General features: G+C 43.6%; 48 protein-coding genes and 1 pseudogene (1 of these 49 running past the window's edge). 26 read left to right on the forward strand and 23 right to left on the reverse strand.

The window, feature by feature from the left end; translation table 11 throughout:
• On the forward strand, positions 1-795 hold a 795-nt coding region (locus AB4180_RS14565; protein ID WP_372081878.1), incomplete at its 5' end, for an SH3 domain-containing protein.
• 115 nt (positions 796-910) lie between these two features.
• Positions 911-1,267, forward strand: coding sequence for a hypothetical protein (locus AB4180_RS14570; protein WP_012604261.1), 357 nt, complete (start codon positions 911-913; stop codon positions 1,265-1,267).
• Positions 1,268-1,523: 256 nt separating this feature from the next.
• On the opposite strand, the pseudogene AB4180_RS14575 reads toward AB4180_RS14570, so the two are convergent.
• The 3 genes and pseudogenes from AB4180_RS14575 to AB4180_RS14585 form a co-directional block, all read right to left on the reverse strand.
• A pseudogene (locus AB4180_RS14575) lies at positions 1,524-1,619 on the reverse strand (integrase); the annotation flags it as partial.
• Positions 1,620-1,722: 103 nt separating this feature from the next.
• Positions 1,723-2,013: a type II toxin-antitoxin system RelE/ParE family toxin gene (locus AB4180_RS14580; protein ID WP_009847097.1), complete on the reverse strand. Its 291-nt coding sequence runs from the start codon at positions 2,011-2,013 to the stop codon at positions 1,723-1,725.
• Positions 2,006-2,227: a TA system antitoxin ParD family protein gene (locus AB4180_RS14585; protein WP_009847096.1), complete on the reverse strand. Its 222-nt coding sequence runs from the start codon at positions 2,225-2,227 to the stop codon at positions 2,006-2,008. The genes AB4180_RS14580 and AB4180_RS14585 overlap by 8 nt, the downstream gene beginning before the upstream one ends.
• A gap of 186 nt (positions 2,228-2,413) precedes the next feature.
• Here AB4180_RS14585 and AB4180_RS14590 point away from each other — a divergent pair, with 186 nt between their 5' ends.
• Together AB4180_RS14590 and AB4180_RS14595 are read left to right on the forward strand one after the other, a co-directional pair.
• A complete protein-coding gene (locus AB4180_RS14590; protein ID WP_102249837.1) occupies positions 2,414-2,734 on the forward strand; it encodes a hypothetical protein in 321 nt (106 codons plus the stop codon).
• 280 nt (positions 2,735-3,014) lie between these two features.
• On the forward strand, positions 3,015-3,341 hold the full coding sequence (locus tag AB4180_RS14595) for a hypothetical protein (RefSeq protein WP_102249838.1): 327 nt from the start codon (positions 3,015-3,017) through the stop codon (positions 3,339-3,341).
• Between the two features lie 284 nt (positions 3,342-3,625).
• On the opposite strand, the gene rplY is transcribed toward AB4180_RS14595, so the two are convergent.
• On the reverse strand, positions 3,626-3,904 hold the full coding sequence (gene rplY / locus AB4180_RS14600; RefSeq protein WP_009847093.1) for a 50S ribosomal protein L25: 279 nt from the start codon (positions 3,902-3,904) through the stop codon (positions 3,626-3,628).
• Between the two features lie 369 nt (positions 3,905-4,273).
• On the opposite strand from rplY, the gene AB4180_RS14605 reads away from it, so the two are divergent.
• The 3 genes from AB4180_RS14605 to AB4180_RS14615 all read left to right on the forward strand — a co-directional run bounded on the left by AB4180_RS14605 (position 4,274) and on the right by AB4180_RS14615 (position 6,890).
• The gene (locus AB4180_RS14605) at positions 4,274-5,002 is read left to right on the forward strand and encodes a glycosyltransferase (RefSeq protein ID WP_012604258.1); all 729 of its coding nucleotides are present in this window, start codon (positions 4,274-4,276) and stop codon (positions 5,000-5,002) included.
• A 14-nt stretch (positions 5,003-5,016) separates the two neighbouring features.
• Positions 5,017-6,336, forward strand: coding sequence for an LssY C-terminal domain-containing protein (locus tag AB4180_RS14610; RefSeq protein ID WP_102249839.1), 1,320 nt, complete (start codon positions 5,017-5,019; stop codon positions 6,334-6,336).
• 173 nt (positions 6,337-6,509) lie between these two features.
• Positions 6,510-6,890 (forward strand): VOC family protein, encoded by a 381-nt coding sequence (locus tag AB4180_RS14615; RefSeq protein ID WP_102249854.1) that lies wholly within the window; start codon positions 6,510-6,512, stop codon positions 6,888-6,890.
• 95 nt (positions 6,891-6,985) lie between these two features.
• On the opposite strand, the gene AB4180_RS14620 is transcribed toward AB4180_RS14615, so the two are convergent.
• From AB4180_RS14620 to AB4180_RS14630, 3 genes are all read right to left on the reverse strand, one after another.
• Entirely contained in the window at positions 6,986-8,332 is a 1,347-nt protein-coding gene (locus AB4180_RS14620; protein WP_102249840.1) for an ATP-binding protein, read from the reverse strand.
• A 102-nt stretch (positions 8,333-8,434) separates the two neighbouring features.
• Positions 8,435-9,094 (reverse strand): response regulator transcription factor, encoded by a 660-nt coding sequence (locus AB4180_RS14625; RefSeq protein ID WP_004734666.1) that lies wholly within the window; start codon positions 9,092-9,094, stop codon positions 8,435-8,437.
• Positions 9,095-9,118: 24 nt separating this feature from the next.
• On the reverse strand, positions 9,119-9,517 hold the full coding sequence (locus AB4180_RS14630) for a PepSY domain-containing protein (protein WP_009847088.1): 399 nt from the start codon (positions 9,515-9,517) through the stop codon (positions 9,119-9,121).
• Between the two features lie 288 nt (positions 9,518-9,805).
• On the opposite strand from AB4180_RS14630, the gene AB4180_RS14635 reads away from it, so the two are divergent.
• Positions 9,806-12,187, forward strand: coding sequence for a GGDEF domain-containing phosphodiesterase (locus AB4180_RS14635; protein ID WP_102249841.1), 2,382 nt, complete (start codon positions 9,806-9,808; stop codon positions 12,185-12,187).
• Between the two features lie 76 nt (positions 12,188-12,263).
• On the opposite strand, the gene AB4180_RS14640 is transcribed toward AB4180_RS14635, so the two are convergent.
• Complete coding sequence (locus tag AB4180_RS14640; protein ID WP_102249842.1) at positions 12,264-14,003, reverse strand: DEAD/DEAH box helicase; 1,740 nt, start codon at positions 14,001-14,003, stop codon at positions 12,264-12,266.
• Positions 14,004-14,100: 97 nt separating this feature from the next.
• Here AB4180_RS14640 and rsuA point away from each other — a divergent pair, with 97 nt between their 5' ends.
• The 3 genes from rsuA (at position 14,101) to AB4180_RS14655 (ending at position 16,887) form a co-directional block, all read left to right on the forward strand.
• A complete protein-coding gene (gene rsuA, locus AB4180_RS14645) occupies positions 14,101-14,796 on the forward strand; it encodes a 16S rRNA pseudouridine(516) synthase RsuA (protein ID WP_017060380.1) in 696 nt (231 codons plus the stop codon).
• A gap of 214 nt (positions 14,797-15,010) precedes the next feature.
• Positions 15,011-16,228 (forward strand): Bcr/CflA family multidrug efflux MFS transporter, encoded by a 1,218-nt coding sequence (locus AB4180_RS14650; protein WP_017101184.1) that lies wholly within the window; start codon positions 15,011-15,013, stop codon positions 16,226-16,228.
• Positions 16,228-16,887, forward strand: coding sequence for a DUF2913 family protein (locus tag AB4180_RS14655; RefSeq protein WP_017101185.1), 660 nt, complete (start codon positions 16,228-16,230; stop codon positions 16,885-16,887). The genes AB4180_RS14650 and AB4180_RS14655 overlap by 1 nt, the downstream gene beginning before the upstream one ends.
• Before the next feature lie 127 nt (positions 16,888-17,014).
• Here AB4180_RS14655 and AB4180_RS14660 read toward each other — a convergent pair whose 3' ends face one another.
• Positions 17,015-18,451, reverse strand: a complete 1,437-nt coding sequence (locus tag AB4180_RS14660; protein WP_102249843.1) for a DUF2867 domain-containing protein — start codon at positions 18,449-18,451, stop codon at positions 17,015-17,017.
• Between the two features lie 96 nt (positions 18,452-18,547).
• On the opposite strand from AB4180_RS14660, the gene AB4180_RS14665 reads away from it, so the two are divergent.
• The 5 genes from AB4180_RS14665 to nhaA all read left to right on the forward strand — a co-directional run bounded on the left by AB4180_RS14665 (position 18,548) and on the right by nhaA (position 25,726).
• Positions 18,548-19,921, forward strand: a complete 1,374-nt coding sequence (locus AB4180_RS14665; protein ID WP_102249844.1) for an MATE family efflux transporter — start codon at positions 18,548-18,550, stop codon at positions 19,919-19,921.
• 122 nt (positions 19,922-20,043) lie between these two features.
• On the forward strand, positions 20,044-20,715 hold the full coding sequence (locus tag AB4180_RS14670) for an ABC transporter ATP-binding protein (protein ID WP_009847080.1): 672 nt from the start codon (positions 20,044-20,046) through the stop codon (positions 20,713-20,715).
• Positions 20,696-23,149 (forward strand): ABC transporter permease, encoded by a 2,454-nt coding sequence (locus tag AB4180_RS14675; protein ID WP_009847079.1) that lies wholly within the window; start codon positions 20,696-20,698, stop codon positions 23,147-23,149. The genes AB4180_RS14670 and AB4180_RS14675 overlap by 20 nt, the downstream gene beginning before the upstream one ends.
• The gene (locus AB4180_RS14680; protein WP_012604245.1) at positions 23,139-24,287 is read left to right on the forward strand and encodes a lipocalin-like domain-containing protein; all 1,149 of its coding nucleotides are present in this window, start codon (positions 23,139-23,141) and stop codon (positions 24,285-24,287) included. Before AB4180_RS14675 ends, AB4180_RS14680 begins: the two co-directional genes overlap by 11 nt.
• Positions 24,288-24,562: 275 nt before the next feature.
• Entirely contained in the window at positions 24,563-25,726 is a 1,164-nt protein-coding gene (gene nhaA, locus AB4180_RS14685) for a Na+/H+ antiporter NhaA (protein ID WP_029222855.1), read from the forward strand.
• A 237-nt stretch (positions 25,727-25,963) separates the two neighbouring features.
• Here the strand turns inward: nhaA and AB4180_RS14690 are convergent, their stop codons facing one another.
• Positions 25,964-26,575, reverse strand: coding sequence for an OmpA family protein (locus tag AB4180_RS14690; RefSeq protein WP_032499588.1), 612 nt, complete (start codon positions 26,573-26,575; stop codon positions 25,964-25,966).
• Positions 26,575-27,882: a TolC family outer membrane protein gene (locus AB4180_RS14695; RefSeq protein WP_012604242.1), complete on the reverse strand. Its 1,308-nt coding sequence runs from the start codon at positions 27,880-27,882 to the stop codon at positions 26,575-26,577. Before AB4180_RS14695 ends, AB4180_RS14690 begins: the two co-directional genes overlap by 1 nt.
• A 300-nt stretch (positions 27,883-28,182) precedes the next feature.
• Here AB4180_RS14695 and AB4180_RS14700 point away from each other — a divergent pair, with 300 nt between their 5' ends.
• The 4 genes from AB4180_RS14700 to fabV all read left to right on the forward strand — a co-directional run bounded on the left by AB4180_RS14700 (position 28,183) and on the right by fabV (position 36,811).
• Positions 28,183-31,992 carry a VCBS domain-containing protein gene (locus AB4180_RS14700; RefSeq protein WP_102249846.1) on the forward strand — a complete coding sequence of 1,270 codons (3,810 nt, stop codon included), beginning with the start codon at positions 28,183-28,185 and terminating at the stop codon, positions 31,990-31,992.
• 439 nt (positions 31,993-32,431) lie between these two features.
• A complete protein-coding gene (locus AB4180_RS14705; RefSeq protein WP_009847073.1) occupies positions 32,432-33,061 on the forward strand; it encodes a TetR/AcrR family transcriptional regulator in 630 nt (209 codons plus the stop codon).
• Between the two features lie 55 nt (positions 33,062-33,116).
• Positions 33,117-35,399, forward strand: a complete 2,283-nt coding sequence (locus AB4180_RS14710) for an acyl-CoA dehydrogenase (protein ID WP_004734682.1) — start codon at positions 33,117-33,119, stop codon at positions 35,397-35,399.
• 209 nt (positions 35,400-35,608) lie between these two features.
• Positions 35,609-36,811: an enoyl-ACP reductase FabV gene (gene fabV / locus AB4180_RS14715; RefSeq protein ID WP_009847071.1), complete on the forward strand. Its 1,203-nt coding sequence runs from the start codon at positions 35,609-35,611 to the stop codon at positions 36,809-36,811.
• A gap of 184 nt (positions 36,812-36,995) precedes the next feature.
• Here fabV and AB4180_RS14720 read toward each other — a convergent pair whose 3' ends face one another.
• Both AB4180_RS14720 and AB4180_RS14725 read right to left on the reverse strand, forming a co-directional pair.
• Positions 36,996-38,678: an aspartate:alanine antiporter gene (locus AB4180_RS14720; protein WP_012604238.1), complete on the reverse strand. Its 1,683-nt coding sequence runs from the start codon at positions 38,676-38,678 to the stop codon at positions 36,996-36,998.
• Between the two features lie 248 nt (positions 38,679-38,926).
• Entirely contained in the window at positions 38,927-39,190 is a 264-nt protein-coding gene (locus tag AB4180_RS14725; protein WP_009847069.1) for a GrxA family glutaredoxin, read from the reverse strand.
• A 518-nt stretch (positions 39,191-39,708) separates the two neighbouring features.
• Between AB4180_RS14725 and AB4180_RS14730 the strand changes: the two genes are divergently transcribed.
• Positions 39,709-41,001, forward strand: coding sequence for an iron-containing alcohol dehydrogenase (locus tag AB4180_RS14730; protein ID WP_017102661.1), 1,293 nt, complete (start codon positions 39,709-39,711; stop codon positions 40,999-41,001).
• A 135-nt stretch (positions 41,002-41,136) separates the two neighbouring features.
• Here the strand turns inward: AB4180_RS14730 and AB4180_RS14735 are convergent, their stop codons facing one another.
• From AB4180_RS14735 to AB4180_RS14755, 5 genes are all read right to left on the reverse strand, one after another.
• The gene (locus AB4180_RS14735; protein ID WP_004734686.1) at positions 41,137-41,991 is read right to left on the reverse strand and encodes a MurR/RpiR family transcriptional regulator; all 855 of its coding nucleotides are present in this window, start codon (positions 41,989-41,991) and stop codon (positions 41,137-41,139) included.
• A gap of 359 nt (positions 41,992-42,350) precedes the next feature.
• Positions 42,351-43,994, reverse strand: coding sequence for a pyridoxal-dependent aspartate 1-decarboxylase PanP (gene panP / locus AB4180_RS14740; RefSeq protein WP_017101464.1), 1,644 nt, complete (start codon positions 43,992-43,994; stop codon positions 42,351-42,353).
• Between the two features lie 118 nt (positions 43,995-44,112).
• The gene (locus AB4180_RS14745) at positions 44,113-44,640 is read right to left on the reverse strand and encodes a hypothetical protein (RefSeq protein ID WP_009847065.1); all 528 of its coding nucleotides are present in this window, start codon (positions 44,638-44,640) and stop codon (positions 44,113-44,115) included.
• A 174-nt stretch (positions 44,641-44,814) separates the two neighbouring features.
• On the reverse strand, positions 44,815-45,720 hold the full coding sequence (locus tag AB4180_RS14750; protein WP_102249847.1) for a lysine exporter LysO family protein: 906 nt from the start codon (positions 45,718-45,720) through the stop codon (positions 44,815-44,817).
• Positions 45,721-45,774: 54 nt separating this feature from the next.
• Positions 45,775-46,695 (reverse strand): HDOD domain-containing protein, encoded by a 921-nt coding sequence (locus AB4180_RS14755; protein ID WP_017096721.1) that lies wholly within the window; start codon positions 46,693-46,695, stop codon positions 45,775-45,777.
• A gap of 355 nt (positions 46,696-47,050) precedes the next feature.
• On the opposite strand from AB4180_RS14755, the gene AB4180_RS14760 reads away from it, so the two are divergent.
• On the forward strand, positions 47,051-47,632 hold the full coding sequence (locus AB4180_RS14760) for a TfoX/Sxy family DNA transformation protein (protein WP_009847061.1): 582 nt from the start codon (positions 47,051-47,053) through the stop codon (positions 47,630-47,632).
• A gap of 125 nt (positions 47,633-47,757) precedes the next feature.
• Here AB4180_RS14760 and AB4180_RS14765 read toward each other — a convergent pair whose 3' ends face one another.
• The 3 genes from AB4180_RS14765 to AB4180_RS14775 form a co-directional block, all read right to left on the reverse strand.
• Positions 47,758-48,312 (reverse strand): hypothetical protein, encoded by a 555-nt coding sequence (locus AB4180_RS14765; protein WP_009847060.1) that lies wholly within the window; start codon positions 48,310-48,312, stop codon positions 47,758-47,760.
• A gap of 359 nt (positions 48,313-48,671) precedes the next feature.
• On the reverse strand, positions 48,672-49,169 hold the full coding sequence (locus AB4180_RS14770; RefSeq protein ID WP_017102662.1) for a response regulator: 498 nt from the start codon (positions 49,167-49,169) through the stop codon (positions 48,672-48,674).
• Positions 49,162-51,105 (reverse strand): ATP-binding protein, encoded by a 1,944-nt coding sequence (locus tag AB4180_RS14775; protein ID WP_017102663.1) that lies wholly within the window; start codon positions 51,103-51,105, stop codon positions 49,162-49,164. Before AB4180_RS14775 ends, AB4180_RS14770 begins: the two co-directional genes overlap by 8 nt.
• A 183-nt stretch (positions 51,106-51,288) precedes the next feature.
• Between AB4180_RS14775 and AB4180_RS14780 the strand changes: the two genes are divergently transcribed.
• The 3 genes from AB4180_RS14780 to AB4180_RS14790 all read left to right on the forward strand — a co-directional run bounded on the left by AB4180_RS14780 (position 51,289) and on the right by AB4180_RS14790 (position 54,568).
• Entirely contained in the window at positions 51,289-52,551 is a 1,263-nt protein-coding gene (locus AB4180_RS14780; RefSeq protein WP_102249848.1) for a DUF945 family protein, read from the forward strand.
• A gap of 163 nt (positions 52,552-52,714) precedes the next feature.
• On the forward strand, positions 52,715-53,809 hold the full coding sequence (gene serC, locus AB4180_RS14785) for a 3-phosphoserine/phosphohydroxythreonine transaminase (protein WP_009847056.1): 1,095 nt from the start codon (positions 52,715-52,717) through the stop codon (positions 53,807-53,809).
• A 66-nt stretch (positions 53,810-53,875) separates the two neighbouring features.
• Positions 53,876-54,568, forward strand: coding sequence for an MOSC domain-containing protein (locus AB4180_RS14790; RefSeq protein ID WP_102249849.1), 693 nt, complete (start codon positions 53,876-53,878; stop codon positions 54,566-54,568).
• A 159-nt stretch (positions 54,569-54,727) separates the two neighbouring features.
• Here AB4180_RS14790 and AB4180_RS14795 read toward each other — a convergent pair whose 3' ends face one another.
• Positions 54,728-55,444 (reverse strand): 3'-5' exonuclease, encoded by a 717-nt coding sequence (locus AB4180_RS14795; RefSeq protein ID WP_012604226.1) that lies wholly within the window; start codon positions 55,442-55,444, stop codon positions 54,728-54,730.
• 5 nt (positions 55,445-55,449) lie between these two features.
• A complete protein-coding gene (locus AB4180_RS14800; RefSeq protein WP_009847053.1) occupies positions 55,450-57,339 on the reverse strand; it encodes a DUF294 nucleotidyltransferase-like domain-containing protein in 1,890 nt (629 codons plus the stop codon).
• A gap of 150 nt (positions 57,340-57,489) precedes the next feature.
• Here AB4180_RS14800 and AB4180_RS14805 point away from each other — a divergent pair, with 150 nt between their 5' ends.
• Positions 57,490-57,671, forward strand: partial view of an outer membrane beta-barrel protein gene (locus AB4180_RS14805; RefSeq protein ID WP_029223784.1) — the beginning only. 460 nt of this gene lie beyond the right edge of the window; the window shows 182 of its 642 coding nt (coding positions 1-182); the start codon lies at positions 57,490-57,492; its stop codon lies beyond the right edge, outside the window.

Consider the following 57,671-nt stretch of genomic DNA (forward strand, 5'->3'; position numbering starts at 1 on the left):
GCTCTAAAGCAAGCGAGCGAAGTGGCAAAGCAAATGTCGTTTTATGAGTCTTCGGCTCTAAAGCAAGCGAGCGAGGTGGCAAAGCAAATGTCGCTTTATGAGTCTTCAGCTCTAAAGCAAGCAAGAGGCTATTTGAAATCTTTTGCGATGCAAGAAGCTGCTTCGTTGATCGCAGCTAGCTCGATTTCTCGTATGTTTGTTGCAAATGACTCCGCAGCTATCCAAGCAGTAAGAGAGATGTCAGGCTCCATATTACAGCAAGACTTAGCTGGAATTTTGGATAGCTCTAATGCTGAAATTGGCTTTGAAATCAATGCGGGTGTCATCGAGGACGCTGTTACTCAATTTAGCACTGCTCCTGCACCAGAGAGCAGTGGTAGCATTTTAGACTGGTACAATAATCAACCGCCTTCAATGCAGCTGATCATTGGGCTCATTTTTAGTTATTGGATTGGAGTATTTTGCAATTTATCTATGCCACTTTACGATGATTGGTCACAGCTATTTAGTGATACAAACTCTAGGGTAACTCCTAAGTTAATTGTGAATGAGGCGCGGAAAGAGTACGAATTAACTGACCTCAAGAATTATCGTTTTGTTGTAGCTACAATCCTACATGTTAGGAATGATCCAACAATTAATTCAGAGATACTCGATGAACTCGGAAACGGAAAAACTGTAAAGTTTATAGAAAAGTCAAAACGGTGGGTGCTGGTTGAGTATTTGTGTGATGAATCGGGAGAGTATAGAACTGGTTGGGTCTTTGCGAGGTATTTGCATAGATTCGAGATCTAAAATCTAACAAAGCATTTAAGAGTGATTCGCAACGCTCGGCATTTTCGCTTCGCTCAAGTATAGCCGAGCGCAGCTCACACCTTAATGCGGCGTTAGCTTAAAGGGACGTGAAGCTATGGATGTTATTTCAATAATCATTGTCGTTTTATGCGCAACATTTGTGTTTCCTGCCTTGTTTGGTTTGTTCGAATTGAAAACTTCAAAGCTCAAAGCAATCATCGAGGTTGAGGGTAATCAAATAACGATCCGCAAGCTGGCTGTGGAACGATTCCTTAGCTTAAAAGGCAGCACGATATGTACTACTAGCATTGTCCGTATTCAGTTTGTGAAAGACCCGATTGGAGGGACGTGCGTAACTCTGTTTAATGAATCCGATGGAGCTTTGGACTTTTGGGTTCCAGAGCACTTAATTAAAGGTGTTAAAAGTGAACTTGTGAGTGCTTGCCCGTATGCACAATTCGTTGAAATTTAAGCTAACTAATAAGGATTGAGGTGTTGCGTAGCCAACACTAAATCCCAAGTGTTGAATAAGCCCGAAGCCACTTTATTAAGTAAATTGCGTAATTTAGTTTGAAGGACACATCGCTTTGAGGTTTTTCTCAAGGCAAGCGAGGCCAAGATAAGGTTGCGATAGCAATCTTATTAACCAGTTAGCTATTTTTCGTTTCTTTCGTCGTTACACCTCCTCTATTTTGGTTGATGCCATTCTCCTTATTATCAAATGCCTTTCGACGAACCACACGAGAATAGGCATCAATAGTTGCAGGTGGTTTACCTTGCAGTTTAAGGTTAGTAAGGTGTTGTTCATAAGGAGAGTTATAGCGTTACAAGAGTATGGATGGTAGCTGTTTTACTCTGCCGCGTAGCGGCTTCGTTCAACAAACGAGTATGGCTCAGACGGGCAAGGATATTTTCGATCACATTGAATCAATATATTTTCTTCATATCTCGATAAAAATTTTCGTGCGAGCCGAGAGCTATTAGTTCGAGAGTTACAGTACCATCTTCATAGCTATAACCGAGCAATGTTAATTGCTTAACCATCTTAAATTTATGCACTCTCAAGAAAAACAGGTCACCTTTCTTCTGCTCACCAAGATGCGGATCTTCCATAAGGGCTCGAATAGCATTATCTAGATCCGTTTTTTGGTTCTTGTGTAATTTCTTGACCGCCTTCTTAAAAGTAGGTGTCTGAAGAATGTTGGTAATCTTAGTCAAAAGAGTAAGCCTCTAATTTACCTGCTTCCTTCTCAGCTTTTGCTATGACTGCTTGCTTTACGAACTCATAAGGTAGATCGGGGTTGTCTTCCATCATTTTCCCGATTTTAGCCCAGTGCTCAATTTGTTTTGGTGTAGTGCGGTTTAGTGCTTTAGCCATTATCGCAGCCTTATCAAAAAGATCTTGGTCAATACGTACACTTGCAGTAGCCATAATATGTCTCCTAATTTAGTTTGTATTTATATTGTAGTAAATCGCCACAGGTGTTGCAAATTGCGCCATGACAAGCATTTAAGCAGACTGTTACGCTTGTAATTTTCTACTTGGATTAGTTTCAGTGATTTCGATCGTAGGTTTGAGTGTTTAGGTAGTGTTGTCAGCGACTCAATTAGGCATTATGTGCTTCAGGCAAATTATCTTATGGAGGCAATAGTGAAAGATCCTGATATCGAGTTTTCAAAATGGAAGCTAGAGAGGAAAAAAGGAAGTCTCAGATTTACTGCTCGTACATCATTTCCAGCAATCTTAGGCGTGATGGTAGGTCGAAGTATTGAGCCGTTGTTTATGTCAGAAACAGCTTGGGGCTGGATACAAACTACCGATGTATTAATGAGTGGCTTCTGGAGCTCGATTGGAGCTATCCCCTTAAGTTATGCAATATGGTTTTGGCGTGAGAAGAAGTATAAGCATCATGTCGCTAATCTTCAGCAACGCAGATAACAAGCATTTAAGGCGGATTCTTATATGTACCTCTGGCCAAATTTTATGCCTGTATTTCTTAGCATCAAGCGAAATTGAAATTAGTGGAATTAATATCAAACTAGACTTTGGAAATATCCCTACAGGCGCTTAAAGCGGCCTATTGCTGGCTCCTCCTTTCAGCTCAAGATTGGATTTCGTGTTAACAGCGCTCTGGTTTACTATGGGGTAATCGTGTCGTTCACGTCTTTTAAACGCCGTAATGTTCTACCCTAAAAAGTAACACTTTGTGGAGGTCTGTATGAATATCAAAGAGTCTGATTGGAAAATCTTTTGTGAGATAAAGAGTGAAGCTGCGCAACTGTTTTGTACTCGTCAGCTAGATGAAGCCATCAAAGCGATTACTGATGAATCAGAATCTGTAGGGGAAAGGTTTCACTTTATGTGCGAGTACTCCAAAGAATCTCAAAAGCAAATGAAGCTTATTTTTGATGGCCATTCTCGAAGCCGAGCATTTATCCAACTCATGCAAATGTGCGAGGAAGGTTTGATTGTACCAAAACAATTCGAACGCCTTTCAGAGGAACTCAAAAAAGACATTACGAACGTTCTAGAAAGAAGAGCCTAGCGAAAAAGCGGTCTAGTCTTTGTGTTAGAAAAACTACTTTATAAGTCCACCTTTCGTCCACCCTTAATCCACCCAGAAAATATAGGGACAAAATAGGGGAGGGAAAGTTGATTATTTTCAGTGTGTTGCGCGAGATTTACGACGTTTTTGAGGGCTTAGAAACGGTGAAACCCCGATGTTGGTAGCATCGGGGTTTCGAATTTCTAGATTTCTCGACTGGTAAGATCGATTATCTTTTCTATGCAGAAGGCTGGATTAATCCAATCTTATTCCTTGGTAGGGAATTAGATACGGATGAAGTCCATGTGCTCAACTTTAGGCTTGAACGCGTGACGTTGAACGTCTTGCGGCTTAACCTTAACTTCTGCGCCGTCAATCACTAGAGTGATTGTTTCGTAGAATTCAGGCTTATCCATTTGGTTGATCACGTCAGCGTGAACAAGTTCGATAGCTACAGCTGCTGCTTCGCCACCGTAGATTACAGCTGGGAATTTACCAGCGTGACGTAGGCGGCGGCTCGCACCTTTACCTAGTTCAGTACGTACTACTGCTTCAAATTTCATAGTTTTACTCTCAAATTAGTAAAAATTAACTTCACACCTCAATGCGACCTTGAGTATGTGGTAAAGCTTAGGCATAAACGAGTTCATGCTTAAGCGAGCGCGGATACTAACATCACATTCAAATCTGAGCAAGTCAGAAGCCCATCTCAAAGTGAATTTCCTTCGATAAATGATTCGTTTGGAGATAAAACGTTCACTAGCGCTTATTTACCCCATTTTATCGTCTTTTACATTGCCTATCTTATCTATTTATAGCGTTGCTAAATCATCAAGTTAATGAACGGAAAATGAATGTTTGCCTAAGACTTGGTTAAGGCTTGGTTGGTTAATCTTAGTGGTAATTAAACAGCAGAATGAATAGGTGAAAATATGGAACCGGTAAGCATTGTCGTAATTACGCTAAACGAAGAGAAACGCATCAGCCGCTTAATGGAAGAGTTGAGTGTGCAAACCCATCAAGAATTTGAGGTGATTGTTGTCGACTCGAACAGTGAGGACAACACAAGAGGGGTGGCACAAGCTTATGAAAGCGCGTTGCCAAAGTTAACGGTTCATCATATGGAAAATCGCGGTGTGAGCCTTGGCAGAAACACAGGCGCTTCATTAGCGCAGTACAACCGAATCCTTTTCTTAGATGCCGACGTGAGTTTGCCCCGAAACTTCCTAGCGAAAGCGCTTTATGAACTAGAGGAGAAGAAGCTTGAAGTGGCGGGTGTGTACATGAGCTCGAAAGGTCTGCCGCTTGTACACAAGTTTGGTTACGGGCTGTTTAACGCAGGCTTATTTACTACCCAGTTCTTTTTCCCGACGGCGATTGGCGCCTGTATTTTCTCGACTAAACGAGCGCATGATGAAATCGGCGGTTTCGATGAAGAGATCGTACTGTGTGAAGACTGTGACTATGTAAAACGTGCGAGCAAAACATGGCGATTTAGATTCCTGAATATGACCTTTGGTTTTGACCCACGTCGTTTAAACCAAGATGGTGTTGTAAAGACAGGATCTACTTACCTTAAAGCCAATGTAAGACGCTTTTTTAAAGGCGAAATGCGTAACAACGAGATGAACTACAAGTTCGGTCATTATAAAGAACAGTAAGCACTGAGGTTGTTATGTTTGATGGACTAGGGCTGTTTCTGGGGGCGTTGGGTGATGCTCTCATTGGCCCAAACCTATTTGTACCGGGAGAGCCCTTCTTTATCGCAGCGGGCTTTCAACTGTATTCAGGTGCAAGGATGGCGTTGGTTTTGGTCATGCTAGGTGGTTTGCTTGGTGACCAACTCAGTTATTTCATTGGCTATAAATACGGTGCGAAAGCGCAGCGAAGGCTCATTAAGTTTCGTCCTAAAACCAAACGATTAATTGCGCGCTGCCGCTATCTAATTGCTCGCAAAGGCACATACATCATTCTTTTTGCTCGTTTATTAGGGCCTATCGCTTGGGTTGTGCCATTTATAGCGGGCTCGCATCGTGTACCGTGGCGTAATTTTAGTGTGTTGGCGTTGTTCGGCTTGGCTCTTGGTGGTGGACAGTTCATTGCTTGGGGCATGTTACTGGCGCACGGTGTTGAAAACTTCCCGTGGCTTAATAACCTTAAGATATTTATCTCTGAGCATAATAGCTTGATCGCCGGTGTGTTCACGGTATTGGTCTTCACCATTATTGGTTATCGAATGAAGTGGCGACGCTTGGTGCTCAAATCCAGTGCGCTGTTGTTGGCGTGGGTATTGTTTGCGAACTACGCACACTTTTTCTGGAAAGCGGATGATTTTAAGAATCAACCAGAGACGGCTCAAATTGACAAAGTCGACTGGAATTCGGTTACCTATAAAGCGTTCCCAGGCAAATCTTCATTCTACTCGGCACAAGCGATCAACGTACTATATGTTGGAGCAACCCCAAGAGACTTAATGAAACAATTGGGCTGGATAGAGAATCAAACTTTTTCTCGAAATGAGATTGAATGGGCTGGCTATCTCGCATTGCTTAGAGACAAAACGCCCCCAGTGTCCGATTTATATTGGAGAGACAAGCCACAAGATATGGCGTTTCAATTGCCGGGTAACTTGATGAAGCGTAGCCATATTCGCTGGTGGCGTGCTGGTGTTGATGTTCAAACTAACCAGCCTCAGTGGTTAGGTGCAATCAGCTATGATGATGGCCTTAAAGTTACCCCTTACTCCGGCATTGTGACCATACTGCATAACATTGACCCTAATGTTGATGAAGAGCGAGATAGGCTTGCTAATCAGATACGAACGTCATTACCAGATATTGATCTAGACAAGTACCCATTGGCTACGGTGGAAGTAATGAATGAAGATCATGACTATTATACAGATGGTAGGATTTTAATGATTGGAGTCGCGACTCATAATGATAATGTGCAAATTCTAGATGTGGCTGTAAATGATATACAGAGCGATATATAAGAGCGACTAACTTGTGCCTTGTTTGAACCCCCTTCAAACAAGGCTTTGTGATTTCTACTGGACTCTATCTAAAGAAACTTAACCTTCTCTCATGTAACTCCTCAACTATAAATTGTTCAACTTTGACTATGCTGATTAAGGGCGAACAAGCAGCGAAAGCTGAGGATAACGTTATGCAAATGAATCCGATTGGTTGGTTTGAAATATATGTTGATGACATGTCGAGAGCAAAAATTTTTTATGAATCAGTGTTTAAAGTGACGCTGGATAAGTTAGACAATGAAACCGGAATCGAAGTTGAGATGTGGGTATTTCCTTGCGATATGGGGAACTATGGCGCCACAGGAGCTTTATGTAAGATGTCCGGTGTAAAAGCGGGAGGCAACAGCACCATGGTTTACTTCTCTTGTGAGGATTGTGCCACAGAAGCCAGTTTGGCAGCGGCCAATGGTGGCGCGCTACAAGTACCCAAAATGGACATTGGTGAGCATGGTTTTATCAGTGTAGTGAGTGACACGGAAGGCAATATGATTGGGCTACATTCGATGGGCTAATTAAGTTGAAGTGAGTCGTGTCTCGATGAACCGAGATAAAACTAAGCCCTAGCAGTACGCTAGGGCTTATTGTATTTAACTTTTATTTAGCTTGTTCAGCCTTTACTTATTTTAAGCACCAGAGAAGCTTTTAAGCCGCCCATAGAGCTCTTGCTGAGCGTTAGGCTGCCTCGGTAGCTGTGCGCCATTTCATTCACGATGTTAAGCCCCAAGCCTGTTCCTGGTGTGGTTTCATCAAGTCGAACACCTCGTTTGGTCACTTGCTCAAGCTTCTCTTCAGGAATGCCTTGGCCATCATCTTCAATCACCAATTCAATGTTGCCATCATCGAGTTCATTCGAATGGACTCGGATAATGCTGCTCGCCCATTTGTAACTGTTCTCGAGTAGGTTGCCGACCATTTCATCAAGATCGGTTTTTTCTACCGCCACTTCAATCTCAGAGTCTAGCTCGTTAATCATGGTGACTTCGTTGGCGGAGTAGACTTTATCAAACGCCATTGAGATAGCTTCAACACGCTCACAAGGTGAAGACTTCACCGAAAGAATGTTCATTGCACCGGCCATGCGTGCTCGGCCAAGGTGATAATCGATTTGGCTTTGAATCTGATTAATGGGTTGTTGCAGCAGTGCCTTGTCATCCTCTGGAAGTCGCTCTATCTCATTTTTCAGAACCGACAGCGGAGTTTTCAACGCATGAGATAAGTTACCCGCGTGGTTACGCGCTCGCTCCAATAACTCTTGATAGTGGAAGAGTAGGGCATTGAGATCAGAAACTAATGGAGAAACCTCTTTCGGGTAGTTGTCGCTTAACCCTTGTTGCTCGCCGTTTCTCAACATCACCAGTTCACGTTGCATCTTACTGAGTGGCAATAGCGACCAACTGACTTGAATACCAATCAACATCAGCACGCCCACAAACAGTAGCATCAGAATCAACCAGACCTGACCTGTAAGTTCGGTCAGTGTGGATTCTAATGGATCTTCATCAATACCTATGGTGATCGTGACAGGATCGTTCAGTTCAGGCAGATAGATATCCTGCTCGATGTAAATAAGCTTTTCTTTCTCAGGCCCTTTGATTGAAGTATGAATCGGCGAACGCTTGATGGTGAGGTCTTTGTCCCATAGCGAGCGAGATCGAATAATCTGGTCTTGAGTAGCGGCTCGCCAATAAATACCACTGTAGGGTTGGTTAAACCTAGGGTCAGACAGACGCTCTGCCATGATGAGGTTACCACTGTCGTTGGTTTCTATGTTGGCGGTTAACTCGTCCATGGTTAGGCTGAGCTGTTGCTTGACGTCATCGACCAAGTAATCGTTAACCAACTTAGGTATTCCGACGCCTGCCGCTAATATCATCGCACCTAGCCAAAAAGCCGCGGCGAGGAGCAAGCGGCTTTTTAGACTGACGTTTTTAAGTGTTCGTTTTTTTAGATTCATACGTTACCAGCCTGTCTTTGCTCATCTTGCTATGAGAACAACAACGATCAGCACAGGCTGTCCACTAATTGGAGATTGCTCTTAGCTTAATTAAATACAGCGTTATTCAGCATTCAGTTGGTAGCCAAGGCCACGAACGGTTTTGATGATCTTTGGTGCGATTTTCTTACGAATACGACCAATGAACACTTCAACCGTGTTTGAATCGCGGTCAAAATCTTGCTTGTAGATGTGTTCAACCAACTCAGTGCGCGAGATAACTTTGTTTTGGTTATGCATGAAATAAGCGACCACTTTATATTCAAGCGCTGTGAGGCTAACCGCTTGGCCTTGCCACAACACTTTAGAGCTGCGTGTGTCTAGGCTTAGATCACCAATTTGAAGTATAGGAGCAGCACTGCCTGACGCTCGGCGCAGTTGAGCACGAATGCGGGCTATCAGCTCGACCATTTCGAATGGTTTAGTTAGGTAGTCATCAGCACCTGCATTCAAGCCTTCTACACGCTGAGTAAGCGTGTCGCGCGCACTTAGGATAATCACTGGCGTGTTAATGTTTTCGTCTCGAATACCTTTTAATACGGTTAGGCCATCCAGCTTAGGTAGACCTAAATCGAGAACGATGGCATCCCACTCTTCCGATGTTGCACGGTAGAGTGCGTCGATACCGTCTTGAGAAAGCTCTGGAACCCAGTCGGCTCCCTCAAGGGTCTCTAGAATTTGTTGGCCCAAGCGAGGTTCGTCTTCAACGACTAAAATTTTCATGTATCACTCTTTTATTGTTATTTATTATTCGTGGGAGTTTTTGATCGCTTCTTTAAAGTTGCGACCTTTAATCATCAGCATTTCTAACGTTTCAGCGTTGTATTCCACTTTAATGATATTGTTTTGGAAATTTATTTTTAGCTCATACACCCAAATATCATCGTCTTCTTCTAGTTCTACTTTAATGATTCGGCCATGAAGATCATTTTCAACCGCAGCATACATTTCTGAGAAAGGGCGAATGTAGCCCTCTTGCACCGCTTCATAGACTTCGTCTTGATCTTCTTCAAATTCGATACGGGTTCCCGCTTTATGAACATCTTGTACAAGATCATGACCGTTATGGTGATCATCTTGTGCAAAGCTTGATGTCGAGCCTATAGCTACAGCGATACAGATGAGTATAGCGCTTGGTTTTTGCATGCAGTGGCCTTAGTAAAAGAAGCAAGTAACGACAGTTTAATACAATAAAAATGAATGGAGTATGAATGTGAATACGAGAGACGCTTTATCATTTTAGCAATGTAAAGTGTTGTATCAACGTGCAATTAACCAACCTGATATTCATGTTGACTCATTTGCTCAATAGTAATGCGTTGACGTTATTACATTCCCTTACAAATTACAAATAATTAACATGGTAAACTCGCAAGTATATGGACTTATGGGGCTCTTTTGCCGCGCGATATTTGATTTAATAAGGATTTTAGAGTGCCATTTACAGTGCTAGTTATGTTGTTTTTTTCAGTGCTGATAACGTTCACTAGCCATGCTAACGAATTAGATTTCAAGCAAATCAGTGATTTCGAATATGGCATGGTAGTGAGTGATTCTTCGGTTGATGCCATCCTATATAAGGAAGAAGGGTGGAGCTCAATTGTTACTTGTATTCCTGAACCTAATCAGTCGTGTTGGCTTAAACTTGCACTACCTTCAGACAACCAATCATATGAACATCTAGTTTGGAAATCTCTTTCATCCCGGACAGGAGAGCTGTTTTTTGTTGATCAAGACGGAAAAGTTGTTGGCAATTTTTTGTTTGAGTATTATCGCTCGCTACGGCTGAACAAAAATTTTGAATACAGTTATGTTTTAGTGAAATTTCCTAGAGGTAAGACTGTAAATGCCAGTGCGTTATTTTCGAAAGAGCATCAATTAAAGCAATCACTTGTTATGAAAGATGGGGTGATTCTAGCCCTATTTCTATTGTCGAGCGCAATATCGTTAGTTTATGTTTATTTTGCTTGGCCGATAAAGCGATCTAAAACACTATTTATGACGTGCTATATAGTGCTGTTTTCTATGTTTTATATTTACAAGTTTGGGTTTTTATGGGATGGGTATGATGATAAAGGAACCTACGTTATAAATTTTTTTAGAAGCGACTACTGGTTCGTTTCTTATTCTTTATCTTTAGTTTGTGTATATTTAATGCTTGTTTTTTCAAGTTGCGATAGAATAAATACAAAGCACTTACTGATTTGTTCTTCATTTTTGTTTCTACAGTTCTTTTCAGTTTATATAAACTTTGATGTCATTGTTGGGTTTTTAATTAGCACTATCCTTGCAGCCGTTGTTATAGCATTTTGTTTGATATCAAAAGAAGTTAATAATAAAGTTCAAATAATAATTAGCTATCTTTCGTGTTTTATTATGTCTGTGGTGGTTCTTGAATCATCAATGACTATTTCATTCATACCTGAGTATTATTATTTAATACAGGCGCTATTCTACTTGTCTCATGCTTCTTTTGTATTAGCGTGTGTTTATGATCTTGGGGAATTAAGAGTTATTAATTTGGGCGATTATAAGAAATTGTTGTCTAATTCTGATAAAGATTTCATGACAGGATTGTATAATCGAAAATCTATAGAATATAAAAAGGTCATTGAGTGTTCTCGTTGTTATTATTACATTGATGCAAATCAATTGAAGTTTCTCAATGATAGTCAAGGTCACCATGTAGGTGATCGAATGATAATAAATTTAGCTATGCGCTTCAAAAAAATAGCCGCACAAGGCGTAGGGATGGCGTATAGAGTTGGTGGCGATGAATTTGTATTAATTTGCCAAACGTCGGTTTCCAAGGAGTTGCTAGAATATTTGTTGGAACAGAACCTCACCCAAGAAACAGAAAACGCTCTAAGCTTTAGTTTTGGCCGTTATCGCAGTGGTCCTAATGAATCTGTCGAAGACTGTATTTACAAAGCTGAATACTGTTGCCGTAAAGCAAAGTCAAACAATGAATCTTACCAAGACTGGCAGCAACAAGACGGGGTCATGCTCTATAGCTTACCGAATCTTAGAATAGAAGCAGTTGAATTACTTAACTCGGATAGGTTGCTTTGCTTTGCTCAAAAAATTCATTCTTTAAAGGGTGTTGCTTCGAGCTATGAGCTACTGTGTCGTTTAAAAATGGAAGACGAAGAAGGGCGTGAAAAAATCGTTTCTGCTGGTGAATTGCTCGATGTTGTAGCCTCTCATGGGCTTGAGAAGGAGCTCGATTCTCGTATGCTAACTTACGCAATTGGCTTACTTGAGCACTATTCAACTATTCAATTGTCATTAAACTTCTCAGTTAAAACCATTTTCGATATGAGTGTTATTGATCGTTTATGTCATCTACCCCCTTATATCCGTTCCCGTTTATGTGTTGAAGTGACTGAGCTTGTTTTTTATCGTGCAGATGAGAAGTTTCGAAAAATAGTAGAGCGACTACAACACCACCAGATCATAGTTGCCTTAGATGATTTTGGTTCAGGTTATTCATCGTATTCAATTTTATCTGAAGGCTGTTTTGATACGATCAAGCTTGATGGTTCGCTTGTTGAAAATATTAACAGTTCTGATTTTAAGAAAAAAATGGTGCACTCATTAGTTGAGTTGGCAGAAATGAGCCAAACTAAAGTGGTTGCAGAACGTGTTGAAACAATTGAAGAGTTAAGAACTTTAGAAACGCTAGGCATTGACTTTATTCAAGGCTTTTATATTCATAGGCCAACTTTAGCCATTGAGATTTTTGATAATATGGAAAAAGAGGTGCGGGAATCAGAAAAAGCTGAGCGTAATCTAATTTGTGGTTTAACAAGTTAACTCATGTGTGGTCATTAGAATGTGAATAAAAGGAGTATCGATACTCCTTTTATTAATTCTGTTGATTATTGAGAGTCTATTGCTTGAGTTCATCTTCGAATATTTTGTCTCTCATTTTCCAAAAGCGCCCGACTTTACGTGCAATGACGAATTGAGGTGGGCGGAATCGATGTTGGTGAGCGACCACCTTCGTCGGTGAAGCTTCCTCAAACGGTCTGTGTCTGTCTGCAAGGTGAGGGCGAACAAACTGATCCTTAAAGTTCTGTTTCTGTTTCTTGGTGGTTAATGACCAAAACTCATGCACTTGTGCTTGGTTTTCTCCACGGTAAGTGACCTTAAGCTGCGACTTGCCTTTTTCGTCCTTGAGAACGTTAAGGTCCATTTCTAAACACTCAAACACCAACGCATCTTTGAGGTTTAACGCTTCCTTAAGCTTTTTATCTGGGTCGACCAAGGTGGCATCACACTCATGACAAATGCGCGCGGCAATGTCGTTGTCAGCGCCGCATTCACCACAATACTTAGCACGAAAACGATAGTTACAGTGCTCGCGTTCGCCCGTGTCTTCATCGGTAAAGTAGCCTTGGCATTTACGGCCAAAGTGTTCGAGTAAGAAGCCGTTGCTGTCTAGCTTGCCCCAGAAGTTATTATTGAAGCCGCAAGCAGGGCAGGGAATAGTGATGATTTCACTATCTGAGTCAGGCTTTGGGTCTCCGACCTCTGGTTGGTAAAGATCGTAACTGTTGCCTGCATAGTCGAGCACCAAACACTCTTTTTTACCCGGCGATAAGCGTAAGCCACGGCCAACGATTTGTTGATACAAACTGATGGACTCTGTCGGGCGCAAAATCGCGATCAAATCCACATGAGGGGCATCAAAACCTGTGGTTAATACCGATACGTTAACCAAGAACTTGATTTTACGTTCTTTGAAGTCACTGATGATTTGGTCACGTTCGAGAGTTGGTGTGTCGCCGATTACGATTGACGATTCACCTTCAGGCAGTAAGCCAAGGATCTCTTGTGCGTGTCTAACAGTGGCAGCAAATACCATGATCCCTAACTTGTCTTTGGCCAGTTCAATGATCTGGTCGACAATTTGTGGGGTCGCTCGTTTAGATTGTTCGATCACCATATCGAGTTCGGCTTCTTTGTAGCGGCCTGTACTTGCAGGTTTTAGCTGTGAGAAGTCATAGCTTAATACTGGCGCATCGATCATGCGTGCTGGTGTTAGAAAGCCTTCGTCCAACAAGTAGCGAATCGGCAACTCGAAAATACAATCTCTGAAAAACCTAGGCTCTTCAGAGCGTACTTGTCCACGCGTGTGATACTGATAAAGCCAACCCATACCAAGACGATAGGGGGTCGCGGTCAGTCCAAGCACCTTGATGCCCGAATTATTCTCGCGCAAGTGAGTGATCACTTTTTGGTAGCTACTGGTCTTTTCATCGGGAACACGGTGGCATTCGTCGATAACCAACAGTGAAAATTGGTTAGAGAATGAATCGAGGTTGCGAACCACAGATTGAACCGAAGCAAACACCACTTGTTGGTCTGTCTCTTTTCGCCCTAAACCCGCAGAGAAAATTGAGCCTTTTAGCCCATAACCTTCATACTTTTCATGGTTTTGTTCGACCAACTCTTTAACGTGAGCGAGTACCAGCACTCGACCTTTCGCAAGCCTTGCTAGTTCTGCAATCACAAGGCTTTTTCCAGCGCCTGTAGGCAACACAAGAACAGCCGGTGTTTGGTGTTTTCTGAAGTAATGAATCACTGATTTTACAGAATCAGCTTGGTACGGGCGGAGTGTATACATATCGCGTCTTGTAGGGTAGAAAACAAATAGTGTGAAATAGCTCAACTAATTGAGCAAAGGTGACTATAATACCCGACTTAGATTAGTTGAGGTATTCATGCGTTTAGATAAATTTCTGTGCGATGCGTTAGGCGTCACTCGAAGAGAAGCAACACACTTATTAAAATCCAAGGCAGTGACAGTAAATGATGTCATTCAAAAAAGCGGGTCACTCAAGGTAACTGAAGAGTGCGTTGTGGAATGGCAAGGCAATGAACTGAATGTTCACGGCCCACGTTACATCATGCTTTATAAGCCAGAAGGCTTTGTTTGTTCGCATGAAGATGGCGCAAATCGTATCGCCTTTGAATTACTCGATGAAATCAAAATGGACAAGCTGCACTTTGCTGGTCGTCTAGATATTGATACGACGGGTCTTGTGTTGATTACCGATGATGGTAAGTGGTCTCACCGCATCACATCACCAAAGCACAAGTGCGAGAAGACGTACCGTGTGTGGTTGGTTGAACCTGTTGAAGACGATTACGTTGAAAAATTCAAAGAGGGCATCCAGCTTAAGAGCGAAGATGGCCTAACACTTCCAGCACACCTAGAAGTTCGTGCTGAGCGTGAAGTACTGTTAACGATTCACGAAGGAAAATACCACCAAGTAAAACGCATGTTTGCAGCACTTGGTAACAAGGTCGAAGCACTGCACCGTGAACGTATTGGTGAAATCGAGATGGACGAGTCTTTAGAGTTGGGTGAATACCGTTACCTAACACAAGAAGAAGTAGACTCTATCTGGAAGTAATCTTTTCTACCGTAGATGTGGCCGACCAAGGATAGCGTCGGCTGATTATTTTGACTGGTACTAGGACAGTTTCAGCCATTATTACTATATGTTCATGTATGTGTGCGCATATTCGTGTATCACTGTGCGTATTCGTGTATTGCTATGTGTATATTCGTATATTGCTGCGTGCATGCTCGTGTTCACATAGAACTTAGTACTTAGTCGGAGAGTTATGCAAACGTCTACCTCACAGACCCCAAGCTCACAACCACAAACGCCTCAGTTAGGTTGGATGCTATTTTTGGTTTTGGGCGCTATTGGTGCTTTGACACCACTCGCCATCGATATGTACCTACCTGCAATGCCAACGATCGCCAAAGATCTTGGTGTGACTGCAGGGGAAGTGCAAATCACACTTACCGCGTACACCGCAGGTTTTGCATTGGGTCAGTTATTACATGGTCCGTTAGCCGACAGTTATGGTCGCAAGCCAGTTCTACTGATTGGTGTGCTCTTCTTTGCGATAGCGTCTGTCGTGAGTGCAACCACTCATGGCATTGAAGCGTTAACGTTAGTTCGTACCGCTCAAGGTTTTGCGGGTGCGGCGGCGGCGGTCATTATCCAAGCGGTTGTGCGTGATATGTTCGACCGTGAAGATTTCGCAAGAACCATGTCGTTCGTTACCTTAGTGATGACGGTTGCGCCATTAATTGCCCCTATGATTGGTGGTTATTTGGCATTGTGGTTCGGTTGGCGTTCAATCTTTTGGGTGTTGGCTATTTTTGCGGTTATCGTGATTCTTGCGGTTATCATTAAGATCCCTGAAACACTGCCTGTTGAAAATCGTCAGCCATTGCGTTTTAAAACGACGATTCGCAATTACGCTCGTTTATGTAAAAACTCGACCGCTATGGGCCTAATTTTCTCGGGTGCGTTCTCGTTCTCTGGGATGTTTGCATTCTTAACCGCAGGCTCTTTTGTCTACATTGATGTCTATGGGGTACGTCCTGACCTGTTTGGTTACCTGTTTGGCCTGAACATCGTTGCGATGATTTTGATGACGACCATCAATGGTCGAATTGTTAAGAAGGTCGGCTCTCATACCATGCTGAGAGCCGCGCTGGTCATTCAATTATTGGCTGGCGTGGGTTTACTGGTCGGTTGGTTATTGGATCTCGGGCTTTGGGGTATTGTGCCGTTTGTGATGCTATTTATTGGCACCATTTCTACTATCGGCAGTAACTCAATGGGTCTATTGCTCAGTGGTTATCCAAACATGGCAGGCACGGCTTCATCGCTTGCGGGAACATTAAGATTTGGTACTGGTTCTGTCGTTGGAGCTATCGTTGCGATGCTGCCAAGTGACAGTGCTGGGTCTATGGCTATGGTAATGGCTGCGTGTGCAGTAATGTCAGCATTACTATATTGGACATTAGGAAAGAAGGCATAATGTCAAAATACTATATTGAAATTCAGAAGTTAGTGAATGATGCATTAGGCGAGCTTTATGCTCTGCACAAAGCAGGCAAAGCGATTGATGCGCCTATTGCGAACAACCTTTATCTAGTTCGTTGGGTAACGAAGGCGATTAAATCCCAAGCTTATGATCGCGTGATTGTGCCTGATTTGGTGCGTTGGCAGAAGCAGGGCCGTTCAAAGGGCAATAACTCTGATTTAACTTTTACCTTCAAACGTATTTCTGCGTTTTACGGACGTTTTTTCCCTGAAGGCGAAGAGCCTAAAGCGCTAAAAGACAGTGATGTTGAAGCGTTCATGGACAAAATGTACGAGATGGGTTGGAGTGTATCAAGTGAAGACGAGCTAACGACTGGCGGCAAGATTCAATTCTTCACCGATGGTGAGCACTCTTTTGCTTTGTGTGGCAAACAGTGTGACGACTCTTTCGACGGTGAGCTGATGGTTAAGCCTATGAACTGGTTTGTTCGTGGTAACCACGCTGAGTTTATTCAAGCAGCGATGGAAGCAGGTTTCATGCTTCACAAAGTCACTGACTACAAGTCAGCGGTGAAGTATCACGGTGAATACATCGTGTACCCAGCTAACCAAGGCAACCAACTGGCTGAGATCCCAATTAGCGTTATTGGCTAATCTAGTGACAGTTAAAAATATAAAGACCGCCTAAATGGCGGTCTTTTTCTAGCAAGAAGGTGTGGAGGGAGTCTCATCTATAGCTCTTAATTTCTTCGCATCTCGTTGCCCGAATCTCGAATCTGCTTTAATCCTTCATCTGCTCTTTAGCTTGCTTCTCAATCGCCTTCACCATGCCTTTAAAGATAAATAGGTGAGCTGGCATCATCGCGAACCAATACAGTAAGCCTAAAAAGCCTTTTGGATGCCACCAAGCTGAAATGTTCAGTTCACGAGAATCACCGTGGTCAGAGACGGTGATTTCGAGTCTCCCCAAACCGGGGCCTTTCATACCGAAAAGCAGAGATAGAAACTGATTCTCTTCACAGCGAATAACCTTCCAAGAATCAATTTTGTCACCGACTTTTAGGTTAGGGCCTTCTGGCATTTGTCGAACAGGTACACCACCGCCAAAGATAAGATCTAACCATTCGCGTGTGCGCCATAAAGCGTTAGCGAAGAAGTAACCCTGTTTTGGGCTTCCTATCTGCTGTGCAACATGCCATAGGGAATCTAAGGATGCGCTTGAGGTGATACTTGCCCCTGTTTTCTTCGGGTAATAGCCATACCCAGCTTGCCAGCGCGTGAAGGCGGTTTTGTCAAAGCCCCAAACATTACTTTTTACGAAGTTTCCTTCAGCGTGAATTGCTTGCTCAACCATGTTTTCGAATGAGATAAGTTTCTGAGGGTACTTTTCTCTAATGATGGTCGAACTGGCAATAAAGTCATGCTTTAAGCCCGCGAGAAGCGCTCTGCCTATGTTGGACGGAACAGAAGTCACCACGCCCAACCAATAAGACGCCATTGAAGGTGTGAGAAGTGATGTCGCCCACAGCCTGAGTGGACGATCGGCTGTTTTGGCAATGTGAGCAAATTGATTTCGATAAGAGACAATATCCGGCCCGCCAACCTCGAAGGTTTGGCTTTCGCTAGGCGTGTCTTGTGCGAGTTTTAGTAGATAGTGGTTCAGGTTCTGCAAGGCAATAGGGTTGGCTTTAGAGTCGACCCATTTGGGCGCAATCATGATAGGTAAGTTGTACACGAAGTCTCGCATGATCTCGAACGCCGCAGAGCCAGGGCCAATGATGACGCCTGCTTGAAGTTCGGTCACCGGTACTGGTCCTTTACGAAGCAGTTGTCCGGTTTGTTTTCTCGCTTGAAGATGCTCTGAATCACCCGTTTGCGGTTGAAGCGAACTCAGGTAGATGACGTGTTGGTTTTTTGGCCCAAGAGCCGAAACAAAGTTACGAGCCAACTTGAGTTCGTAATCAATGAAATCATGGCCTTCAGCCATTCCATGTACAAGAAAGAAAATAAGGTCAAAGTCAGGGACGAGCGCTTGTGTCGCAGCTTGATCTGCGAGATCAAGGTATTCAAGTGACAAGTTGTCGTGAGGCTCTGTTCGTGCTTTTAAATAGTCGATATGCCTTGCTGCAGCTGTGACTAGATAGCCTTGCTCAAGCAGGAGAGGGAGGAGCTGCGAACCAACATATCCAGAAGCGCCTAAAACCAGTACTTTCTTCATTGTTACTCCATTTATCTCTGTGGTTAAAAACCGAACATTGATATAATAGCGTGATATTTATCTTTATTCATCAATACGTTCCGTTTAGGTATTTCTATGTTGCTCTCTTCAATTATTCATCACACTCGAGGTGATTTTGTTCGTAGGCTTATTGCGATTGCTTTACCTATCACCTTGCAGAGCATTATGTTCTCAAGTCGAGGCCTTGTGGATGTATTGATGTTAGGCCAATTGGGTGAAGCTGATATTGCTGCGGTGGGTGTGGCGAGTCGAGCCATGTTTGTCACGACCATTATGCTGGTGGGTGTCACTACGGGCGGCGCTTTGCTAACGGCTCAATATTGGGGCGCGGGTAACAAACAAGGTGTGCGAGAAAGTACCGCGCTTACATGGTTGGTTTCGACACTATTTGCGTTACTAACTATTGTTTTCTTCGTTTCATTTCCCGCACAAATCATGGGCGTGACGACTGACTCCCAAGAAGTGATCAACCTTGGTGTTGAATACATTGTTATCACCTCGTTTAGCATGCTAGCTGTATCGTGCGTTAGCAGTATGGCTGTAGGTTTGAGAGCGATGCACAAACCCGGGCTAAGCACCTTCTTCAGCGGTATCGGTATCCTGTCTAACGTGTTCTTAAACTGGGTGCTGATCTTCGGTAACTTAGGCTTTCCTGCGCTTGGAATCAAAGGTGCAGCGATTGCGACGGTATTAAGTGGTGCAATCGAAGTCGTTACCTTGTTTGGCTACCTTTATTTCTCTAAGCATTTACTGGCTTTCAAGTTCTGCGATATAAAAGCGGCAGCTTCGATCGAGAAAGTGGTTCGCTTCTTAAAGTTATCGCTACCGACGACGTTTAACTTCTTAGCATGGGCTGGTGGCTTGTTTGCTTACCACGCGATCATGGGGCAATCGGGTGTCCAAGGTCTGGCTGCACTTTCAGTGATGACGCCGGTTGAATCTATTTCATTGAGTTTATTGATTGGGATGTCGAATGCGGCTTCTGTTTTGGTTGGGAATCAACTTGGCGCAAAGAATAATGAAGCGGTTTATTACCAAGCGTTAGGCTTAACGATTTTGTGTTTCTTTACCAGTATCGCTGTGGCCGTTTTTCTTTACTTCGTACAAACGCCAATACTGAATGCTTTTAGTGCACTGACGGAAGAAACCAGAGCCCTCTCAGAAAAGTTCATTCTAATTTTAAGCGTGGGTATTGTTATCCGATCGGTACCGCTGACTGTCATTGTTGGTGTGTTGAGAGCGGGCGGTGATGTGAAGTTCTGCCTTTATCAAGACCTGATTGCCCAATGGGTGATCGGTATTCCGCTCGCCGCGATTGCTGCTATCTATCTGAAGTTTCCACCTGAGTGGATATATCTGCTTTTCCTCACTGAAGAAGTGCTTAAGTGGGGTGGGTCGCTCTACCGCATGAAAACAAGAAAATGGATTAAAAACTTGATAGGAAATTGAAGTAGAGCGCATCAACCCCATCACTTTATCGTTGGTGTGTGATCTATCTTTCAAAATACTTCCTCCTAACAGGGAATTAGTGTAGATTCTCATTCCAAATTCTAACTAATGTGAGCTGTTTAATGTTAAAGCTGTCAGACCTGTGTAAAGGCTATGTCGATGGGGGGGAGTTTCACCCTGTTTTGCAAGGTGCTGAATTAACATTAAACCAAGGTGATCAGCTGGCATTAATGGGAGAAAGTGGCTCTGGTAAGAGTACTTTGCTGAATCTTATCGCGGGTTTAGACCTCGCCGATTCAGGTGAAATCGCTTTCCCTCACTTCGATATGCACGACTCGACCGAGCGTGACCGCACCGCTTATCGTAGAAACAACATCGGTCATATCTTCCAGCAATTCAACTTGCTACCAACGCTTAACATTGCCGACAACATCCGTTTTTGCCGCCAGTTAAAAGGTTTACCTGAAGATAAGGGGCTCTGGAGACAGATTCTTTCTGCTTTAGACCTGATGCCTTTGCTTGGTCGTTACCCTGAAGAAGCGTCTGGTGGCCAGCAACAACGTGCTGCGATTGCTCGTGCCTTGTATATGGAACCGAAAATTTTGTTGGCCGATGAACCAACGGGAAGCCTTGATGAGCGCAATGCGGAAGCGGTGATGCGTTTGCTGACCTCTTTGGCCCGCCAATTAGAATGTACATTATTGCTGGTGACACACAGTGAGAAAGTTGCATTGCATATGGATGGCAGAATTCGTCTACAAGGAGGGCAACTGCATGTTATGGCCCGTAGTTAAAGCGCTACTTGGTCACTATCGACGTTACCCACTTCAGATTATCTTGGTATGGCTTGGTTTAACCCTAGGCGTATCACTTTTGGTTGGTGTTACCGCTATCAACCAACACGCCAAGCAAAGTTATACGCATGGCGAAAAACTCTTTTCGAATCCTCTTCCTTACCGTATTCGACCAAAACATAACGCGAATAAAATCCCGCAAGGTTTTTACATTCAGCTTCGTCGTGAAGGCTTTCAGCAGTGTTCTCCTTTTGACCACCATAGTATCACTGATGAAAATGGTGCAAACTTTATGCTTATTGGCATAGACCCTGTTTCTATGCTTCAGCTTCAGCCTGGTGCTGCCCTAAAAGAACTCACCACGTTAGATCTCATGAAACCACCATATCCGATCCTAGTGAGTGATGATCTTGCTGAACATATGGAATGGAAGGATGGGGACTACATTCCACTGATGGATGGTTCAGAGCTAGGTCCAGTGGTAGTGGACCAAAATAACCTGATTAATGGTACAAGGTTGATTGCGGATATCTCCTTGCTCCGAATGCTTAAACGCAGTGCAGGGCTTTCCGTGATTGCGTGTTCAGACATGTCTCCCGAGAAGTTTGAACGTCTTAAAAACATGTTGCCCAATGGTTTGACAATCTCTCGCAGCTCTAAAGCTGAGCTTGAGTCATTGACTAGCGCTTTCCACTTAAATCTAAAAGCGATGGGCATGCTGTCGTTTGTCGTTGGCTTGTTTATTTTCTATCAAGCGATGTCGCTGTCTTTCATTCAGCGCCAACCACTCGTCGGAATCTTGAGACAAACAGGTGTGTCTGGTTGGCAACTGACTAAAGCGCTTTGCTTAGAGTTATTGTTATTGGTTCTACTGAGCTGGATCTGCGGTAATGTATTCGGTGTCATGTTGGCAAACCAACTGTTACCTGCCGTTTCTTCGAGTTTAGGTGATCTTTACGATGCGAATGTGGGCTTAACCCTTAGCTGGAGTTGGCGTTGGAGTGGTTATAGCTTATTAATGGCGTTGCTTGGTGCATTCCTAGCGTGTGCATGGCCATTGGTTCGTTTGCTGAGGTCGCAACCGATTCGTTTGTCATCTCGTTTATCTTTGATGCGTTTTGCTGGCACTGAGTTTACTTGGCAAGCATTGATTGGTTGTGGTTTCTTGGTTGCAGCTGTCGCTGTGTATCAAGCCCCACAAACGCAAGAATCTGGTTTTGCGATTATTGCCCTGATGCTCGTCAGTGTGGCTTTGTTTACGCCTTTCTTGATGTGGAAGCTGTTCAACAGTTTGTCTTATTCACTGCGTTGGGTTCGTGCTCGCTGGTTCTTTGCGGATGCCGCTTCAAGCATGAGTTATCGTGGTGTGGCGACAATGGCGTTCATGCTAGCGTTAACAGCGAATATTGGTGTAGAAACCATGGTGGGTAGCTTTAGGGATACCACCGATAAATGGCTAACACAGCGTTTGGCTGCAGACCTTTACATTTACCCAACCAACAACGCCGCTGCACGTATGAGTAATTGGCTGTCAGAACAGCCTGAAGTCGATTCAGTTTGGTGGCGTTGGGAGAAAGATGTCGCTTCCCCTGTCGGAAGTACCCAGGTGGTCAGTACTGGTCCTTCTGAAGGCGAATTAGAAGCGCTGACGATCAAGTTAGGTATTCCGAATTACTGGTACCACCTGCATCATTCGAAAGGTGTGTTGATCAGTGAATCGATGTCTCTCAAGTTAGGGATTCGCCCAGGCGACTATATAGACCTTTATGACAGTCTTGGCTCTGGTTGGCAGGTTGTCGGTGTTTATTACGATTATGGCAACCCTTACCATCAAGTCATGATGTCACATCGAAACTGGCTATCTGGGTTTGCTGGACGCGGAAATGTCGGTTTAGGCGTCATACTCAAAGATGATGTCAATTCCGTAGGACTTCGAAGTCGATTGGAAAGCGTATTCAGGCTTGGATCTGAGCGTATTTTTGATAATAACAATATTCACAGTCAGGCGATGAGAGTGTTTGATAGAACATTCGCGATAGCTGATACATTGGGTAACATCACTTTGGTCATCGCGGTCTTCGGCATCTTTTTCGCGACGGTTGCGGGTGAAGTGTCTCGACAAAGGCATATTTCATTGCAACGTTGCTTAGGGGTCTCGGCAAAAGAGCTGATTTTTACAGGCAGCTTGCAGTTGTTTGTGTTCGGACTTATTTCTTCCTTGATTGCTATCCCGCTCGGATTGGCGTTAGCCAGCTTGATCGTCGATATTGTCATTAAGCAGTCTTTTGGGTGGTCACTCGAATTACAAGTGATTCCTTGGGACTATTTGCAGACATTTGCGTGGGCCATGGCAGCATTAATGTTAGCTGGTGCATTGCCAGTGATGAGAATGATTCGGAACACACCGATGAAATCACTGAGGGATGCGCTTTAATATGCTTCAACGAAATGGCTCAAAAAAACTCAGACACCGATTTGTTTCTGCTCTATTACTGATTGGTTTCTTTGGCACTATTTTAGGTGTCTGGGCTTACTATTCCTATTTTGTCGATGTTGGCGATAAGGGCGAGAATGAGGTTAATTCAGTACTTGTAAGTGAGCACTTCAATGTGTTTGAACCTGTATTGCCAGACCGAGGCGTTTCGTTGCCTCGTGATTTCCAGTTCCACCCAGAATTCCAGCATGAGTGGTGGCATTATTTTGCGTCTCTAAAAGGGGATGATGGGAAAAAGTACTCGGTACAGTGGAGCTTCTTTCGCATTGCAACCGATGAGCGAGAAACCTGGGGGTGGCAAAGCCCGCAGGTTTATATTTCAAATGTGGTAATTTCGTCTGAATCTAAGGTTTGGAAAGAGCAACGTTTGGCGCGTGGTGGCATTGGACAGGCGGGAATGACCAGTCATCCGTTTAGAATTTGGATTGATAACTGGAACTGGCGTGCCTTGGGTAACACACCGTTTCCAGGTCGCCTTCAAGTACAAACCGATACGTTCGGCCTTGAACTCGACACTATTGCGAAAGGGCCATACGTGCTCAACGGCGATAACGGCTATCAGAAAAAGCACGACTTATTGCCTGTCGCGTCTTATAACTTCAGCGCTCCGTTTTTATCTTTGAGTGGGGTTTTGAATCTCGACGGTGTAACGAAAGAAGTCGAAGGTACTGCGTGGGTGCATAAAGAGTGGGGCAGTGGTTTACTCGGAGTCGGTCAGCAAGGCTGGGATTGGTTCGTGTTTAATCTCGATGACGGTACTGCACTGAGCATTAACCGATATCGCCATAATCAACAATTGCCTTATGTTTTTGGAACATTGGCAACTCGTTCTGGCAAAGTGTATCAGCTAACGGACTCCGACATTTCTATCAAGCCATTACAGAATACGACGCTAATGAATGGTAGAAGAATGCCGCTCCAATGGATTATTAACGTGCCACAACACGATATCAATCTCACTACGCGTATCAAACGTAGGGATATGTGGCTGCCTTTTGTCATACCCTATTGGGAAGGGCCAATTATGGCGAGCGGAAGCCATGAAGCAACAGGCTTTATGCAGTTAACTGGCTACTAAAAAACACCTAAGGCTATCATTTGATAGCCTTTTTTTATGTTTGATATTCCGACAACCCTCGAATTATTTGTGCATACAGCCTTGGTGAACTCATCTATACTTAATTCATGGTGCATAACAACATTATGGAATATACGACGTATTGTTTAGTATTTGTAGGAAAAACCGAAGTTAAACATCCGAAGAAGTGATTATTTATCGATAGAGCTTGGATATAAACTCGTGGTTATTCTTTGTTATTCGTTTATTTAAATAATAAATATAAGGGCGAAATCATGACCGACGTCATCCGTGACTTCTTTAAATTGGAATCTGCTGGCGGCATCATACTAGTCATCGCTGCGGCGATCGCAATGTTTGTAGCAAACTCACCATTGAACGAAATGTACCAAGGGGTACTGCACAGCTATGTTCTTGGTATGTCTGTATCACACTGGATTAACGATGGCTTAATGGCTGTCTTCTTCCTTCTAATTGGCTTAGAAGTTAAGCGCGAACTGTTAGAAGGCGCATTAAAGTCTAAAGAGACAGCAATCTTCCCAGCTATCGCAGCGGTGGGTGGTATGCTAGCTCCTGCACTTATTTACGTGCTATTCAATTCAAGTAACCCTGAAGCGCTTCAAGGTTGGGCTATCCCAGCGGCAACTGATATCGCTTTCGCATTGGGCATCATGGCTCTTCTTGGTAACCGTGTACCGGTAAGCTTGAAGGTATTCCTACTAGCGTTGGCAATTATCGATGATCTAGGGGTTGTTGTTATCATTGCACTGTTCTACTCAGGCGATCTATCGACGCTTGCACTAACGGTTGGCTTCATTGCAACTGGTGTGCTGTTCATGCTAAACAACAAGCATGTAACTAAGCTGAGTGTTTACCTTATTGTTGGTGCAATTCTGTGGTTCGCAGTATTGAAGTCAGGTGTTCACGCAACATTGGCTGGTGTAGTCATTGGTTTTGCTATCCCACTGAAAGGCAATAAAGGAGAGCGTTCTCCGCTGAAACATCTAGAACATGCTCTGCACCCATACGTCGCTTTTGCAATTTTGCCAATCTTCGCATTTGCAAACGCAGGTATCTCACTAGAAGGCATCTCAATTTCAAACCTTACAGGCATGCTACCTCTTGGTATTGCTATGGGTCTATTGGTTGGTAAGCCTCTGGGTATCTTCCTATTCAGCTGGGGTGCTGTGAAAACGGGCATCGCTAAGCTTCCTGAAGGTGTGAACTTCATGAACATCTTCGCGGTATCTGTGTTGTGTGGTATTGGCTTTACGATGTCTATCTTTATTTCATCGCTAGCATTTGGTCCAACGAACGCAGATTTTGATACGCTTGCTCGATTAGGTATCCTGATGGGCTCAACGACCGCAGCTATCTTAGGTTACTTCCTGCTAAGTATTTCTCTACCGAAAACTAAGCATCAAGAAGTAAAGCTATAATTGGTAGGTAAAAGCATAATCGGTAGTAGGTTCGCTTAAGAGGGAGCCTACTCACTGAGTAACAAGTCAATTTCTGAGTAGCAAGAAGAGTCACAGAATCACCTTTACGATTCATGTGACGACAAAGAACAAAAAGCCGTGATTGGTAACCCTATCACGGCTTTATTGATCTTGAAGCTAAGCTGTATTTGTAAGCGAATTTACCTTACATCTTGCGCTTTCAGTGATGATGTCACGTTACTTTTCTAGTGTGGTAAAAATGGTCCACTCTTCAACGATCTGCTCACTTAACCCAACTACGGTCGCGGTTACCTTACGATTCAGTGCGTGTGAAGTAGGATCGTCACCATCGTTTTCTAAGCGTTCTTCACCATAGCCAACAATTCTCACGCGCTCTGGTTCTATACCATTCGAAAGTAACTCATCTTGTACATTGTTTGCTCGTTTCTTTGACAAGTCTAAGTTGTATTCGTTGGAGCCCACTTTACTGGCGTAACCTTGGATTTCAATTGAAGCGCTTTTGTAGTTTTCAAGAAACTCTGCCATGGTGCTAATTTGGCTAGAAAATATTGGGTTTACTTCAAATGAGTCATGAGCAAAGAGTATTTTCAGCTGTCGTACTTCTTCTGCTCGAATTGTTTCACCACAGCCATCATTGTCGACTTGTGATGTTTCTGGTGTACCAGGGCAGGTATCTCGCGCGTTTACTACACCATCTTTATCATCGTCTTGTAGATCGGCAATTTGTTCAGCTTCGGGCGTCTCGATGTAGGCTTCTCGCTGCTGATTGGAGCAGGCAAATAAAGTCATCGTTAATACGGGAAGTAATAAGTAAGTTATTTTCATCATTAATACTCCACGGCCGTTGTCCACTCTTCTGGTATGTCGACCAGTAGAGCGTTCAATAAAGAACCTGTAGCGTTCATCACTCGGTATTTAGCGTACTGCTCCGAGTAATGGGCATCCAGATAATCTTTGCGGGCTTCAAACAGTTCGTTCTCAGTATTGAGCAAGTCAAGCAGAGTACGTTTCCCTATTCGGTATTGTTTTTCATAGGCGATAACGGTTTCTGAAGCTGAATCAACATGGTCGGACAAAAAGTTTTTCTGTTGCAGTGTGAGATCTAAGGCGCTCCATGAGAGACGAAGTCCTTCTTCGACTTGGCGATAAGCACGATCTCTAAGATCTTTCGCCTTATTGAGTTGGTAAGCAGAAGCTTCTGAATTGGCGCTGTCTGCACCACCGTTATATAAGTTATACCGCATTCTCAACATTGCGAGCGTCTCTTGACTTGAACCTTCATCGCCTCCTGCATCATCACGCCATGACTGAGACGCTTCGATAGAGAATGTAGGATAGTTTACGCCTTTGGACTGTTTATATTGAAAATGTGCTGCGTCGACATCTGCCGCCGCTATTTTAATTACAGGGTGTTTATCTAAAGCGTCAACTAGGGCATCTGACAATGACAGTGGAATCCAAGATATGTCGGCCCTTGGGTAAATCAGACCTAGCGGTTCTTGTCCTACAACTCTTCTAAATTGGGTATGTGTGTCGATCAAATTATTCTGGGCGGCTAATAAGTTACCATGAGCTTTTGCAATCCTAGCTTCTACTTGCGAAACGTCTGCGGTAGAACCTATGCCTGAACTCGCTCGTTTTTTTATGTCTTTATAGATTTTCTTGTGTATCGCAAGGTTACTTTCTGACAGCGCCAGTACCTCAGTCGCTTTTACTGCGTCGAGATATATTTGTGTTACCTCCAGTGCTTTGTCTTCGGCATCTGCTATCAATTGCAAACGAACTGATTCAGCTTCTGCAGCGGTACGGTCAATATCGTTCAGAGTCGAAGAACCATCCCACAGCAATTGAGTGAGGGAAATCGTTGCTTCCTTTCTTGTTAGATCCGTGTCTGGACCGTTATTTGGTGCAGGGTTTATACCTTCATAACCAATACCGGCATCAAGGTCGATACTCGGCCTGTATGCCCCACCAGAGGCGTCATTACGCTTTTTCACGCTCACATATTCGTTAAAGATGCTTTTTATCTCTGGATTCGTTGCTAGGGTAATAGCCACAGACTGTTCCAGAGTTTGAGCGGCGAGTGGTGCTGCAGCAACTAAGCAACACATTATGGATAATTTAAACAATTTCAAAGTAGCTCTCCTTCTACTTTCAATGCCTCATCCGTTTCCCAACCTACGTTTACCGTTGAATTGAGTGAATGGTATTAAACGAAGCTTAGGACATTTGCAAAAAAATGCGAAGTTTGTTGGTTTTTTTTGAATGTAAGTCGCTATTGCTATTGACTAATTTAAAAAGCATCGCATTCCCATGTCTTTAGTGAGTTGATTATCAATAATGCCACTACTAAATTTATTGTAGGAAATAGCCACAGCGCAGAGTGGGATTGGATCCGCGTTTGGTGTGTTCTGGGCAGAAGTGGGAATATGGATATGGGAAATATCAACCTAAATATACTAGGTCTTGCGAACGGCGTTATAGTGCTCGACGCTCAAGGCCAAGTTAGACGTTTGCCTCCGGGCGAGCAACCAGCTGCTAGCGACGTCATTGTCACTGTCGAAACAACTGAAGAGAGCGTGCCAAACGTTTCTGCACGGTTTGTCGATGACCAAGGTCAGCAAAACGTGATAGACACTGATGATGCGATCGCTCAAGTTCAACGTGCTATTGAAGAAGGGTTTGATCCAACAGAATTGGGTGAAGAGTTTGATGCCGCCGCGGGTGAGCAAGGCTCAAGTCTAACCAACAGCGGTAGGATTGAACGTACAGGGGCTGAAACTCTTGCTTCAACAAACTTTGAAACTGACGGACTTGAATCTCAAGGGTTGTCCGAAACGCAAAGTATTGCTCTTTTCGATATCATTGCTCTTGCGCTTGTTTCAGGTGAAACCAACGTTATTGAGTTTGAACAGGATGAGCCTATTGAAACCGGGGGCGCTTTAACCATTGACGATCCGGACGTTACCTTTATCGCCAAAGATGCGGAAGGCGAAAATGGGTTCGGGTCTTTTGTCGTTAATGAGGATGGCTCGTGGACATTCGTGGCCAACAGTCCATTTGATGAACTTGCTGATGGCGAGCAAATTCAAGATACGACGACAGTGCAAACCTCCGACGGTGGCGAACAAGTCATCACCGTCACCATCATTGGTACTGATGATGCGGCAGTCGCTACCGATGATTCGGGCAGTGTGACTGAGGACATTGATGTAGATGAGATCACCAATCAATTAGTGACGTCTGGTCAGGTCGTAATTACAGATGTAGACAGCGACACTCCTACCTATTCAGCTGACGGTGAGTTTAACCTCGTAGGTTCAACAAACGAATCACAGCTAGGCGTATTGAGCATCGACCCTGATGGTGCTTGGACTTACGTAGTTAACAACGACGATGTTCAGTACTTGGATGACGATGAATTCGTTACCGAGGTTTATACCGTGACAGCCAGTGACGGTACCACTAGCGAAGTGACTATCACTATTAACGGTGCCGATGATCCATCTGACATAACTGTTGGTGAAGGTGATTCAGACACAGGAGAAGTGACTGAGGATGTGGATGTTGATCAAGAGAGCAACAACTTAGCGACGTCAGGGACGCTAACCATCACCGATGTCGACGATAACGACGTCGCTGCTTTCGAACCAAACGGTGTGTTTAACCCAGAAGGTTCGACCAATGATACCGCTCTGGGTTTTTTGACCATTACCGATGGTGGTGAATGGACTTACGTCGTCAACAACGATGATGTGCAATACCTTGACGACGATGAGTTTGTCACCGAGGTTTACACGGTTACTGCAATAGACGGAACCACGAGCGAAGTGACCATTACTATTAACGGTGCCGATGATCCGTCCGAGATTACCGTAGGAGAAGGTGACTCAGACATGGGTGAGGTGACGGAAGATGTCGATGTTGACCCGGAGAGTAACGACTTGATGGCGACGGGAACACTGACGATTACCGATGTTGATGCTAATGATGTCGCGGCTTTTCAACCTAACGGAACGTTTAATCCTGAAGGTTCGACCAATGATACTGCGTTGGGTATGTTGACCATTACCGACGATGGCGAATGGACTTACGTCGTCGACAACGATGATGTGCAATATCTCGATGACGATGAATTTGTCACCGAGGTTTACACGGTGACTGCGATTGACGGAACCACAAGTGAAGTGACCATCACCATTAACGGTGCTGATGATCCATCTGAGATTACGGTTGGGGAAGGTGACTCAGACATGGGTGAGGTGACGGAAGATGTCGATGTTGACCCGGAGAGTAACGACTTGATGGCGACGGGAACACTGACGATTACCGATGTTGATGCTAACGATGTCGCGGCTTTTCAACCTAACGGAACGTTTAATCCTGAAGGTTCGACCAATGATACTGCGTTGGGTATGTTGACCATTACCGACGATGGCGAATGGACTTACGTCGTCGACAACGATGATGTGCAGTATCTCGATGATGATGAGTTTGTCACCGAGGTTTACACGGTTACTGCGATTGACGGAACCACAAGTGAAGTGACCATCACCATCAACGGTGCCGATGACCCATCTGAGATTACGGTTGGGGAAGGTGACTCTGACGTGGGAGAAGTGACAGAGGACGTCGATGTCAATGAAGATACCAACGAACTCTCGGTGTCTGGTACTTTAACGATTACTGACGTCGACACGAGTGACATGCCTGCATTTAAACCTAATGGCATGTTTACCCCTGTTGGATCTACTTATGCACTTGCACTAGGTATGTTAACGATTACTCCTGAAGGGGCATGGAGTTATGTCGTTGATAACGATGCGGTTCAATACTTGAACGATGACGACACGGTTATTGAGCGATATGTCGTCACCGCCATCGATGGTGTAGAGCATGTTATCGAGATAACAATCAATGGTGTCAATGACGCACCTGAAGCGACCAGCTTTACGGTCGTTAATGATGAGGACGCGATTATACCTATTCTCTTCGATTCTGAAGATGGCGGCATGCCAGATTACATCTCAGATATAGAAGATGATCATGACGACATTCCACTTAATATTCGGATAGAAAGTTTGCCAACCAACGGCAGCCTTTTGTATACCGATGAAAATGGTGTCACGAGAGAAATTGTGCAGTCTGACGTCGACAACGGTGTGTTGTTTGTCCCAAACAATATCAGCTTCGTTGCCGGGCCTGGAGAAATGTTTGAAATGGGCTTCAGTGGTGACCCTGACGATATGCCAGAGCTCGTTGATGGCTTCTATAATTGGGGCGTCGCGGTGTCGCCAACCGAGAGACTTATTACCCTAGATAACGGCAATACGATTACGGTTACGATTGAAGACAACAATAATAAGCCTTTGAAACAGTATCAAGGTGAACAGTCTCATGTCGGTTTTGGTATTGGTGATACCGATGGTAGAGGTATGAACAAACAGGAGACCTTAGTCCTCGATTTTACAAATAATCCATTAGGGGTTGTTGATTTTGGTCTAGATGGTTTGGGTGGTTCATTTAACACCAATAGTAATGTTTATGTTGAAGTACTCTATACCTTTGCTGATGGTACAACGCATACAGAGCAGTATCAGAAAGACCCCGGAGACACCGGAAACAGCCAAATACTTTATGATTTCAGTTATTCATCACCAGATAATCCGATCGTTGGAATGGAGTTGTCATCGACAGGGGGCAGTTGGGAGTTACGCTATGTCCAAGGTAACGAGGCGGTAACTGAAGACCCGCAGTTTGATTATGTCGCGGTCGACTCTAATGGCGCAGAAAGCACGGTAGAGACGGTCACCATAGATATCGAAGAACCGCAGCAATATAACGTGATCAGTGCAGCGAGTAATGAACCTTTGTATGCCGAGTCAGGCAACGATCTGCTGATTGGAGATAGCGGAGACAACATCTTCACTTGGCTAGACTCTACGCTCGACAATGGGACCGATATCATTAAAGACTTTGAGCTTTATACGGAGGGCGCCGGTGATCTGATTGACCTCAATGATCTACTTGAAGACCCACAAGATGAAACTCAAATGGCCGAGCTGCTTGGCATGATTGAAGTGTCTGTTGATGGAGACGATATCGCACTATCGATTCCAATCAATGGCGGCAGTGATACTCAAACCATAGTGGTTGAAGGTATTGCAACGGAAATGGGAGCTTCGGTTGATCTCGGCAATGATCTTTCGGTGCTAGCCGAGTTAATCAAAAATGATGCTGCCTAGTCGGATCGTGAAATGCTTTGAACTTTAATGTAATGAAAGCCTTCGGTTTCGAGGGCTTTTTTGTGTCTACTATTAACCTAAAAAAACACCGTGATCTTAGACAAAAAAAAGCCCAAACCAACGCGGTTTGGGCGGATACAAGTATAGGAGTTAATAAGGAAAATGCAGTGATTAAGAAAACAGTGAGAAACAAGTTTGACGGCCTGTTAAACATCTAAATACGCTGTTTTCTACTTAATTTATGACCCTCGATTATCATTTCAGTTCCCCAAAAAATTCATTAATTTTCTCTTTTTAATTAAACGCGTCTCTATTCAATCGCTTAGAACGTAATGCTTATAACTGGTACGACCAATTTGTGAAAATGTGATGTTGCTTGCTTGTTAAATAAATGTTCTAAGCGTATATTTCAAACAGTTGTTTAATACGAGTGATTGAAATGGCACCAAGAAGTACAACCAAAGACAAAATCTTAGATGTGGCTGAAGGCTTATTTGCTGAGCACGGTTTTAATGACACCTCTTTACGCACGATTACGAGTAAAGCCAATGTCAATCTTGCTTCAGTGAACTACCACTTTGGCGATAAGAAGACTCTGGTTCGTGCGGTACTCAATCGTTACTTAGAAGCATTTATGCCAGCATTGCAAGATGCACTAGTGAACTTAAATTTGAACGAAACGTATTCTATGAGTGACGTGTTTGAGTCTTTAAGGCAGCCACTAAGGGCACTCAATGATGTAAGGCCAAATGGTACGAGTCGATTTATGTTACTCATCGGTCGAGGCTATACAGATGTGCAAGGTCATTTGCGTTGGTTCATTACTACTCGTTATAGCGAAGTACTGACTTTGTTTACCAACTCAGTAATGAAAGCCAACCCAAACCTCACTCAAGAACAGTTATTTTGGCGATTGCACTTCACCCTAGGGACTTGTGTATTCACCATGGCATCTAGCCAAGCTCTAATAGAAATTGCAGAGAATGACTATGACAGAAAGATAGATGCTAAGGCAGTGGTCGATATTCTTATTCCATATTTGGCCGCTGGCATGTCAGCAAAAGAATAAAACAATAAAAAGCAAAATATTCACAAACAATATAGTGAACAAAAGGATCTGAACTATGAGCTCTCTAAGACAAAAATGGGTAAGTGACCCAGCTTTTAAACTCTTTAAAAAAGTACTACCACCCCTATCTAGCACCGAGAAAGAAGCGATGGAAGCGGGTAGCGTGTGGTGGGACGGAGAGCTGTTTTCTGGTAAACCAGATTTCACTAAGCTTCACCAGTACCCAAAACCTCAGCTGACAGCAGAAGAGCAATCGTTCATGGACAATGAACTTGAAACTTTGCTCGCTATGCTCGATGACCACAAAATTGTGAAAGAAGACAGAGACCTTCCTGAGGAAGTATGGAACTTTTTACGCAAAGAGCGTTTCTTCTCGCTAATTATCGCGAAAGGGTACGGTGGCCGTGAATTTTCGGCGCACGCCAACTCTACAATCGTAACTAAGATTGCAACGCGTAGTATCAGTACCGCGGTTTCGGTAATGGTTCCAAACTCTCTTGGCCCTGGTGAGCTACTGTCTCACTACGGAACTCAAGATCAAAAAGACTACTGGCTTCCACGTCTAGCTGACGGTACAGATATCCCTTGTTTCGCACTAACAGGCCCTGAAGCAGGTTCTGATGCGGGTGGTATCCCTGATGTCGGTACTGTGTGTATGGGCATGCACGAAGGTAAAGAGACACTAGGCATCAAGCTTAACTGGAACAAGCGTTACATTACGCTAGCACCAGTGGCAACGGTACTTGGTTTGGCTTTCAAACTGCACGATCCAGAAAAGCTACTGGGTGACAAAGAAGACATTGGTATCACTTGTGCGCTTATCCCGGCAGACCACGAAGGTGTTGTGATCGGTGAGCGTCATGATCCACTTGGTCTTGCGTTTATGAATGGCCCAACACGCGGTCACGATGTATTTATTCCTATGGAATGGCTAATCGGTGGCGCAGATTACGCAGGTAAAGGCTGGCGTATGCTGGTGGAATGTTTGTCTGCAGGTCGTGGTATCTCATTACCCGCACTTGGTACGGCGATGGGCCACCTAACAGCGAAAACGACCGGCGCATACGCTTATGTTCGTAAGCAGTTCGGTATGTCGATTGGTAAATTTGAAGGTGTTGCAGAGAGCTTAGGCCGTATTGGTGGTTTAACGTATCTATTAGAAGCGACTCGTACACTGACAACCACTTCACTTGATATGAAAGAGAAGCCGGGTATCGTAACGGCTATCGCGAAGTATCACATGACAGAGATGGCTCGTACTATTCTGAATGACTCAATGGATATCCATTCAGGTCGTGCAATTCAAGATGGCCCAATGAACTACTTGGCTGCGCCTTACCTAGGTATTCCAGTTGCTATCACAGTAGAAGGTGCGAACATTCTAACTCGTAACCTGATGATCTTCGGTCAAGGTGCGACACGTTGTCACCCATACGTATTGAGCGAAATGGAAGCGGCAGCGAATCCAGACGAGAAGCAAGGTGCAAAAGACTTTGATAGCTTGTTGTTCAAGCACATCTCACACGCAACTAAAAACACGTTTGGTGCGTTTGGCGCAGCACTAACTGGCTCTAAGTTCATTAAAGCCGACATGAGCGGTCCAACGAAGCCTTACTACCAAGATTTGACTCGTTTGAGCCGCGCACTTGCAGTGAGTGCGGATTTCGCAATGCTGACGCTAGGTGGTGAACTGAAACGTAAAGAGCTTATCTCTGCACGTTTGGGTGATGGTCTAAGTTACCTATACATGGCGTCTGCTGCACTTAAAAAGTATGAAGACGAAGGTCGTCAACAAGCTGACCTAGACTACGTACACTACGCGGTTCAACACTGTTTCCACAATGCGGCTAAGTCGTTACAAGAAGCGTACCGTAACTTCCCGAATAAGATGGTTGGAAAAGTACTTAAAGGTCTAGTTTTCCCTGTAGGTAACCACTTCGAAAAACCAAGTGATAACCTAACAGTTCAACTAGCAGAAAGCTTGATGACTCCGGGAGCACACCGTGAACGTCTGACTCACCTTTGCTACATCGGCAAGGAAGAGGATGATAGTGTTGGCCTTATGGAGAACGCGTTCAATGCGATGTACAGCATCAAGCCTCTGGAGCGTAAGATCTTTAAAGCAGTGAAAGAGGGCAAAGTGGCTCGTAAAGGCTTGTTGGCAGACAAACTGGCTCAAGCACTTGCTGCCGATGTTCTGACACAAGAAGAAGTCGACCAAATTGTTGCTGCTGATAAACTACGTTACACAGCGATTCAAGTTGACCACTTCAGTCATGACTTTAGTGAAACTTTGACGCGAAAAGAGTTAAAACCTAAGCTAAATAGCGTTGCTTAGATAACGAAATGATAAAAGGCACCTAATAAGGTGCCTTTTTTGTTTTTGTCGTAGAAGTCGCAATAGAAGCGTTAACAAATGGTGACTTAGTCGGCAAATATCAGTTGAGTGCTCCAACCACTTGCATTTTCACCACATTTTTACAGAAATTAGATGCCATTTGCGCACGAAACTCTTATCCTTAACCTGATTTTTTAAGGAAGTTGAATATGATCATCAAACCTCGAATTCGCGGATTCATCTGTACTACAACACATCCAGTCGGTTGTGAAGCTAATGTAAAAGAACAAATTGCTTACACAAAAGCTCAAGGCCCAATCGCAAATGCACCTAAACGTGTACTCGTTGTTGGCTCTTCAAGTGGCTACGGCTTGTCTTCACGTATTGCGGCTGCATTTGGTGGCGGCGCTTCAACTATCGGTGTTTTCTTCGAGAAAGCCGGTACTGAGAAAAAGCCGGGCACAGCTGGTTTTTACAACTCAGCAGCGTTCGATAAGCTAGCTAAAGAAGAAGGCCTGTATTCAAAAAGCCTTAACGGCGATGCTTTCTCTAACGAAGCTAAACAGAAAACAATTGACCTGATCAAAGAAGATCTAGGTCAAATCGATATGGTTGTGTACTCACTGGCATCTCCAGTGCGTAAAATGCCAGAGACTGGCGAAGTGATTCGTTCATCTCTTAAACCTATCGGTGAGACTTACACATCTACAGCGGTAGATACAAACAAAGATGCGATCATCGAAGCAAGCGTTGAGCCTGCTACTGAAGAAGAGATCAAAGACACTGTTACTGTAATGGGCGGTGAAGATTGGGAACTTTGGATCAACGCACTTTCTGAAGCGGGTGTTCTAGCTGACGGTTGTAAGACTGTTGCTTACAGCTACATCGGTACAGAGCTAACGTGGCCAATCTACTGGGATGGCGCGCTAGGTAAAGCTAAGATGGATCTAGATCGTGCAGCATCAGCGCTTAACGAGAAACTAGGCCAAACTGGTGGTACTGCGAACGTTGCTGTTCTTAAGTCAGTTGTGACTCAAGCAAGCTCTGCTATTCCTGTTATGCCTCTTTACATCGCTATGGTGTTCAAGAAGATGCGTGAAGAAGGCATTCACGAAGGTTGTATGGAACAGATCTTCCGTATGTTCAGCCAACGTTTATACAAAGCAGATGGCAGTGCAGCAGAAGTTGATGAAGTGAACCGTCTACGTCTAGACGACCTAGAACTTCGTGATGACATTCAAGAGCATTGTCGTAACCTATGGCCTCAAATCACAACTGAAAACTTAAAAGAACTGACTGACTACGTTGAGTACAAAGAAGAATTCTTGAAGTTGTTCGGTTTCGGTGTTGATGGTGTTGATTACGAAGCTGACGTTGAGACAGCTGTTGAATTTGATGTAGCTGACATCTAATTCACAAATCAAAATAAAACGAAATAGGCGCTCATTGAGCGCCTATTTTTTTGTCTGTAGTTTGAGGAAAGTAGTATAGAGATTTGGGATGAGAAAAGAGATTAAGTAATAAAAAATGCACTAACTCAAAGATGAATTAGTGCTTTTAAAATATCTAATCTAAAGCGCTATAACGCTGAATAAACTAGCTGATGATAATGATAAAGGTACCCGCTAAGGTCATCAATATATTGGCTATCGCGTACGTACCTGCGTACCCCAGTGCTGGGATAGTTGAACGAGCGTGGTCATTCACTATGTCCATTGCCGGAGCACAGGTTCGTGCGCCAATGATGGCTCCAAAAAGAAGAGCTCGGTTCATCTTCAGTGCGTAAGCGCCGACTAGGTAAGCGAAGAATACCGGCAGTACACTCACGATAAGTGCTATCCCGATAACTTGCGGACCCACTTGGGTCAAATGCTCAAATATCTTACCACCGGCGCTCAAGCCGATACCGACCATAAAGAACATCAAACCGAGATCTTTGACCATATTCAACGCCCCTTGAGGAACGTAACCGAAGGTAGGGTGGTTCGCTCGTAAGAAGCCAAGCATGATGCCCGATAGAAGAAGACCAACTGCATTACCTAAACCAAATGAGACTTGGCCGAATGTCATGGTGATCAAACCAAACAAAATGCCCAGAATGAAGAAGCTACAGAAAGCCGTCAAATCGGCCATTTGGCTGTGAATCGAGATGAAACCAATTTTTTCTGCAAGGCCGTGAACACGGCTCTTTTCACCACTGACTTGTAGTACATCACCTTTAGAAAGTACGATGTTTAAATCCATCGGCATTTCAATTTGAGCTCTTACTACGCGGTTAAGGAAACAGCCGTATTCCGATAAGTTTAAGTCAGATAAACGCTTACCCGCGATGTTGTCGCTTTTAACGACGATCTCTTCTTCAACGATTCGTAGATCGAGAAGGTTACGGTCAAAAACTTCTTTACCGTTTCGGAAACTTGGATCAAGACGAGCGTGGCTGTCAGGGAAGCCAACTAATGCGATTTCATCGCCTTCTTGCAGAATGGCATCGCCATCAGGGTGGGCAAGAATACCATTACGTCGAATCCGCTCGATGTAGCAACCAGTTTGGCGATAGATGCCAAGCTCACGAAGGTTCTTGCCATCAGTCCAGGTAATTAGCTCTGGTCCCACACGATAAGCTCGGATAATGGGTAAGTAAACCTTACGCTGGCCAGAGGTGCCTAGGCCGCGCTCTTGAGCTATTTGTTCTGCAGAGTCGTGCAGGTTTACTTTCTGAAGCTTTGGAATAAGGCGGGCAAACATAATCATACTGATTAAGCCGACTAAATAAGCCATCGCGTAACCTACAGAGAGGTTTTCTATGACCAGACCCAGGTCCATGTTTCTTGGTACTTCAGCTAAACCTGAATTGAGTGCATCTTGCGCACCAACTAATATTGGTGTTGCAGTTAGTGCTCCCGCCATCATGCCTGCGGAAAGTCCGAAACCAAGACCTAAATATTCGCTGCAAAAATAAGTAAGGGCAATGGCCGTAGAAAGTACAACGAGGCTAAGAATGAGGTAATGCTTACCATCTCTGAAGAATATACCGAAGAAGTTGGGCCCGGCTTCAATACCTACACAGTAAATGAAGAGCATGAAACCAATTGTGAGAGCGTCGGCGTTAAAGGAAAAGCCAAGATGTCCCATGATAAGAGAAGTAATCAGAACACCGATTGAATTTCCTAGTTGGAGACTACCGAAACGAATTTTACCAATGGCGAGGCCAATAGATAACACAACAAAAATGAGAAGGATGGGGTTTTGTTTTAACAGCAAGACAACGTCGATATTCACAGTGATTGCTCAATAATTAACGTGAAACACAGGATCAGTTTGAGGAATGAATTGTATCTAAATATAAATAAATTATAAGTGCTATTTTCAATTTTATTCGATATTGACCTTAATCTTACTTCGGTTGAAAAATTGTCATAAAAAAGCCCGCTACAATCAGCGGGCTCTATATCAATCATACAGTCTAACTATTTTAGTTATCAGCCGTTTAAGGCTTTAGCTTCGATTCTCGTATGAGAAATTCTAGATTAATCGAAAAGACCTAGGTTTTCTTTTGCGTATGCTTCAAATTCTGTGCAGCCGCCAATGTGATCTTGGTCGATGAAGATTTGTGGAACTGTGTCTACAGGTTTACCAACAGTCTTCTCTAGGTCAGCTTTGCTGATGCCTTCAGCGTGGATGTCAACGTAACGGTAGTTGAAGTCATCGCGTTTAGCTTTAAGAGTTTCAGCATGCTCTTTTGCACGAACACAGAATGGACAAGCAGGGCGACCAAAAATAACTACAAACATTTAATTTCTCCTAAATACGGGATGAGGCTCGTTAACTCATTTATGTTAACTATTCTTTTATGAATGCCACTCAAAATTTCTTAAAACCAACTATGCCTCAATGGCATGGGGAAATAAAGATGGAATTGCCTCTTAATACGATAGGTTTTGCCTATCAGCGCAAATATTAATCATAAAAGGCTAGAGTCTTGTTTATTGGCCACTGTCATCGTGAATTCCCCTCAGTATTAGTATGTGAATTACCCCTAAGATTGCAACTTTAGTCGATATTTAGTGCGACAAGTTGCACCTTGTCAAAAAAATCAAACGCAGAACGAGGCATCCTTTATCTAGGTATGGAACCATATTCTGTAAGCAGTCTGAAGTAATGATGTTTTAGTGCATTCGTATTTGGGGTGCCGGGATTGTGTTGTAAATACGAAAATCAAATTTCAAATTTCAAATGTGAAATCCAAGAGACCAATTTCCTAAAAACCAAGAGTTCGCAGTTTTGTTCGGTCATAGGCGCAGGAGGCACCATGTTTCAATTTATGACATCTACAAAGATCATCTTTGGTGATGGAGCACTCTCCGCTTCATTGTCTCTCTTTAATCAATACGGTTACAGCGTGCTATTGGTGACTGGCAATACATTAGAGCGCACTTCAATAGTCACTGACTATCTCGATGCACAGAGTTTGCGCTATCAACACATTGCCGTATCCGGTGAACCTAATATCAAAATGGTTGAGGAGGCTGCTATTTCTGCACGTCGATTTAAGCCAGATATGGTTGTCGCTATGGGGGGCGGTAGCGCCATCGATATGGGCAAAGCGTTAGCCGCGGTTTTACCTAACCAAGGTAGTTTGTATGACTATGTTGAAGTCGTTGGGCGTAATGTCCCTCTTAAAACCAAACCGCTTCCGTTCATTGCGATTCCAACCACAGCGAGTACAGGTGCAGAAGTCACTAAAAACGCGGTGCTGAAATCAGGGCAAGACCAAGTAAAAATCAGCCTTAGAAACCCAGACATGCTGGCTGACGTTGCGATTGTTGACCCAACCCTAACTCATGGTACGAATCTGTATTTATCGGGGCGAGGTGCTATGGACGCATTTACCCATCTAATGGAAGCCTATGTGTGCGGTGAACCGAACCCACTGACTGATATGATCTGTGAAGAAGGCTTACGTAAGCTGAGTGGTTCTGTCATTCAGGCGTGTATCTACGATGAACCTCAAGCGCGTTCTGATCTCGCGTTTTCCTCTATGTTAGGGGGAATAGCGATAACTAACGCCAAACTTGGCGCTGCGCATGGTTTGGCTTCTGCGCTAGGTGGCAAAATCTCGGCTCCTCATAGTGTGATAACTGCACGTTTAGCACCATTTGTGATGTTAGAGAACATAGCCGTCGCGAAAGAGCAGCAAAGAAGCGACATCCTAGCGCGTTATCAGCGAGTTTCTCAGATAGTGACAGATAACGTAGAAGCAACAGAAGAAGATGCGATTTCTTGGTTGTCTGAAGTGTTGGATACGCTCAAGCTTCCAACTTTACTGGAATTTGGTGTCTGTGAAGCCCAATTTGATGAGGTGTCTGCCGACGCGCTCAAGTCAGTGGCGATTAAAGGGAACCCTTTACCGCTGAACCAAGAACGGCTCGTACATATTCTGAAGAAGGTTTGCGAGAAGTGTGGTTGTGTAGAAGGGCATCATGAGGGAGCTTCAATGAATCAAATCGAGCAAGAGCCTGCCGCCGAGTCGAGCTTTACCATTATCAATTCTTATGCGTCCGAGAACAGCGTGGTTGAGAAGGGCAATAGCTGGACTATCTAACAGTCTTCAATCTGCTCTTGGCATAACCAGACACAGTATAACCAATCACAGCACAAACCCATTTAAACAGACAAATAAAAACGGAGCTCTAGGCTCCGTTTTTCAATTGAATTCTTAAGCTCACATCTTAACAGATTAGAACTGAGAGTACTTTTCGTAACGTGAATCACGAAGCGACTCTTTTACTCGTTTCAGGTTCTCTCGGAAGCCAGAACCACGACGAAGCGTAAAGCCTGTTGCTAACACATCGATAACCGTCATCTGAACAACACGACTTGCCATTGGCATGTAAACGTCAGTGTCTTCCGGTACATCCAATGAGATAGACAGAGAACTCGCTTTATCTAGCGGAGAGTCTTTTGCTGTGATAGCGATAACTGTCGCCCCGTTTTCACGAGCTAAGTTCGCAATCTCTACTTGGCTTTTAGTGCGGCCAGTGTGAGAGATCAGAACAATAACATCGTTATCACTGCAGTTAATGCAGCTCATGCGTTGCATCACGATGTCTTCGAAACAAGTGATTGGGATATTGAAACGAATGAATTTGTTTTGAGCATCTTTGGCTACAGCAGAAGAGGCACCCAGTCCGAAGAACGAAATGCGTTTTGCTTGTGTCAGTAAGTCAACCGCTCGGTTTACTTGCATCGCGTCTAAACTGTTTTTAGCAACATCTAGACAAGCCATAGTTGATTCAAAAATCTTATGCGTGTAAGCATCTGGGCCGTCATCTTCTTCAACATTACGGTTCACGTAAGGTGTACCGTTCGCCAAGCTTTGAGCTAGGTGAAGTTTAAAGTCAGGGAAGCCCTTTGTGTCTAAACGACGACAGAAGCGGTTAACTGTAGGCTCACTCACGTCAGCCATTTTAGCTAAGGTAGCAATGCTAGAATGAATTGCAGTTTGAGGGGAAGCCATGATTACTTCGGCTACCTTACGCTCAGACTTGCTGAAATTTTCCAGGTTTTTTTGTATTTTTTCTAATGTATTCATAGTGTTCACAAGGGTATAGAGAACAACTTGCTAGTTAATATCTTTTACCAGGGGGTATGGCTGAAACAAATATAAGAAAATACAAAACCAAACTTATATTCGGTATTGTAAATTCTACTGCATCAAATAGATATCAAGCTAACTAGCACCATAGAGTCAGTATAAACCCAAGATACTATTCACTAATACAAAAACACGGCATCAATGCTTAAGAATATGACAAACCTCAACAAAATTTTAGAAAACTACAGAATTGGAAGAGGATTAGAGCAAAAAGAATGCAAATTGAGTATGAACTGACAGCTAAGTTACATCAAAAAGAAAGAAATTTTCAATTTGATGCAACTAAAATTGAATGGCTAGGCGTTGATTAGCTTAACCAATTTGGTGATTTTACTCATCAAATTGGGTGCTAGTTTAGAGATTTCACGCTGTTCTTCAAGCACTGAAGAGAGAATATCGTTGCCCGTCAGTGGATTTGCTAATACTACACGGAAAACGATGATTGGCTGATGCGCCCATATTTCGGGGTTTAAGCGCGTTCGCGATACGAAAGACTTGCCCGTTTCACGTTGCTTCTTCTGAATAAACTTGGTCAGTTCATTCAGTAGCTCATTCAGTTCAACACGCTCTGGTGCTTTAGCCTTGAGTAGTGCTGCTTTGACTGATTCAGGCACATAGCGATAGGTCAGTAGGCAAAGCTCAGGCTCTGAAACCAGTTCGAAGTCGTTTTGATCTTTAATCAGGTCAGCAAAGTAGCGCGCTTTATTGATGCTCTGGTCGATTAGCAGTTCATACCCAGGGCGACTGATGATGTGCATTGAGGCGTAGACTAACATTGCCATGCCTGAACGAGAGCCTTCTAACGTATGGCTACCTAAGTCTTTTGAGCCTTTGCGAAGGATGTATTGAGCATGATGTTCGATTGCGGTCATCGCATCTGGCTTCTTAAACAAAACCATGCCAGCACCCATAGGGATATAAAGCTGTTTATGCGCATCAATCGTGACTGAATCAGCCAATTCAATACCATCAAGAAGGTGACGATGGTTGTTCGACATTAGAGTCGCACCTCCCCAAGCGGCATCAACATGGAAATGACAATCGGATTCAGCACATACTTCTGCAATGTCTCTTAGAGGGTCGATATTACCGGTTTCGGTTGTACCAGCCACACCAATGACAGCGAAAGGCTTTATCTTATTCTGCTTGAGCTGTTCAATCTTGAGTCTTAGGTCGTCCGTACAAATGCGGTTGTCGTTATCTGTTTTAACAGACACTAGACCTTCTTGACCAATACCAAGGACATCCGCTGCTTTTTTCAGAGAGTAGTGACCACGTTCAGAAACCAAGATAGCAAGGCCTTCGTAGCCGTAGTGCTTCATGGCTTTAAACAAGCCTTCTTTTTCCACACCTTTGAACGAACCTTGTGCTTTTAGCGCGTTGTTACGTGCAACCCAAAGCGCTGTTATGTTCGCGATGGTACCGCCAGAACAAAACGCTCCTAAAGAGTGGTTGGCACTGTGCATCCAGCGAGAATAAAACTGGTCGCTATCCTGATAAATCAGGCGATGTAACATACCCAGAACTTGACGTTCTAGGGGCGTGAAAGCTTTTGAGGTCTCGATTTTTACTAGATTCTGATTTAGCGCAATCATGATTTTAGACAGCGGCATCAGGAAATAGGGTAGCGCAGACGTCATGTGACCAATAAAACTTGGCGACGACGTATGAACCGAATGAGATACAAGAGAATCGAGGAGATGCTCGGTATGTTCTGAAACAAACTCAGGCTGCTCAGGGATATGAGCATTTGAAAAATCTTTCTCAATTTCACGCAGCGGCTTTTCTTCAGCCACAATGTGTTCACGTAAGAATTGATTCAGGTTTCGTGAAAGTTTGTCTTCGATTTGAGTGAGTGTTGAGTCTGGGCCTTCTGGTACTGTAAAGATACGTAGAAGACTGTCAAAGCTAACATCTGCTGTTTTTTGTTCCGTAACCATAGCAAGCGAGTTATTTTTCTTATATTGACGCGAGCGGGATAATCTAAACGAAAACGGGAACAATGTCCCGTCTTAATTATGAAATCCAACTTCCCATAAAAGCATAGTAAATTAAGGGTTATTTACACTTAATCGCTTCTAGTTTGGCGATCGACTGGTTGTAACGCTGCAGTGCTGTATCGATTTGCTTAGGGTGACTAAGCAGCTCAGCAAAGGCGGAACGTAGCTCGTAGTTTTGAGCGTGAGGTGTTGATTGGCGGTCGTCGAACGTTGTTTTCGCAATTCTACCAAGTTCATCATCACGTGTTGATAACGTCTTAATGTCGTGTTGTTCCAGTTGCAGCCAGCCTTCTACCGGTTGCTCTGTTGCCACTTTGCTTGAATCGTTCACAAGGTAGTAGTTTACCGCAGCGCGATTAAGCTCGAAGTGGTGCTTACGACCTTCTAGGAACCACTCGCTTACTTCTGTCAATTCTGGGTATTGCTCAGAAGTTAATGTCGCGAGGTCAGCATACCAACCTAAAGAGGCGTCGATGTACGCATCATATTTTTTTGCTTGGCACTGATTTGTCTCAGACATTGAATCTGCTGCAAAAGAGAAAGTCGAAGTTGAAGCTAGCAGTAATGCGACGCAAAGGCGTTTCATAGCGGTTCCTTTTGTAAGTTTATTCTTTTTATAACGTTGTCGTTACAGATTACCGTGATCATTATTTGTTGAGCAATGACACTTAGTGTCTTTTTATTTCGGTAACTGTATCGGTGTCTTGGGCATCGGTATTCGAGTTGCATTCTAATCTAAAACAAACGCTATTCCTGCGATCTAGTTAGCAAGAGATACAAAGAACAACATCAAAATCGGGACAAGCAAGCTGAGGATAAAGCCACTGACTATGGCGACTGGCACGCACCGAACGCCACCTGTGGTTTGAATGACAGGTAATGTGAAATCCATCGCTGTTGCGCCTGCATAACCAATCGATGTGCATGGGTAGCTTCGGATCAGCACAGGAATAAGTATTAAAGCAACTAACTCTCTTAACAGCTCAAGCATGAAAGAAGCGCCGCCATAAATAGGACCAAAGGCGTCGCCCATCAAGATACCGGCTAAAGAATACCAGCCAAACCCTGAAGACATTGCCAAGGCTCTGAACAAAGGAATATCAAGGATATAAGCCACAATAATACCACCAAGCATTGAGGTGGTGATGATTGCGATTGCGATTACCATACCGTGCTTGTTGAGTAAGATTTGACGAAGTGTTAGTCCGCTATTGCGTAACTGAATGCCAATAAAGAACAGTAGAACAAACAGAATCCATTCACTCGCGGTATCAACCCAATCAAGTCCAATAGGCAGAACTAAACCCGCAATAAGGCCGGAACCGACCACTAAGATGAGTTTGGCAGACTCCATCGCCATAGAAGACAGGGGGAGTTTCTTATTACAGCTGTCTGTCTGGAGTGGCAGTAACTTATCAATAGCAGGTAGCGCCATTAGATTACAAACGCTTAAGCAGACGAAGAAAGTGGCCGTGTATAGAAGAATTGTCTGCAGGTTACTGCCTAGGTTATCGAGTGCGGCTAAGCTAAGTCCCATTAACGCGAGAATCACGTAGATCAACCGCGAAGTAGAGCGGTTGATAAATTCTAGCGTCTGAGCGTTCGAAATTGAAAAAAGATACCCCACGACGAGTGGCGCAAATATAAAGATCATCCCTGTAAACATGCTTTCCCCATTGCATTGACTTCATATTGCATTTACTAGCAATTTAACAGTAACTTAGAAGCCGCTAGTATTGATCACGTCACTTAGCTTTGCATTAAAATCCTGTTTGCTCAAGTTGCTTAATTTATAAAGTACTTCCGCTCCTGTCACGTTTAGTTCTACTTCGTGCTCATCAATGTTCTCATCCTTGTTTCTAAACATCAGTAGGTGGTTAGCTATTCGCGCAATATCAAGGTAAGACACCTCGCGCTCTTCGTGATTATTAATGGTGTTGCTGCACACATCGATAAAGTCGCTGTCGAAACCCCAGCGTCTAAGGACCAACTTACTGGTTGCTGAACATTGGCCTTGGAATATTTGCAGTGCAATGTCGTGATCTAAATAGTTCCCGTTGTCTAGGTAGAGGTGATATTCACTAACCAAACAGAACAAGCCAATGTCTGCAAGTAACCCAACAAGTAGTGACTTTTCATGCTCTAGATAACGGTATTCGGTAGGGGATAGTTCTTTAAATAGGTTAGTGACTAACACCATAGTTGCGGCGAGTTCTTTTGATACAGAAGCGCTCTGAACCAATAGCTCGTTGCACTCTTTACTCAAATTGACGGAATGTTTAAGTTGTTCAATAGCCTGAGCTGTGACAATGTCACGTACTCTCAATATACCAAGACGCGATACGGCCGTCATAACATCGACACAAGTAATATTGCGTCTGTTGAAGACAACTGAGTTAGCAACTCTGATCACGATTGCTGTCAGCCCTGGGTCTTCAAGTAAGCACTCGGCAACTTCGGCGACGCCTGTTGGTTCAAGAGTACATAGCTTTTGAATTTTAAGTACAACCTCAGGAATCGGAGGAAGAGTTATTTTTCCCGCTGAGATGGAATGTCCAACAAGTTGGGCAAACTCGGATTCTAGGCCCTTAAGGAGAAGAGCTTTATTTTGTGGTAGCCAGAAAAATGATAAATGATTCATATTAAGAGTAAGAACATGTATGTCGTACCATTTTACAAGCCGCGATGCTGCGAGGCAATACTCATCGAACCACATAAGCTTTGATAACTTGAACGGGGGTATCACTAAGAATTAAATTCTTGGCGTGATTTGATAGTTTAATGTGATGTAAATCATTAAAAGCAAGGATATTCAACTGATTGATGTGAGCTGCGCCCTGACTTATTTTTCTTTTCGAAGTATCATTTATTTCAAAGGTGACAAACGAAACCATAATATTCACCTAAACATTAAATAGATTTAAAATTTTTCGCATAAAAAGCTGCTTGTCTGGCGATCAACCTAATCGGGGTAATTTGATTAAGGATCAACGGATATGACCGAGACAGCATTTATTAATTACGTGAATCAATTTGGTGAACATCAAAAGCGCTCTATGTTTGGAGGTATTGGCCTCTTTCAAAATGACGCTATGTTCGCTTTGTTGAGTGAAGATTGTGTATTCATTCGAGGTGGGAAGTTATTAGATAAAAAGCTGACGGGGCTTGATTGTGAAAAGTATCGTCACGTAAAAAAGCAGACGACAGCGACCGTGAATTACTACGACATCACGGATCTCTTTACGTCTGAGCATCCTGAATTGGATAGTATTATTCGTACTTCAATCGATAATTCAATTCAGCAGCGTAGCTTCAAAAAATCATCTGCTAGCCGTAGATTAAGGGACTTGCCTAACATGCAACTGACGTTAGAACGCATGGTTAAAAAGGCTGGAGTGGATGATGTTTCAATGTTTATGCAGTTGGGTGCATCTGAAGTGTTTAATAAGGTTCGCGAAGCGTACGGAAACGATGTTGACCTAAAATTACTTTGGAAGTTTGCGGGTGCAATTGATGGTATTCACTGGAAACTATTACAAGAGCCACGCAAGCAGCAATTATTAAAGAGCTGCCACTAAAGATATCGCCTGTATATGCATAAGATTACTGTTTATATATAAAAACCGAGGGATTTCCTCGGTTTTTTGTTTCTATCTAGCCCGTTTTAAAGGCTAAGCTCTTATTAAGAGCTTTCTCGTTTTACTTAAAGCTTGAAACGAGTCGTGAACATTAACTGATCACCGTAGAAATCATTGATACGAACTTCTGCACCTAGAGAGAATAGTTCTGTAGAGTGGAAACGAACGTAAGCAGAACCGATCCAATCATCTTTATCATCGATAGAAACGTAACCGCCTTTGCCGCCAACTTCTAGTTGTGGGCCAAGCCATTGACGAACACCAACGTTGAATTCCATACCAACATCAGGAGAGCTTTTCGCAGCTGGTTGAACTATACGAGCTAGCATTTCACCCGTTAGATCTGCCCAGTTGTTAATTGGAGCGTGGAAACCAAGACCTACAGCAGAGTCGTAATCGCCTTCAAATTCTGAATCGATACGCGCTACTGCGTGAGCATTCGGGTGGATTGACTTACTGAACGCACCACCAAATGTAATTGGGCTCGCACCGATACGAGCGTCAAAGTAATCGTAGCTAAAGTTGCTCATTACTTGTGCTTGTTCATTTGGTTGTCCATCGACAGCTAGTGCTTGGCTAGAAGCCAATAGCATAGCGGTAGTAAGTAGAATTTTGCGCATAACGACCGTAAACCTTTATTAGTGTTGATCCCTTTGGTTTGATAAAAAATAGCCAAACCATAAACATTGAGACAGTTTAATCTAACTCGCGGAAAAGTAACCCATAAAAATGCTATTCATTTGTCATTTAGCTAAAAAACAAGCAAGTAAAGTACTGCTCTGTTACAGAGATCTCATGTTTTAGGGTTATTTAGCAAAATCTAGTATCCATTCACTTGTTATCGATAACTATTAGATACACTTAATTTACTCGCTGTTATACAAAATACACTTAGTGTCAAAGATGCATCGCGACTAACTAATCGCTATTCATCATCTAATCACTATTCAGCAAACAACCTCTATTTACCAACCTATCGCTATTCACTGAAACTAGTTCGCTTGTCCGACATTGATGTCAGTATGCGCTCAGTATCTAAAATGGAAGTCCAGTTTAACAACTGCTTGTCGTTTGCAATGACATAGTCTGTCAGTTGTTGAGTAATCGTGTCTCTAAGTTGATCGCCTTGCCAAGGTTTTGAAATATAAAAATCAAGCGCCGCGTTGTTAATTGCTGTGACGGTATCTTCTAGCCCGGCTTGCCCGGTAAGCAGTAGTTTGCGTGTCGGCATTGTAGAATCGTGCTGGTTAAGTTCGATAAGAAAGTCGATCCCCGTTTTGTCAGGCATGATGTGGTCACACAAGATTAAGGCGAGCTTAATACCTTCCTGTCCCATTTCTTGAATGACTTGCTTAGCTTCATCGACCGATTCGGCACCTTCAACAATAAAGTTGTCTTCAAATGGTGCTAAATCTTGAAGGACACTATTGAGAACTTCAGGTTCATCATCGACACATAAAATTAGGTACTTATTCATGAGGTGCTCCTTCTTGTTTGAATGGAAGCCACACTTGCATGTGTGTATGGCTGCCTACCTCAGACTCCACCAAAATAAAACCTTGATGAGCCGAAACGATTTGTTGAGAAATGGATAACCCAATCCCTAAACCGAAATTGCCTTCTTTTTTGGTCGTGAAGTTTGGGTTGAAAATAGTGTTGATGTCTTCTTTGGCGATACCGTGTCCAGTGTCCGATATTTGCACTACAAGAAACGTGTCGTCACCTTTAGTTTCTTGAGACGTGGTGATAGAGACTTTGCCTCGCTCTGAAAGAGCATCAAGTGCATTAGAGAGAAGGTTGGTCCACACTTGTTGCAGCGAGAGCGACTGGCACAATAGAAGCGGCAAGTCGGTGTCGTAGTGTTTTTCAAGTTGGTGATGTTTGAGCCTGTTTTCAAAGATCACTAACGTATCTTCAAGCCCTTCGTGGATATCTGCGTAGTGGCGAACCTCTTCATCTTCTCGGGCATAGCTTTTTAGGCTTTTAACCATATCGGCAATACGCTTGCTGCATACTTGAATTGAGCGGATAGAGTTTCCAACATAGTGATAATGCTCTAAGTCATTAAGTAGCTCTTTGCCTGCGACTGGGGAGCCTTTTAAGGTATCTAGAACCGCAGAGTCTTGGCTCAGGTTCAGTCTTACGGCTTTTTTAGCTAGCGCGCGGTCATCGATAGTAGAGGTGAGGTGTTTTACAAGTTGTCTTTCTTGAGCTGTTGATAGTGGCTTCGCCATTTTTGACTGTGCTAATACATCCGTCCCTTTATTGGATTCTGGGAGTGCCGAGTTCTCGAGTATTTGATCGAGATGTTCAGACAAGGTTTCAATGCTTCGCAAGATCGCTGCAATCGGGTTGTTCAACTCATGTGCAACACCCGCCACGAGTTGGCCGAGCATCGCCATCTTCTCTTTCTCTATCAATTGTTGATGTGCAGATTCCAACGATTCTAGCGTTTGCTGAAGCTGGATCTTATTGTTGATGCTTCTTTGTAATCGTCGGTTAAAGTGACGGAGTAGTAGATTGGTAAACAGCGGCAGCAGAGTGTTGTTTGAATGCATCACCTGAGCAAAGCTATCTTTATCCAGTTTGATGACTTGGGTCTGAGTCAGAGTAATCGCAGTAGAGAACGAAGGCTCACCCGTCACGAATGACATCCCTCCGACAATATTGCCCTTAGAGTGACGCACAACTTCGCGTTGCTGCCCCAGTTCATCTTTTTTATAGAGCGCCGCTTCACCTTCAATAATTAACCAAAGAAAGCGATTATCTTCGCCCTCAACCGTCAGCAGATGCTCTGGTGAATAATCACGAATGGCCTTGGTTTTATCATCTTTTGAAAAGACATCCTGCAGAGCACTGACGACACGCTCAGCAAGGGCATTGTCAGAAAGCTGGTGGTAATCGTGAATGAAACCCGATTGGAAAGAGTGAATCTTTTGTTCAATGTGCGCTCTGAGTAAGCGCTGTTGATCCAATGCATCGCTGTAAGAGAGCAGGTTTTCTGAGTCGTATTGGATGACAAAAGACGTTAGCTCTTTTTGCGCTGATTTGAATAGAACCTGATCTTGAACTGGCTTGGTTAGACAGTGGTTGAGCCTGCCTTCATTTACAGCGGTTAGAATGGATTGAATGTCTGACGAAGCGCTGACTAATATCGTTCTTGCGGTATTACTATGGGGCAGCTGTTCGAGTTCAATCAGAAATTGCACGCCATTAAATTCAGAATGATGATGAGTGATCACCAAGGCTACGGTTTGGTTGTGATCATGAATATCTTCTAATGCGTGATGCGCGTCTTCTATGTTCTCGGCAGTATAAATATCGAATACAGAAGCCAACGGAGCCAACTCCGAACGTATTCTTTCAATGCTAACCGGATTATTGTCCAAACAGATAACAGCGTATTGATTCACAGCTCAACCTTAATAGTAGCGACGTCTCTAGCCTAGCAAGAACCGCCGAATAAGGATGAGAGCTAGCCGTTAATTTATTGAGGCAATCGAAGTATTGAGCAATAGACTGATTTAACTCAATGTTTCTTGTTTGCTACTGATGGGTTAGACTAAAAAAAACAGACACGTGTAGAAAGAGAACTCATGGAACAGTTAAGAAAAATTGGTGCAATTGGCGGCGCAATCTCATTGGCACTTTGTTGGCCACTAGCGGTTGGCCAAATTGGACAAAATGCCATTACCGATGGTGTTGCAAAGCTTAACAATTCAAGCATTCAAGCGGAGATCGTGGAGTACGATAGAGGTTACCTGTCTTCTAACGTAACTACTCGCCTAACTGTGACCGATGAAAACCTGAAAGAACAACTCGCGATTGATGGGCTGCCGAGTGAGTTTGTCATCAATAGTGCGGTTAGCCACGGTTTGGTGAGCCTGAATGCACTGTCGACGTTTGATAATACTGATATTCTGCCTCTAACTCTGACAACTAGCACTGAGCTAAACGGCAACACTGACTTTAACTTCGAGTTAAGCCAGTTCAATCATCAAGGTTCTGATGAGAATGGTACTTCGGTATCAATCACGAAATCGAATCTGTCTGGCCATGCCACTGTTTTAGGGCAAGTTGATTACGAGCTTTCAATCCCTTCAGTTCAAATTGATTTTGAAACCGGTGAAGAGGTAACACTGTCAAACCTAAAAGGTGTAGGTTCAGGTCAACAAGCGAAAGGCTACTGGTTAGGTTCTCAGAATTTTACTATCGATAGCTTCTTGGTTACAGACTCTGCAATGCAGCCTTTCATGACCATTGAAAACTCTAAGTACGATTTTGAATCACATCTAGATGAAGCGACTAAGCGTCTGCGCAGCAACCTTAAGCTGGATATCGCAAACATCGAGACCAGTGAAGGCCAGTTGAACAACCTAAACGTCGATTTCGAAATGTCGAAATTGGATAGCGAATCGTTTGAGAAAATCTTTGAGATTTACCAATCTAATCCAGTAATGACGCAAGAAGACGTTGCCGAGATCATTCCATTTATCGATATCCTGTTTGCTAAAGGCTTCGACCTTTCAATGAACAATATGTCGTTAGATCTAGGTAAGGGTCAATTCGAATCTAAGTGGTTAGTGAGCGTACCGGAAGGAACCGAAAACATCAGCAGTAATCCTTCGATGATTGTACCTGCATTAAAGGGTAACGTTCACTCTAGCTTCTCAAATGAGCTTGTTGAAGAGTACCCATTCATCCGTGAAGGTATTGATGAATTGCTTGTGATGGAAATGATCAAGGAAACAGAAAGTGGTTATGAAATCAGCGCTGACTTAGAAAATGGAAACCTAGTGTTCGAAAATGGACAAGAAATTCCATTAATCGCTCTACTTATGCCGGTTTTTGTTCAATAAACAGAACAGGCTTGAATACTGATAGGGTGATTTAGCAGGTTCAGCTTAAACATTTTATACGGTACAAAACAAAAGAGGTCTTAAGACCTCTTTTGTTGTTTTTATGTTGGGTAAAACATGGTATTACTTGCATAGTTATTATTTAGCAGGAGCAATCATCCCCATGGAACTTACATTAGATAACGTATTCAACTTCAGTGCTGGCCCAGCTGCACTGCCTAAACCGGTAATGAAACAAGCGCAGGCGGACTTTATTGATTGGAATGGTTTAGGGACTTCCGTGATGGAAATCAGCCATCGCAGCAAGGAATTTATTCAAGTTGCTGACGAGTCCGAACAGGACCTACGTGATCTTCTGAACATCCCAGACAACTACAAAGTTCTTTTCTGTCAGGGGGGCGCTCGTGCTCAATTCGCTGCTGTTCCTCTAAACCTTTTAGGTGACGCGACGAAAGCGACTTACATTGATGCGGGTTACTGGGCAGAAAGTGCAGTGACTGAAGCGAGCAAATATTGCGAAATCGATGTATTCAACGCCAAGACGTCAATTGATGGCAAAGCAGCGGTTGTTCCAGCTAAAGATTGGAAAATCGACCCGGAAGCGGCGTATGTACATTTCTGTCCAAATGAGACCATCGATGGTATTGAAATCAGTGAGCTTCCTCAAACGGATAAGCCAATCGTAGCGGATATGTCATCTAACATTCTGTCTCGTAAGATCGATGTGTCTCAGTACGGTGTTATCTACGCTGGCGCTCAAAAGAATATAGGCCCTGCTGGTATTTGCATTGCTATCGTGCGTGATGATCTGCTAGAGCTAGCAAACGACGTATTGCCGAGCATTCTTAACTACAAAGTACTTGCTGAAAAAGACTCAATGTTCAACACACCGCCAACGTATGCTTGGTACCTATCAGGCCTCGTATTCAAGTGGTTGAAAGCTCAAGGTGGTGTTGAAGCGATGGAATTAGTGAACAAAGAGAAAGCTGCGCTGCTTTATAATGCGATTGATAGCTCAGCTTTCTACAGAAACGATGTTCATACAGTAAACCGTTCAAGAATGAACGTGCCATTCCAATTAGCGAAACCAGAGCTAGATGCTAAGTTTTTAGAGTTGGCTGATGCTGCTGGTCTGAAATCACTAAAAGGCCACAGAGCGGTAGGTGGGATGCGAGCATCACTTTACAACGCGATGTCTCTGGAAGGCGTGCAAGTATTAGTCAGCTTCATGAAAGACTTTGAAGAGAAATACGCTTAATTAAGGCGTATTTCACAATAAGAGGAGCGAAAGCTCCTCTTTTTTTACTTGCTGAAAAGGAAGGGTATGAAGAAGTTAGGTACAGTAAACAGTGTTTTGGGCGGTAAGGTTGTTGCTTTTGCTCACGGTACACAGAGTGCTATCAATAAGCAGGTTTTATCTGAGCGCCAATACGCCACTGAGCTTGGATTTATTAACGATGAGCAAGGCGACCCTCGCTTTCATGGCGGTATTCAGAAAGCCCTTCATATTTATCCAAGTGAGCACTATCCGGTTTGGCAGCAAGAACTGGGCGACAAAGACATCTTCCAATCTGCAGGCGCATTTGGCGAGAACCTGAGCTCAAGCGGGATCACGGAACAATCCATTTGCTTGAAAGATAAGGTTCGCATCGGATCTACTTTATTGGAAGTCTCACAGGGGCGCATGCCTTGTTGGAAGCTCAATGTACGATTCGATCAAAATGATATGGCAAGAAGGCTACAAGATACCCTTCGAACTGGCTGGTACTTCCGTGTTTTGGAAGAGGGTGATATCGGCTCCGGTGACGAGATTACCCTGTGTGAAAGACCTTACCCAGAATGGCCGTTAAGCCGGGTTATGGGGGCGGTGTTCACGGGTTGTTTGGATAAACAAGAGCTTAGAGAATTGGCGGAGCTGCCTTTAGTGGAATCTTGGGGCACGCTTGTAGAACGTCGACTTGAAACTGGCGAAGTTGAAGATTGGGAAATGAGATTGGTTGGCCCGACAGCCGAGTAGACTTTCTCTTCAGGCGCAAAAAAAAATCATGCGAAAAAGAAAAACGCTCACAATCTAGATGATGTGAGCGTTTTTAATTTTGAAGTGTGCACTATTAACTATTAGTCAGTAGCTAACAGTTAAATCGCTTTATACGCGTTTAAATGGTGTTTAATTTAGCTATAACCAGAAATCTTTAACAGGCATATCAGGGCTAAAATGGTGCGCAATCTGTGCTTGTAGAAGCTCCGCTGTCGCAATCGCATCAGTTAACGCATGATGCGGAGTATAGTCAGGCAAGTGGTATCTACGACGGCTCTGACCAAGCCTTACTGACGCAGGCTTCTTACCTTTTAGCTTATTCCATAGACCGCCGGCCAGTTTGTTTTGGATTTGAGATTCAATCTCGAGCGTGTCGAGGACTGGAAACTCAATTCCTTCACCTAATCTGACCTTCAACGCGTTATCCAAGAAATCACGCTCGATGCGGCGATAATGAACGACTGGGATATGGCCGCCCATTGACTCTAAGATCTCATCTAATACTTCACTTAAGTCTGGCGCATCAATGATGTCGTTGTGAGTGATGCCATGGATAACAACCGAGTCTTCTTCCAATTTCTGCTTTGGTCTCAGGGTCCAGTGCTTGGCTTGTCTTAGGTAGATTCGATTTAGCGTAAACGGAACTAGACCAATGGTAATGATGCCATCTTTGTTTGGGTTTAAACCCGTTGTCTCAAAGTCGACAGCTAAGAAAGTCACTTCTGATAATGGCGTATCAGGTGCAGGAAGAGGCTGGCTATAAAATTGCTTTAAGCGCTCGTCTCTCGCTCGTTCCAATTTCTGAGCAAACTTAAATGGCCAATCGACTGCAGGTGATCTGAATAGTTTGTTCATAGCGCCTACTTAAACTTATTGCTGGCTTGATAACGGAACTTAAGAAAGTTCTGTGCATTGCTTAATATTTGGAATGCATCCTTTAGATTACGTCGCTCGAAGTCAGACAAGTTCTCTGGCTCAATGTTGTTATCAGGCTCAATGTTGTTGTCGACATCGTGGGCTTGGTGGCGAATACGAACTAAAGAGATGAATTCCATCGCATCTTTCAAGTCTTGAGCTCGACCTTTTGGCAAAATACCTGCGTCGATAATGTCGTCTAAACGTTCGAATGAGTTCTTAGAGCGAGATGCGACTGCTAAAGAGTGAACGCGGATTAGATCGGCAAGTGGTGCGGTACCACGACGTTTAAGGTTGATCGAGTTGTTATGACGACCATCTTTCTCCATTACGAAATCTTTAAAGAAACCCAGAGGCGGTGTTCGGTTGAGTGCGTTGCGAGCAAGACACGCCAAGAAACGGTTGTTCTTACGCGCACGTCTTACAATAAAGCTATTTAACTGTTCTGCCCATTTTAAGCGGCCATAAACACCATCTAAATCAAAGAAGATAGAGGCGTTCAGTAGTGCTTTCGGGTTTGGATCATCAATCCAATCAGCGAAGCATTCTTCCCATTGTCGACGTGTCATACGCCAAGTTGGGTTAGTGGCCATGATGTCACCGGTACAGTACACATAGCCACATTGGTCTAAGCCATCACAAATGAAGGTCGACAGCTCTTCAAAGTACTTACCGTGCTTTTTCTCATCGTAGGTATCATCAAGAATAATGGCGTTATCTTGGTCAGTAACGAGCAGCTGCTCATCACGCCCCATCGAGCCGAGCGCGAGGAAACAATAAGGGATCGGCGCTTTACCGAGTTTATCTTCGGCTAGTTCAATAATTCGTTGTTTAAAGCTACGGCCAATTACCGACATTGCGGTACCCACCATGTGGGCGTTGGCGTCTTCGTTAACCAAGCGCACAAAGCTGTCTTTTACTTGCTCAGAAAGGACTTTAAGATCTTCGATGCTTTGCTGTTGGAAGATGCTGCTTACCAATAACAGCGAGTTTTGAGATTCGTAACGTACAATATCGGTCGCTTCAATAATACCAATAGGCTTCTTATCTTTTAGTACTGGTAGGTGATGCACGTTGTAGCGAAGCATGGTCATCATGGCTTCGTAGACATAGGCATTATGATCGAGCGAGATAACCTCTGCTGTCATTACACTTGATACTTCATCCGATGGATCGAGTCCTTCTGCTAAAACTCGGGTACACAGATCACGGTCGGTAATGATGCCAATAACGGGCGTCGAATCGTCTTCATCATCTTCAACAATATCCGGGTCGATGATCAGCAAAGATGAAACATTATCTTGTGCCATCATGGTAGCAGCTTGTTGGATGGTTCGTGTTTTTTCGATCATTGGCGCTTCGCTAGTCAGCAGCGTCTTTACCTTTGACGTGGTTAGATCGTTAGCGTCGTTGCTGTCTGAGTTAGCCTGACGCAGTCGCGCATTATCTTCTACTTCGACAAAGTCAGCGAATGAATCATAGTTGTCGTAGAGTTCTTGGAAAATAGGTTCAGGGATACAGTAGAGTAGGGTGTCTTCTGTTGCTTTTACCGGGAAGCGAACTTTATTGTTGGTGAGTAGCCCCATTTGGCCAAATAAGTGTCCCTCATCCAGCCGGTTATAGAGCTCACCTTTACGACGATAGACTTCTACTTCGCCGCTTCGAACAATGTAAAGGTCGTTAATCTGATCACCAAAGTGAATGATAGGGGTATCTTGGCGGTAATAAGAAATTTCGACGCTACTGGTCACTTTCGCCAACATCTCCTCTGGGAGTTCTGTGAAAGGGGGGTATTGTGCCAGAAAGTTTTGAATCTCTAATAACTCAGCATCCATAATGATCATCCATTGGTTTGTATGATTTCATGGTACAACATTTGATAATATTTTGCCGTCACAAATCAATCTGTGAGCTAAAACCTTTTTAAAGTCTTAGGGATAGACTAATCTTTCAAATAATAGGGTGACAGTTAAAGGATGATAGGAATGCCGAAGTGGAAACTTAGTTTAGTGTCTGCAATTTTTATGTTTTCTTCAAGTTCGTGGGCCGAAACTCACAGTGTGGATATTCTTGATTATGACCATATATACGCCACCGCTCATTCGGGAAGTTTGAATGAAGATGCAGGCAGCAATAACAATGCATCATCCTATGGATTAGGTATTAG

This window comes from Vibrio sp. 10N.286.49.C3 (genome assembly GCF_041469545.1).
Lineage (GTDB): Bacteria > Pseudomonadota > Gammaproteobacteria > Enterobacterales > Vibrionaceae > Vibrio > Vibrio tasmaniensis_A.

Coding starts and splice junctions, on each gene's coding strand:
- AB4180_RS14725 (WP_009847069.1), bottom strand. CDS start 39,190: ATGTTTGTAGTTATTTTTGGTCGCCCTGCTTGTCCATTCTGTGTTCGT.
- AB4180_RS14570 (WP_012604261.1), top strand. CDS start 911: ATGGATGTTATTTCAATAATCATTGTCGTTTTATGCGCAACATTTGTG.
- AB4180_RS14665 (WP_102249844.1), top strand. CDS start 18,548: ATGTTGCTCTCTTCAATTATTCATCACACTCGAGGTGATTTTGTTCGT.
- AB4180_RS14650 (WP_017101184.1), top strand. CDS start 15,011: ATGCAAACGTCTACCTCACAGACCCCAAGCTCACAACCACAAACGCCT.
- AB4180_RS14745 (WP_009847065.1), bottom strand. CDS start 44,640: ATGAAACGCCTTTGCGTCGCATTACTGCTAGCTTCAACTTCGACTTTC.
- rsuA (WP_017060380.1), top strand. CDS start 14,101: ATGCGTTTAGATAAATTTCTGTGCGATGCGTTAGGCGTCACTCGAAGA.
- AB4180_RS14675 (WP_009847079.1), top strand. CDS start 20,696: ATGTTATGGCCCGTAGTTAAAGCGCTACTTGGTCACTATCGACGTTAC.
- nhaA (WP_029222855.1), top strand. CDS start 24,563: ATGACCGACGTCATCCGTGACTTCTTTAAATTGGAATCTGCTGGCGGC.
- AB4180_RS14750 (WP_102249847.1), bottom strand. CDS start 45,720: ATGTTTACAGGGATGATCTTTATATTTGCGCCACTCGTCGTGGGGTAT.
- AB4180_RS14670 (WP_009847080.1), top strand. CDS start 20,044: ATGTTAAAGCTGTCAGACCTGTGTAAAGGCTATGTCGATGGGGGGGAG.
- AB4180_RS14730 (WP_017102661.1), top strand. CDS start 39,709: ATGTTTCAATTTATGACATCTACAAAGATCATCTTTGGTGATGGAGCA.
- AB4180_RS14705 (WP_009847073.1), top strand. CDS start 32,432: ATGGCACCAAGAAGTACAACCAAAGACAAAATCTTAGATGTGGCTGAA.
- AB4180_RS14655 (WP_017101185.1), top strand. CDS start 16,228: ATGTCAAAATACTATATTGAAATTCAGAAGTTAGTGAATGATGCATTA.
- AB4180_RS14735 (WP_004734686.1), bottom strand. CDS start 41,991: ATGAATACATTAGAAAAAATACAAAAAAACCTGGAAAATTTCAGCAAG.
- AB4180_RS14780 (WP_102249848.1), top strand. CDS start 51,289: ATGGAACAGTTAAGAAAAATTGGTGCAATTGGCGGCGCAATCTCATTG.
- AB4180_RS14615 (WP_102249854.1), top strand. CDS start 6,510: ATGCAAATGAATCCGATTGGTTGGTTTGAAATATATGTTGATGACATG.
- serC (WP_009847056.1), top strand. CDS start 52,715: ATGGAACTTACATTAGATAACGTATTCAACTTCAGTGCTGGCCCAGCT.
- fabV (WP_009847071.1), top strand. CDS start 35,609: ATGATCATCAAACCTCGAATTCGCGGATTCATCTGTACTACAACACAT.
- AB4180_RS14710 (WP_004734682.1), top strand. CDS start 33,117: ATGAGCTCTCTAAGACAAAAATGGGTAAGTGACCCAGCTTTTAAACTC.
- AB4180_RS14790 (WP_102249849.1), top strand. CDS start 53,876: ATGAAGAAGTTAGGTACAGTAAACAGTGTTTTGGGCGGTAAGGTTGTT.
- AB4180_RS14585 (WP_009847096.1), bottom strand. CDS start 2,227: ATGGCTACTGCAAGTGTACGTATTGACCAAGATCTTTTTGATAAGGCT.
- AB4180_RS14595 (WP_102249838.1), top strand. CDS start 3,015: ATGAATATCAAAGAGTCTGATTGGAAAATCTTTTGTGAGATAAAGAGT.
- AB4180_RS14770 (WP_017102662.1), bottom strand. CDS start 49,169: ATGAATAAGTACCTAATTTTATGTGTCGATGATGAACCTGAAGTTCTC.
- AB4180_RS14800 (WP_009847053.1), bottom strand. CDS start 57,339: ATGGATGCTGAGTTATTAGAGATTCAAAACTTTCTGGCACAATACCCC.
- AB4180_RS14620 (WP_102249840.1), bottom strand. CDS start 8,332: ATGAATCTAAAAAAACGAACACTTAAAAACGTCAGTCTAAAAAGCCGC.
- AB4180_RS14795 (WP_012604226.1), bottom strand. CDS start 55,444: ATGAACAAACTATTCAGATCACCTGCAGTCGATTGGCCATTTAAGTTT.
- AB4180_RS14680 (WP_012604245.1), top strand. CDS start 23,139: ATGCGCTTTAATATGCTTCAACGAAATGGCTCAAAAAAACTCAGACAC.
- AB4180_RS14765 (WP_009847060.1), bottom strand. CDS start 48,312: ATGCGCAAAATTCTACTTACTACCGCTATGCTATTGGCTTCTAGCCAA.
- AB4180_RS14630 (WP_009847088.1), bottom strand. CDS start 9,517: ATGCAAAAACCAAGCGCTATACTCATCTGTATCGCTGTAGCTATAGGC.
- AB4180_RS14700 (WP_102249846.1), top strand. CDS start 28,183: ATGGGAAATATCAACCTAAATATACTAGGTCTTGCGAACGGCGTTATA.
- rplY (WP_009847093.1), bottom strand. CDS start 3,904: ATGAAATTTGAAGCAGTAGTACGTACTGAACTAGGTAAAGGTGCGAGC.
- AB4180_RS14640 (WP_102249842.1), bottom strand. CDS start 14,003: ATGTATACACTCCGCCCGTACCAAGCTGATTCTGTAAAATCAGTGATT.
- panP (WP_017101464.1), bottom strand. CDS start 43,994: ATGGTTACGGAACAAAAAACAGCAGATGTTAGCTTTGACAGTCTTCTA.
- AB4180_RS14610 (WP_102249839.1), top strand. CDS start 5,017: ATGTTTGATGGACTAGGGCTGTTTCTGGGGGCGTTGGGTGATGCTCTC.
- AB4180_RS14755 (WP_017096721.1), bottom strand. CDS start 46,695: ATGAATCATTTATCATTTTTCTGGCTACCACAAAATAAAGCTCTTCTC.
- AB4180_RS14625 (WP_004734666.1), bottom strand. CDS start 9,094: ATGAAAATTTTAGTCGTTGAAGACGAACCTCGCTTGGGCCAACAAATT.
- AB4180_RS14690 (WP_032499588.1), bottom strand. CDS start 26,575: ATGATGAAAATAACTTACTTATTACTTCCCGTATTAACGATGACTTTA.
- AB4180_RS14605 (WP_012604258.1), top strand. CDS start 4,274: ATGGAACCGGTAAGCATTGTCGTAATTACGCTAAACGAAGAGAAACGC.
- AB4180_RS14760 (WP_009847061.1), top strand. CDS start 47,051: ATGACCGAGACAGCATTTATTAATTACGTGAATCAATTTGGTGAACAT.
- AB4180_RS14660 (WP_102249843.1), bottom strand. CDS start 18,451: ATGAAGAAAGTACTGGTTTTAGGCGCTTCTGGATATGTTGGTTCGCAG.